Below are 57,671 nucleotides of genomic sequence, written 5' to 3' on the forward strand. Positions count from 1 at the left end.
CATGGCAATGTCCTCCTTATACTCGAGCGTCAAAGCTCTTCCAGCGGTTCGACAATGCCTCCAGAGGCCGTGAGTGTTCAGCTTTTTTACGGACGTAAAAGTCCAAGGCCGCATCAACACCTCACGGGTCCGGGAGCCTGCGTATACGCAGGCTCCCAAGTGAAAAGAGGCACCAACATCATAGCAAATGTTCGTGCCTCTCAATGTATAAGGCCGTACATAAATTTGCACGGCCTGTGACTGATCGATGGTCAGCGGCTTACTTGTTTTCTTCAGCCTTCAGCTTTTCCTTCAGGATTTTAAGCTTTGCCACCGCATCATTGATTTCCTGATCAAGATGCTTGAGGCCTTCGCGCTTTTCGCTCGGCACGGCTTCGAGTTCATCCAGGGCTTTTTCTACGATATACAGCATCCCACGATCCTCCTTATTTCGATATCGGCGACGTTACGTTGGCGGCTTGCGCACCGCAACGTTCACGCTGGTTACCATAGCACCTAGCATGGACCAACCGATGTTTAAATTCCAAGACATGGATCAAGAATAATCCGAAACTGTCAGCTTGCGGTCTGTTCGAGACGTTCTTTTAGAACCTGAAGGCTTTCGGATGTGGATTGCAGGATCTGATCAAGGCCGGAGAGTTTTTCGCGGGTTTCGCGTGATACAGCTTCGACTTCGTCAAGCGCGCTTTCAAAGATATAGAGCATGAAGTTGCCCTTTCATTGTTGTTTTTGATGGTTCAAAGCTACCGCCCAAATTCGCTGAAACCGTGTCAGAAATGCGCTATTTCTGCCGCATTTCGCCCCACGATCTGTTCTGTTCACGCGCAGGACGGCAAGGCTGATCTGTGATTTTTCACCGGCAGGTTCGGGCCAATTATGGTAAAAGCCGCCAACTGAATTTCTGAGACTGGATCAAACCGCGATGACGCATCTGGTGCTGGCACCAATGGAGGGACTTGTTGACTGGCGCGTTCGGCAATTGCTGAGTGCGACCGGCGGGTTCGACCTGTGCGTGACCGAGTTTATCCGGGTGTCGCAGAACCTGTTTCCAGCCCACGTGTTTCATCGCTACTGCCCGGAACTTTTGAATGGCGGCAAGACGCTTTCGGGCGTGCCGGTTCTGGTACAGCTGATGGGTCATGACCCGGAACTGATGGGCGAAAACGCCGTTGTCGCGGTCGAGCTTGGCGCACCGGGCATTGATATCAATTTCGGCTGCCCGTCCAAGACCGTGAACAAGCGCGAAGCCGGTGCATCGCTTTTGAAATGCCCGGAAAATCTTTATGAAATCGTCTCGGCCGTGCGCCGTGCGGTGCCAGACCACATCCCGGTCAGTGCCAAGGTCCGGCTTGGCTATTCCGACAAGGAGATGTTCCTTGATATCGCGCGCGCGGTCGAAGCCGGCGGGGCGCAGCATCTGACCGTGCATGCGCGCACCAAGATGGAAAGTTACAAACCGCCAGCCCATTGGGAATATCTTGCGCGCATCCGTGAAGCCATTTCGATCGGCATGACCGGCAATGGCGAAATTTGGGATGTCGCGGATTACGAAAAATGCCGCGATATTTCCGGCTGCGACAGCTTCATGCTCGGTCGTGGTGCCATTGCTGCACCGGATCTGGCAAGCCGCATCAAGGCATTTGAAAATGGCACGCGGGTGCCACGCGAAAGCTGGTCTGATGTTCTGGCCATGCTGCTGGCCTATTGCGATCTGATGGCGTCAGACGGGGCATCGGAAAACCATCAGGCCGGGCGCATCAAACAATGGATGGCCCTGATCCGCAAAAGCCACCCGCAAGGCGAAACATGCTTTGACGAGATCAAACGCATCCGCGCGATTGACGAACTGCGCGCCAAGCTGCGCTTTGATATGTCATTACCGGAAAATCGACGGACAAATGACCTGATCGCTGCGGAATAGCCGGCATCTAAACGAAAACAACCCAAACGAAAACGGGCGGTCAAAATGACCGCCCGTTTTTATTCGATCAGACCTTTGGGCCCGGATCAGTTGCCAAAGCCGAAGTCATCAGCATCAAGGTCATCCGGATCATTGATGCCCATCAGGGTGACGGAGGCATCATTGCCCAGCTCGATAACGACATTGCCATCGGTATCCATGTGCATGTCATTGAGGATCTGGTTGAAGTTGTTGTAGTTCCACTCCGACAGATCAATGATGTCTTCGCCCGGCGTGAAGTCGGTAATGATGTCGTGACCATCGGTTTTGCCGATCTGGAACGTATCCCAGCCAGTTCCACCGGTCAGGGTGTCATCGCCGGCACTGCCATAAAGATGGTCATTGCCCGAACCACCAAGCAGCAGGTCATCACCGGCATTGCCCCAGAGCGTATCGTTGCCCGAGCCACCATCAATTGTGACGTCGCCATAGGTTTCGATTTCGCTGGTCAGGTCAACGATGTCATCACCGTCGCCAGCTTCGATCACTTCGATACCGCTGATGCGGACATTGTCATGCGCGTCGCTGACACTGTCGCGGATGAACAGGGCATCATTGCCATCGGTCATCTGCAGGGTGTCGACACCCTCGCCACCGATAAAGACATCGTTCGACTGGTTGTAGCCACCGAGATTGACATAGTCGCCGGTACCTTCATCACCATCGCTGTCATGGCCCCAGCCATTGCCGTTATAGTGATGATGTCCCCAGCCACTGTTGTGCTGATGGCCATCTTCACCCGGTGAACCGTCATTCACGGCATACCAGCTGCTATCCCAGACGCCGTCTGCGTTGTATTGCAGGACGTCATCGCCAGCACCGCCATTAAGAACATCTTCACCGGCACCGCCCGTGATCATGTCATTGCCCGAGCCACCCCACAGGGTGTCGTTGCCCGAACCACCATCAATCACGTCATCGCCGGCGTTGCTCCAGACGATGTCATCGCCGGTGCCACCCATAATCGTGACATCGCCATAGGTCAGCGTATCGCTGGTCAGGTCGATGATGTCATCGCCGTTGCCGGCATCGATCACTTCGATGTTGGAGATACGCGGGCTGGTGCCCGGATCAGTTTGGGTATCATCAAGGAACAGGGCGTCGTTACCACTGGTCATGGCCAGCGTATCGGTGCCATCGCCACCATCAATGATGTCTTCGGAACGGTTATAGCCAGACAGATTGATCTGTTCGTTGGTGCCATCCATGCCCGGATCGCCAACGTTCTTCGCGGCATAGCTGCCGGTCCAGCTCGCATCTTTCTGGTATTCGATATAGTCGTCGCCAGCACCGGCATCGATCACATCCGAACCACGACCACCATTGATGCTGTCATTGCCATCGCCGCCCCAGATGGTGTCATCCCCGTCGTCACCGCCAAGGATGTCATTGCCATCAAGGCCTGAGAGCAGGTTCGCGCCATCATCGCCGAACAGGTAATCGTTGAAGTTCGAACCGATCAGATCCTCGATCGAGTTCAGCTTGTCATTACCGTTGCTGCTGCTTGCCGTGCCGGTTTCAAGGTTTGCGGCCACTGCCGTGGTCGAGCTGGCATAGCTTGCAGTATCGCGACCGGCACCACCATAGAGGCTGTCATGACCGGCACCGCCATCAAGCGTGTCATTACCGGCATCGCCATACAGCTTGTCGTCGCCATTGCCGCCATAAATGGTGTCATCGCCATCGCCGCCATAGAGACGGTCGTTGTTTTCACCGCCATCAATCACGTCGTTGCCAGCACCACCCAGGATGCTGTCATCGCCGGTACCGCCATTGATGGTGTCATTGCCAGCTTCACCATACAGCTTGTCCTGACCCTGACCACCGGTGATGGTATCCGCACCTTCGCCACCCCAGACGCGGTCGTCACCCGATCCGCCATCAAGGGTATCGTCACCGGTGCCACCGGTGATGCTGTCCTGACCACTGCCGCCTTCGATCAGGTCATTGCCTGCATCACCCGAAAGCGTGTCGTCTCCATCACCACCATAAAGGCTGTCATTGCCATCCATACCGGTGATGGTGTCCTGACCGTTCAGGCCATAGACCGTGTCATCACCCGAGAGGGCGGCAATCGTGTCATTGTTGCTGGTGCCATAAAGCAGATCATCATACGGCGTCGGGCCGGACGACTGTTCAACACCGACAAACATGTCGGCATTGAGCTGGCTCATCGAGACACCGACAAGCGTCAGCGTGCCCTGACCATTGAGGTTGATCACGGTGTCATTGCCGACCTGGCTCATCTGGTCTTGCAGATCACCCCAGTCATCAATGTCGAGCGACGCCAGATTGATCGTGTCTTCATTGACGTTGAAGTCGGTGACGACCTTGTCGCCGGAATTGTTGGAAACAATGATCTGATCCGCGCCCGAACCACCGGTGTAGGTGTCATCACCCGCATCGCCATCCAGCGTGTCGTTGCCAGATCCACCCAGCAGGGTATCGGCACCATTGGTTCCGGTCAGGGTGTCGTTACCGGCACCACCATCCAGAAGATCATTGCCATTGCCACCCGACAGAACGTCATCGCCGTCACCGCCAAGCAGCGTATCGTCGCCATCACCACCAAGCAGCGTGTCATTGCCAATGCCACCATCAAGGGTGTCATTGCCCGCATCACCCGACAGCAGGTCATTGCCCGCACCGCCAGCGATGCTGTCATTGTCATCACCGCCATAGATAACGTCATCGCCGCCTTCGCCATCAAGCGAGTCATTGCCGGCAGAGCCATAAATGGTATCGGTGTCATCGCCACCGGTGATGGTGTCGTCACCTTCCATGCCGTCGATGTAATCATCGCCGCCGCCGCCATCCATGACGTCGTTACCGGCATGACCGATCAGGGTGTCGTCACCGGCATTGCCTTCGATAACGTCATCGCCTTCGTTGCCTTCGAGGCTGTCATTGCCCGAACCGCCAGAAATGACGTCATTGCCGCTGCCGCCCGTGATGGTGTCATCGCCATCACCGCCAGAAAGCGTATCGTCGCCTTCCATGCCATTGAGCGTGTCATTACCGGCACCGCCATCGACGGTGTCATCACCGGCCAGCGCGTCGATATAGTCATCTTCGCTGGTGCCCAGCAGGACATCGTCAAACTGGGTCGGGCCACCATCATTCTCGATGCCGATGAACATATCCGACGAGACGTCATTCAGGCGCACACCACGCAGGGTGACAGAGCCCTGATCACCAAGATCAATGACCGTATTGCCATTCACTTCGGACAGAAGCGGCGCCAGTTCGGACCAGGTGCTGATATCGAGTGCATCAAGCGAGATCTGATCAACGCTGGTGTTGAAGTCCATGACGACCTTGTCACCGATCAGGCTGGTGACCTGAACAACGTCGGCACCGGAACCGGTGTGGATTTCATCGTCGCCTTCGCCGCCATCAAGGGTGTCGTTGCCTTCACCGCCATAAAGCTTGTCGTTGCCGGTCCCACCATCAAGGTAGTCGTCACCGCGTTCGCCATGCAGCGTATCGTTGCCTTCGCCACCGATCAGGGTATCGGCACCATCGCCGGTCCAGATCAGGTCGTTGCCTTCGCCGCCATCAACGGTGTCTTCGCTGACATCTGCTTCGACATTGTCAAAGGTGTCATTGCCTGCACCCAGATCAACTTCGTTGTTCTGGCTGTTGCCATAGACATAGTCGTCATGGGCAGATGCGATGACCTTTTCGAAGTTGGCAAGGATGTCGCCAACCGCATCACCGCCAAAGGCACGTCCGCCTTCACCCGGGTTGTGGGTGTGGGTGTCGGTATCGCCAAGGAAGATTTCGACACCGGCGTCCGATCCTTCGTAGCTGATGGTGTCACGACCTTCGCCGCCATCAAGATAGTCGCCACCAGCGCCACCTTCGATGGTGTCATCACCGGCACCACCCAGAAGCGTGTTGTCGCCATCCGATCCGGTCAGGACATCATCGCCATCCGATCCGATGACGTTTTCGATGTTGCTGATCGTATCCGATCCGGTTTCAGCCGAGGTCGCCGTACCAGCCGACAGATCAACCGTCGCACCGTCTGCGGCAGACATATCAAGCGTGTCTTCGCCGTCGCCACCATCAAGGGTGTCGTCGCCAGAAGCCGCCTTCAGGGTATCGTCACCGGCACCGGCATCGACAACGTCGTTGCCCGCGCCATCATCAATGACGTCAGCCCCGTCGCCCGCAGCAATCGTGTTATTGGCCGCGTCACCAGTGATGGTGTCAGCAGCAGCACTGCCGATCACGTTTTCGAAGCCGGAAATGGTGTCATTGCCGGTTTCGGAACTGCTTGCCGTACCGGCCGCAAGATCAACCGTGGCACCGCTGGTGGCATCAGTTAGATCAAGGGTGTCGTCGCCTTCGCCACCGGCAAGGGTATCATCACCCGCACCTGCCATGACGGTATCATTGCCCGCACCGCCATCAACGATGTCAGCACCAGCACCGGCATCGATCACGTCGCTGCCTTTGCCGCCATTGATGGTGTCATTGCCTTCGCCGCCATCAAGGGTGTCGTCGCCGGCACCACCTTCAAGCACGTCATCGCCAGCACGACCCGACAGGATGTCGTTGCCCAGACCACCGGTCAGGGTGTTGTTATCAGCCGAACCGGACAGCGTATCGTTGCCATCCGAACCAATCAGGTTCTCGATGCTGGAAAGCTGATCGGTTTCGTTGGCACCAACCTGTGCCGTACCGGTTGCAAGATCGGCATTTACCGCAGAACTTGCATCGCTGTAATCAGCGGTATCGTTACCGTCGCCACCAATCAGGCGGTCATTGCCCGCACCACCGGCAAGCGTGTCGTCACCGGCACCACCATTAAGGATGTTAGCTTTGGCATCGCCGGAAATCGTGTCGTCATGATCCGAACCGGTGACGTTTTCGACCTGATAGATCGCGTCATTACCGGCACCACCGGTTGCGGTGTAGTTCGCCAGATCGACATTCACACCAGCGGTCGCATCGTCATAGTTGACGGTGTCTTGGTCGGCACCACCAATGATGATGTCATTGCCTTCGCCACCGCTGAGCGTGTCTTCACCGGTACCGCCGAGCAGCGTGTCATCGCCAACACCACCATCGATGATGTCGTCGCCATAGCTGCCATCAAGGTAATCGTTACCGGCACCGCCATCCAGATTGTCATGGCCAAGTTCGCCATTGATCGTGTCGTCGCCAGCGTTACCCCAAAGGGTATCGTTGCCCGCACCGCCATTGATGGTGACATCACCATACGAAATGGTGTCGCTGGTCAGATCGACCACGTCATCGCCAGAACCGGCATTGATGACTTCGACCCCGTCAAGGCGTGCGCCATCGGTCGTGGTTTCATCCACCGTGGTATCGAAGCTGATCGAGCGAACGAAGAAGTCACTGCTGTCAGAGCCGGTTGAGCCATTGGCATACGGCTCGCTTTCAAACGCGATATAGCGGAATTCAACCGGGTTGCCGCTGCCATCGGTGGCATTGATGGTCGCCGTACCAACACCGTTGCTGGTGTAATTGATCGTGCTGTCATCAAGGGTTCCGGAAGCAACAAGGTTGCCGTCGGCATCAAAGGCCTGCCAGGAGCCGATCTCGCCGCCGCCCTCATTGGCCATCAGGTTGGAAACCTGAACCGTCGCGGTCGAGGCATCTGCACCTAGATCGACAACGATGGCTTCGCTTTCGCCGGACTGGGCATCGTGGTTGATCTGACCGCCGGCCGTACCGCCGCCGTCATTACCAATGCCATTGCCATCGAAGTTGACGGTGTCATCAGCCGCGGCAAGGTTCAGCTTGCCATTGCCATCCACATAGGACGTGCCGAAGTCAAAGGCATAAAGATCGGCATCCGACCATGCGGCTTCGACATCTGCCGAGCTTGCCGGATCGGTCAGGCCAAGAGTGCGGGTTTCGGTCGTCGGCGTAGTGGTTTGACCATCGCCAAGTTTCGAACCATCAAGAACCAGCGCATCGTTGCCTTCGGACATATCAAGGGTGTCATTACCCTCGCCACCGATGAAGGTATCATCGGAGATGTTCTTGCCGCTGATATCGGCAACATCGCCGGTACCGTCAACGCCCGGGCTACCGGTGTTTTCGGTTGTATCGCCGCTCTCGGCGGTTTCGTCGGCTTCGAAGTTCAGAACGTCGTCGCCCGCACCGCCGTCAAGGGTGTCGTCACCGGCACCGCCGCTGAGTTCGTCATTATCGGCACCACCGGAAAGCGCATCGTCGCCTTCGCCACCCGACAGGGTATCGTTGCCCGCACCACCATCGAGGCTGTCATTGCCGGTGCCACCATAAAGGGTGTCAGCACCGTCATTGCCCAGCAGGGTGTCATCGCCAGCACCACCGGCAACCGTATCGTCACCGGCAAGGGCATCGATGGTGTCATCGTCGTCGGTGCCCGAAAGGATGTCATCATTCGGGGTCGCGCCATCGGTGATGTTGTTGAAGTCATCGGCACTGAGATCGCTCAGTGCAACATCAACAAAGGTCACCGTGCCGCCCGCCGGCAGGTTCAGAACCGCGTCACCATTGCTGTTTTCGCTTAGCAGAGGAACAAGGTCGCCCCAGTTATCGATGCCACGATCATCAATGGAAATCTTGTCTTCGCCAGGGGTGAAGTCGCTTACGACGTCATCATCAGTGCCATCGGCAAAGATGAAGGTATCGGCACCAGCACCACCGGCAACCGTGTCATCGCCTGCACCGCCATCGATGGTGTCATCACCGGCACCTGCATTGATGACGTTATCCCCGTTCGATCCGGTAATCTGGTCATCGCCAGCACCGGTCGTGACATTTTCGAAGTTCGAGAACTGATCATTACCGGTGTCAGCCGAGCTTGCCGTACCGGCACCCAGATCGACAACCGCATCGCCCGATGCGTTCGACAGATCAAGGGTATCGGTCCCGTCACCACCATCAAGGCTGTCATTACCAGCACCGGCGATAACCGTATCGTCACCGGCACCTGCCAGGACAAGGTCGCTGCCTGCGCCATCGGAAATGACGTCGTTGCCTGCACCGCCATCGATCAGATCGATGCCATCGCCACCATCAATGGTGTCCGCACCGGCACCGGTCGAAATGGTGTCATTGGCACTGCTGCCAGTGACGGTATCATCACCGGCACCTGTGGTTACATTTTCAAAGCCGGAAATGACGTCATCGTCGGTTTCGCTGCTGTGGGCAGTGCCATCCTGCAGATTGACTGCGATGTCGGCCTCGACATCGGACATATCAAGCGTGTCAAAGCCGTCGCCACCCGAAAGCGTATCGCTGCCGGCATCGCCGACAACCGTGTCGTTGCCAGCACCGGCATCAACGATGTCATTGCCCGCACCTGCATTGATGTGGTCATTGCCATCACCGCCGCTGATGCTGTCATTGCCTTCGTTGGTCCAGACGGTGTCATCGCCCGTTCCGGCATTCACCGTGACATCGCCATAGGATTCAGTCTGGCTGGTCAGATCGACAACGTCATCGCCAGCACCGGTGTCGATCACCTCGACATCGGAGATCGACGGTGCGTTTGATCCGTCTGCATGATCGTTATCAAGAATGATCGCATCACCGGCCGACGTACCGACAAGGGTATCAACACCTTCTCCGCCATCGAACTGATCATCGCTCAGACCAAGGCCTTCGAGATCGGCAACATCACCGGTGCCATCAACACCCGGGCTGCCGGCATGGTCGGTTTCATCGCCAGCCTGGCCGATACGGTCGGCTTCGAACTGAAGAACGTCGTTTCCGTCGCCACCATCAAGGGTGTCTGTTCCTTCGCCACCGCCAAGCGTATCGTTGCCACCACCGCCAATGACGGTGTCATCACCCGAACCACCACCGACAGTGTCATCACCATCGCCGCCGTCTACGGTGTCGTTTCCGTCGCCACCATCAAGGGTGTCATTCCCGGCGCCGCCGCCGACAGAGTCATTGCCACTGCCGCCGCCAACGGAGTCATTGCCGTCGCCACCATCAACGGTATCGTCGCCGTCACCGCCATCGACCGTGTCATCACCGCCGCCGCCGCCAACAGAATCATTGCCGCTACCGCCACCGACGGAGTCATTACCTTCGCCGCCGTCAACGGTATCATCGCCGTCGCCGCCATCGACCGTGTCATTGCCACTGCCGCCACCGACAGAATCGTTACCACTGCCACCGCCAACGGAGTCATCGCCGTCACCGCCATCAACGGTATCGTTGCCATCACCACCATCGACGCTGTCGTCACCAGCACCACCGTCGACCGAGTCATCGCCGTCGCCACCGCCAAGGGTGTCTTCACCCGGCGTGCCGACATTGTCGATACCGGTGAAGTGATCCGGGGTCAGGTCGCCAACGGCCACACCCGACAGGGTCACCGTGCCACCGGACGGCAGGGTAATGACCGCACCATCAGGGCCGTCAGACAGCAGCGGCTGCAGATCGGTCCAGGTCGAGATGCCCAGATCCGGCAGAGAAATAGCGTCCGCGTTCAGATCGAAATCAGTGACAAGGTCGGTATCGGTGCCGTCTTCGAAGACGAAGGTATCCGCACCATCACCGCCCGAAAGGGTATCGTTGCCTGCACCGGCCGCGATGGTGTCATCACCCGCGCCGCCAGACAGAATGTCGTCGCCGGCACCACCATCAAGCGTGTCGTTACCCGCGCCACCGTCAATCACGTTGGCATCGTCCGAACCGGTAATGACATCAGCGTCATCCGAGCCGGTGACATTTTCGAAGTTTGCAATGGTGTCCGATCCGGTGTTGGCACCGCTTGCCGTACCGGCCGCCAGATCGACCGTCACACCACCGGTGGTGCCAGACAGATCGAGGGTATCAATACCGTCGCCGCCATCGATGTCGTCATTACCGCCATCAAGGGTTACGGTGTCATTGCCTGCACCGGCATCAATCGTGTTATCGCCAGACGATCCGGTGATGGTGTCATCACCATCGGTCGCGATGACATTTTCAAAGCCGGAGATGCTGTCGCTGCCGGTTTCATCGCTGCTTGCGGTGCCTGCGCCAAGATCAATGGTTGCGCCGTCAGCAGCGGACAGATCAAGCGTATCATCGCCGTCACCGCCGATCAGGATATCGTCGCCAGCACCTGCTGCGATGGTGTCATTGCCAGCACCACCGTCGATGGTGTCAGAACCTTCGCCGCCATCAAGGACGTCGTCACCGGCACCACCATCAAGGGTGTCGTTGCCCGCACCGCCATTGATGTTATCGGCACCCTCGCCGCCCAGAAGGACGTCATCGCCATCGTTTGACCAGATGGTGTCATCGCCCGCACCGCCATCAACCGTAACATCGCCATAGGAATGGGTGTTGCTGGTCAGATCGACGACGTCGTTACCGTCGCCAGCATCGATGTTTTCGATATCAACGATCGACGGGTTGGCCGCACCGTTTTCATGATCACGATCAAGAATGATCGCATCGTCACCGGCGCCGGCCACAAGCGTGTCATTGCCTTCGCCACCAACGAAGCTGTCATCGGACAGGTTCTTGCCCGCGATATCGGCAACTTCGCCGGTCCCATCGGTGGTCGGGCTGCCGACATGGTCTGTGGTGTCGCCGTCTGCGGCAACGCTGTCACCTTCGAACGACAGAACATCATCACCGGCACCGCCATCAAGCAGGTCGGCACCTTCGCCACCGGCAAGGGTATCGTTGCCTGCACCGCCCGAAAGCGTGTCGTCACCGGCACCACCATCAAGGACGTTGTCACCGGTCGAACCGATCAGGGTGTCATTACCTGCACCACCGGTCGCACCTTCGATACCATCGAGGGTATCGGTGCCATCGGTTGCCGTACCGGTCCCGTTTTCAAGATCAACAACAACGCCGTCTGTCTGGTCGGAATAATCGACAATATCGTCGCCTTCGCCACCGATCAGGGTGTCATTGCCGGCACCGCCCGAAAGGGTGTCATTGCCCGCACCGCCATCAATGACGTTGTCGAATTCATTGCCAGCCAGCGTGTCATCATGGTCGGACCCGATCAGGGTCTCGAAACCGTCAATCGTGTCATTACCAGCACCACCGGTTGCCGTTCCGGCATCCAGGTCGACATTCACACCACTTTCGGCGTCTTCGTAGGACAGGACGTCGTCGCCTTCGCCGCCGATCAGCGTGTCATCGCCGCCATTGCCAAAGACCGTGTCATTGCCTTCGCCGCCGTCAAGGATGTTGGCGTTTTCATCACCGATCAGAACATCATCGCCATCACCACCGGTGACGTTTTCGATGCTTTCAAGGGTGTCATTGCCAGCTTCGCCCGTCGCGGTGCCAGCACCGAGATCAACGGTAACACCTTCGGTCGTATCGGAATAATCGGCGGTGTCAGATCCTTCGCCGCCGCGCAGGGTATCATCGCCTGCGCCACCGATCAGGGTGTCGTTGCCTTCGTCGCCATGGATATCATCGTTGCCAGCCTGACCATCGATGATGTCGTCGCTTTCAAGGCCGTAGATTTCATCACTGAGCTGGCTGCCGGTGATGTCATCTTCGAACTCGGTGCCAATGATGGCGTCATAGCCAAAGAAGTTTTTCTGACCAAGATCGTCGACCGAGACACCTTCAAGCGTGATGCTGTCGCCATCGCCAAGGGTGATGACGGCATTGCCGTTTTCATCATCGGCCATCTGGTCACGCAGGGTGGCAAAATCCTCGATACCATAGGAAGACAGATCGATGATGTCTTTATCGACATCAAAGTCGGTCGCGGTGTCGTGTCCGCCGCCCGGCTCAAGAACGATCAGGTCTTCGCCTTCGCCAGTGATCAGGACGTCATCGCCTGCACCGCCAACAAGGGTATCGTCGCCCGAGCCACCATCAAGGGTGTTGACCCCGTCGCTGCCGACCAGGGTATCGGTGTAATCGGTACCAATGACGCGTTCGAAGTTGCGAACAACGTCATCCCCGCCGCCACCGGTCGCATATTCCTTGACCAGATCGACGGTCACACCGGCATCGACATTGGAATAGTCGATGGTATCGAGCTCACCGTCACCACCATCAAGGATGTCATCGCCGGCATCGCCATAGACCCAGTCATCGCCAGCACCGGCTTCGACAATGTCGTCACCTTCGCCGCCGCTGATGGTGTCATCACCGGCTTCACCCAGAAGGATGTCGCCACCGGCACCACCATTGATGATGTCATCGCCGGCACCGCCACTGATTTCGTCGATGCCTTCGCCGCCATCGATTACGTCATCACCAGCACCACCATCAATCGCGTCGCCACCAGCGCCGCCGGAAATGGTGTTGTTGTTTTCGTCACCGGCAATCTTGTCGTTGAAGTCTGAACCAACGACATCTTCGATATCGATCAGGGTATCATTGCCCTGACCGGTTGCGGTGCCCGCCGCCAGATCAACATCAACGCCCTGATCGGCACTGCTGTAATCGGCGGTATCGGAACCTTCGCCACCATCAAGGACGTCATCACCCGCACCACCGACAAAGGTGTCGTCACCGGCAAGGCCGGTCAGGGTGTTGTTTTCTGCGTTACCCGACAGGGTATCGTCAAACAGGGTACCGGTGACGTTTTCGATGCCTTCAAGAACGTCATCGCCGTCACCACCGGTTACAGTGCCTGCCTCAAGGTCGGCAACAATGCCTGCACCCTCGGTCGAATAATCTGCGGTGTCATTGCCTTCACCACCGCGCAGCACGTCAGACCCGGCATTGCCGACCAGCGTGTCATCGCCGGTGCCACCATCGATGGTGTCATTGCCTTCGCCACCGATCAGGCGGTCATTGCCGGCACCGCCATCGATGCTGTCGTCGCCTTCAAGGGCGTTGATGATGTCATCGCCGCTGCCGCCGATCATTTCATCGGCGTTTTCAGAGCCAAGGCGAACATCGACACCGACGAAGTTATCGGCACTCAACTCTGCCGGGGTGACCCCTTGCAGGGTGATGGTGTCGCCACTGTCAAACGTGATGGTCAGATCGCCATTGGCGTCCGTGCCAAACATTTGTTCCAGCGCGCCGTAGCCTGCGATGTTGAAGCTGGTCAGGTCGATGGTATCGACCGCCGGGTTGAAATCAGTGATCGTGTCATTGCCGTCACCCGGATTGAAGATCACCTGGTCGGCACCTTCGCCGAGCGTCAGGGTGTCATTGCCTGCACCGGCATCAAAGGTGTCATCACCCGCACCACCGATAAAGGTGTCGCTCTGCCCACCACCGATAAAGGTATCGTTGAAGTCAGACCCTTCGATGGCCTCGATACCCTCAAGCGTATCGGTGCCGGTTGCCGTACCCGAAACGGTGTGGTTGCTGGTATCCACCGTAACGGCGGATTCAGAGTCGGCATAGCTTGCGGTATCATAGCCTTCGCCACCGATCAGGCGGTCATCGCCGGCACCACCCAGAAGGGTGTCGTTACCATCACCACCATCCAGCGTATCGGAACCTACACCACCGGAAATCGTGTCATTGCCAGCGCCACCTTCGACAAGGTCATTGCCGCTGCCTGACGAAATGACGTCGTTGCCAGCACCACCCGTAATGGTATCGGCACCCTCGCCAGTATTGATGATGTCATTGCCGGCCCCGCCATCGACAATGTCGGAACCTTCGCCAGTCGTGATGACGTCATTGCCTTCGCCGGCATTGACGGTGTTGTCACCGTCACCGGCATTGATCACGTTGCCCGTGTCATCGCCAATGATCAGATCATCACCGTCACCGGTGGTGACATTTTCAATATTGGTAAAGGTGTCGGTATCCGTGCCGTCAGAGGCCGTACCGTTGGTGAAATCGACAGTCTGATCGCCAGATAGATCGCTGAGATCAAGGGTATCGTTGCCCGTACCACCGTCGATGGTGTCGCTACCGGCACCACCGCGCAGCGTATCATTGCCCGCACCACCCAGCAGAACGTCATCACCCGCGCGACCATCAAGGATGTCATTGCCCGCTTCGCCCGAAAGGGTGTTGCGACCGCTATCGCCGCGCAGGGTATCGGCATTTCCGGAACCAGTCACATTTTCGAAGTTCGAAATGATGTCGCCGGTGCTGGTTACGCCCGTCTGCAGGTCAACCGAAACGCCAGATTCATCTGCGAAGGAAAGGGTATCCTCGCCCTCGCCGCCATCGAGTGTATCGATGCCGGCACCGCCGGAAATGGTGTCGTTGCCAGCGCCACCTTCGATCACGTCATTGCCAGCACCACCGGTCACGATGTCATCGCCGTCACCGGCAAGAATGGTGTCGTTGCTGCCACCACCAGTGATCACGTCATCATGGTCAGATGCAATGATCTGTTCGATGCCGCTGAAGGTATCAGTACCGGTATCTTCGCCGGTTGCGGTGTTGGTGCCCAGATTGATGTTCAGGCCGGATGCAGCATCCGAGTAATCCAGCGTATCGGCACCCGCGCCACCAATATAGGTGTCATCGCCAAGTTCACCGACGAAGCTGTCATCACCTGCGCCACCATCCAGGATGTCGTCACCAGCACCACCGGTCAGCATGTCGTTCCCGGCGCCACCATTGATCACGTTATCGGCGTCATCGCCCGTAATGGTGTCGTTAAATTCTGTGCCGGTGACGTTTTCGAAACCGGAAATCGTGTCATTGCCATCCGCACCGGTCGCGGTTCCCGCAGACAGATCGATGTTCTGGCCACCGGTTGCCTCGGAATAATCAAGGGTATCGGTCCCTTCACCACCCGACAGGGTGTCATCCCCGGCACCACCGGAAATCACGTCATTGCCAGCGCGACCTTCAATCGTGTCATCGCCAGCCCCACCCGAAAGGGTGTTTGCCGCATCCGAACCACCGATGCTGTCTTCAGCATCCGAGCCAATCACGTCTTCGATGTTGCTCAGCAGATCGGTACCGTCGGCCTTGGCGGCCGATCCGGCTTCAAGGTCAACGGCAACACCGGTTTCGCTGTTGCTGTAATCAATCACGTCCTGACCGGCACCGCCGTCAATCACGTCATCGCCAGCACTGACATTGATGGTGTCGTTACCCGCACCGCTCAGAATGGTGTTATCTGCATCCGAACCGGTGATTTCGTCAGCCATGGCCGAACCGATGGCATTTTCGACATTCAGAACCGTATCGCCGGTTTCACCATCGGTCTGGCCAGTTCCGAGATCAAGGCTGATACCCTGCTCTGAGCCTGAATAGTCAACGGTATCAATACCGTCACCACCATCAATCAGGTCATTGCCAAGTCCACCGATCAGGGTGTCGTCACCGGCACCACCGAGAAGCGTGTCGTTACCTTCACCACCAGACAGGAAATCGTCACCATCTTCCCCAGACAGGACGTTATTTCCCAGATTACCCGTGATGGTGTCGTCAAAACCGGAACCGGTCAGGTTTTCGACATTGGCAAGCTGATCGTTGCCAAGTCCGGTGACCGTGCCGGCCGCAAGATCGGCCGCAATACTACCGGTCGCATTTCCGTAATCGACCGTATCAATGCCGGCACCACCGTTCAGAACGTCATCGCCACCGCTTGCGATCAGGGTGTCATTGCCGGCACCGCCATCAACCGTGTTGTCGCCAGCATCGCCCGCCAGAGTATCTTCATGGGCGGAACCAGTAACGTTCTCGACGCTTTCCAGGGTATCTTCGCCTGCCGCACCCGTTGCAGTTTGGGCCGCAAGATCAACCGTCACACCACCTGTGGCATTGGCGTAACTTGCCGTATCGTTGCCGTCGCCACCCGACAGGGTGTCGTCGCCGCCAAGGCCTTCAAGGATATCGTCACCTTCACCGCCGATCAGGATGTTGTCGGCGTTCGAACCGGTAAGAACATCATTTCCTGCGCCGGCAACAACGTTTTCAACGTTGCGGATCGTGTCATTGCCGCTTGCAGCAGTCGCCGTCCCGACCTGAAGGTTGACCGTTGTGCTGCCAGCTTCGTCAGAATAATCGACGGTATCAACGCCGTCGCCACCATCAAGGATATCGTTGCCTTCACCCCCGATAAGCGTGTCATCGCCCGCACCACCAAAGATGCTGTCATCATCTTCAAGGCCATCGATGGTGTCGTTGCCATCAAGACCCGACAGGGTGTCCTGACCATCGGTACCCGACATGGTGTCGTCACCCGACGTTCCTACAATGTCACGTACGCCGATGAAGTTATCAGCGGTAATGTCGTCAAGGCTGACACCTTCGAGCACCATCGACGTGCCTTCGCCGAAATCGATGACAAGGTCACCGTTTTCGTTCTCGGCCATCATCTCATAGAGCTCGCCATAGGTATCAATACCCAAAGCACGAATATCGATCTGGTCTTCGCCAACAGCGAAGTCGGTGATGGTGTCTGTGCCATCCTCCGGACCGACAACATAGACATCGGCACCCGTACCACCGGTTAACGTATCGTCACCTGCACCACCGGTGATGGTGTCGGCACCGGCACCGGCGTTAATAATGTTATCGCCATCATCGCCGGTGATGGTGTCTGCCTGCGCAGAACCAATAACGTTTTCGACACCGCTGATGCTATCGGTGCCATCAGCTCCGGTCGCGGTTCCAGCCGAAAGATCAATGCTAACCGCATTTCCATCTGCATAACTGATGGCATCTGTGCCTTCGCCGCCTTCGATGGTGTCGCTTCCCGCACCACCAACCAGCAGGTCATCACCTGCGCCACCATCAAGGATGTCATCACCTACGCCACCATCAAGGGTGTCATTGCCCGCGCCACCCTCGATGGAATCATTTCCTGCACCACCCGACAGGGTGTTGTTGGCATCATCCCCGATCAGAGTATCGTCGTGATCAGAACCGCGGATACTTTCAATGCTTTCGAGCGTGTCGTTGCCAGCAGCACCGCTTGCAGTTCCTGCCGACAGATCAACCGTTACCGAACCGTCCGCATCACTGTAATCAGCGGTGTCAAAGCCGTCACCACCCACCAGGGCGTCATTGCCCGCACCACCCGAAAGCGTGTCGTTACCAGCACCACCAAGCAGAGCATCATCGCCTTCACCACCGGAAATAACGTCGTTACCGGCACCGCCGGACAGGGTGTTGCCCCCGCTATCCCCGATAAGGGTATCGTTCTGACCCGAGCCAATAACGTTTTCGATGTTGCTAAGCGTGTCCTGATTGCCAACACTTCCACCAACACCGGTTTCCAGATTGACTAAAACACTACCAGCGCTCGAGTAATCAACCGTATCTTCGCCGTCACCGCCATCAATGACGTCCTGACCGGCACCACCATTGATCGTATCGTCGCCGCTATTGCCGAAGATGGTGTCGTCACCAGATCCACCATTGATCGTATCGTTGCCCGCCAAAGCATCGATAATCTCGGCCGATGTCGAACCTTGCAAGATATCATCACCCTCGGTAGCACCAAGGGATTCGATATCAATAAAGTTGTCCGCCGTAAGATCTTCCGGTGAAACACCATTTAGGGTCATGGTGTTACCATTGATGGTAATTACCGCGTTACCATTGACATCGGTACTGAGCAATTTCTTCAGGGCTTCAAAATTAGGAATATCGAAGCCCGAGAGATCGATCTTGTCTTCCGCCGGATCGAAATCGGTAATCACATTCGCATCAGTTTGCGTTGTGAAGACAAAAGTATCCGATCCTTCGCCACCGGATAGTACGTCGTTACCACCGCCCGAATTGATAACATCATCACCGGCACCACCTTCGATGATATTATTGGCCGACGAACCTGTCAGAATATCGTTGAAGTCAGAGCCGATCACGTTTTCGATCGAAACAAGCGTGTCGTCTCCCTCGGCGCCTGTCGCGGTAGAAGAGCCAAGGTTGACATTCACTGCGCCGGAGGCTTCTGCATAATTAGCGGTATCTGATCCCGACCCACCGGAAATCACGTCATTACCGTCACCACCGGTAATGGTGTCGTTCCCGGAACCACCATTGAGAACATCGTCACCACCACGTCCGGACAGAACGTCATTGCCGCTGCCGCCATTCAGGACGTTGGCATTGTCATCGCCTGCAAGCGTATCGTCAGACGTGGAACCCGTGACATTTTCGAAATTCGCAATCGTATCGGAGTCTTCACCCGTGGTTGCCTGACCGGTTTCAAGATCAACGTCAACGCCGCCCGCAGCATCCTGATAGCTCAGCGTATCGTTGCCTTCGCCACCATCGAGATCGTCGCTGCCGGCACCGCCACTGATCACGTCATTACCGGCGCCACCGGTGATGGTATCCGTACCGGTTCCACCGGAAATGACATCATTGCCATCGCCGCCGTCGATCGTGTCGTTGCCTGCGCCGCCGGAAACCGTATCGTTGCCTTCTTTGGCGGTGATCACATCACTGCGGTCTGTACCGACAAGGATGTCCTTGTTTTCAGTACCTTCGAGTGAGCGGATGCCCTTGAAGTTGGCAAAGGTCAGGCTGTCGGGATCAACACCTTCAAGCGTAATGACAGCATCGCCAACCGTGATCGTTGCGTTGCCTGCTGCGTCTTCACCGATGAAATCGACGATGTCAGAGAACAGCTCAAGCCCGTCAATACCCTGGATATCAATGATATCGTTTGCCGGATCGAAATCGGTGACCAGATCATTACCACTGTCAGACCTGATAACAAACGTATCAGCACCCAAACCACCGGTGAAGGTATCGTCCCCGCCGCGACCATCAAAGGTATCGTCGCCTGCGCCACCGTCGAAGCTGTCATTGCCACTGCTGCCCAGCATGGTGTCGGCAGCCGCACTACCTTCAATTTCTTCGAAACCGGAAATCTGATCCGTGAAGGTGTTACCGGTGACCGTTCCTTCTTCGAGGTCGACCGTGATACCCGCGCCAAGACCTTCGGCACCGGAGCTGTAGCTTAGCGTATCGTTGCCTTCGCCACCGATAAGGGTGTCGTCACCTGCACTGCCAAATACCGTATCGTTGCCAGCACCGGTATCAATGATGTTGTCTTCATTATTGCCATAAACGACATCGTCGCCAGATCCGGAAACAACGTTTTCAAATCCTGAAATCGTGTCATTGCCATCACCGGTCGCCGTGCCACCGGCAAGGTCCACAGTGATTCCACCATCAACATCGGAGTAGTCGACGGTATCAATGCCAGCGCCACCAGACAGATCATCATCACCGGCACCACCGGAAATGGTGTCATTGCCCGCACCGCCCAACAGAACGTCGTCGCCGCCACCGCCGGAAATGATGTCATCACCGCCCAGACCCGAAAGGGTATTGGCAGCGTCATCACCGGAAATCACATCGTTATTGCCGGAACCAATGACATTCTCAAAGTTGGTAACTTGGGACGCACCGGAATCCGTTATTACCGTTCCGGTTGCAAGATCGACATTCAGGCCGGTCACATCGCCAAAGCCGACCGTGTCATTACCTTCGCCGCCATCGACTGTATCATTGCCACCAACATTGCGAACGATGTCGTCGCCGGCCCCGGTCGAAATGACGTTGTCACCTGCAGATGCCAGAACGGTGTCGTCACCCGCACCGGTAATGACGTTTTCAATGCTGCTCAGGGTATCGGTTTCACCGGTTGCACTGTCGCGCGCTGTACCGGCAGCAAGATTTACATCCTGGCTGCTTTCGCGTGCGCTCAGATCAAGGGTATCACTGCCTTCGCCACCGATAATGACATCGACGCCATCTTCGCCAATGAACAAGTCATCGCCATCGCCACCATCAAGGGTGTCATTGCCGCCACGGCCAACAAGTGTATCGTTCCCGGCGCCACCGCTAAGCACGTTAACACCATCATCACCATACAGCTCGTCGTCATAGTCCGAGCCGGTCGCATTCTCGATACGATCAAGGACATCGTCGCCATCGGCACCGGTCGCGGTTCCCGCGCCCAGATCAACCTGCACGCCGCCATTAGCACCGGAATAATCAACGGCATCAATGCCTTCCTGACCGCGCAGGGTATCGTTGCCTGCACCACCCGAAACCGTGTCATCGCCATAGCCGCCCGAGACAACGTCATCACCGGCACCACCGCTGAGCGTGTCGTCGCCGCCATACCCATACAGTGCGTCGTTGCCGTCCGTGCCGGTGCCGACATCATTGTCTTCGGTTTCAAAGATGCGCCCGAAACCACGGAAATCATCCGCGCTCAGGCTGTCGCTGCTTACCCCTTCAAGGGTGAGCGTCCCCTGATCGCCTAAATCGATAACGGTGTTGCCGTTACCATCATCGGACATCATGGTTTGCAGGGTTGCGAAGTCCTGAATGCCAAGTTTGGAAAGATCAATAATGTCTTCCGAACCGGCAAAATCGGTAATCGTGTCGTTGCCGAAATTCTCGGTCAGTTCAAAGTCATCTGCGCCCGAACCACCGGTCAGGGTATCGTCACCCGCACCACCGGTCAGCGTATCGATGCCCGCACCGCCCTCAAGAACGTTATCGGAATCGTTGCCCGAAATGTGATCGTCATAGTCGGAGCCGACAACGTTTTCGACCATCTGGACAACGTCATTGCCCGCACCGCCTGTCGCGGTTTCGTTGACAAGATCAACGGTTACAGCACTTTCGGCATCGCTGTAGCTGACAGTATCAACGCCACTGCCGCCCTGAATGTGGTCGTCACCTTCGCCACCGCGCAGGAAGTCGTTGCCCGAACCGCCTGCCAGAACATCGTTACCGGAACCACCAACCAGAAGGTCATCACCGGCACCGCCCTGCAGCATGTCGTCATTGTCGCCGCCAAACAGGCTGTCGCTGCCATCGCCACCCTGCAGGATGTCATTGCCGCTTTCACCGCGCAAAACGTCGTCGCCGCCACCACCTTGCAACAGGTCGTCGCCAGAACCGCCTTCAAGGGTGTCGTCGCCGTCATTGCCCTGAAGCGTGTCATTGCCAGCGCCACCGCCGAGAATATCGGTCTCGTCACCGCCCTGAACCAGGTCAACGCCGGTGGTCGGCTGATTGTCATAGGCATTGGCGTCGCCGTCATCGGCATCAACAACACCGCCATCGGTTTCACCTTCGGCATCGCCAAATGCTTCGCCAGAGGTCGCATCACCCGTGGTATCGCTTCCAGCGTCACCTTCGGAAGCAGCGCCAGCTTCGCTATCATCAGCCGGAGTATCGCCAGATGCAGGTTCTTCGCCCGTGGTTTCATCACCCGCAGTTTCGCCGGAAGAGGCATCGGCACCGGACGTCTCATCACCAGCCGCGCCAGCATCACCCGATCCGGTCTCGCCCGAGCCTTCTGCAGATGTTTCTTCGCTGCCCTCGCCCGAAGTATCGGAACCGGCTTGCGGATCGGTGGTTTCACCACCGGTTTCCGCGCCAGCTTCGACACCCGCCTGGGCACCGGCATTGGTATTGTCTTCGGTGGTCTGACCGCTCTCGCCCGTCGCACCTTCGGCACCGGTTTCTTCACCAGTACTCTCTTCGCCCGCGGCTGCATCGCCGCCAGTCGCGCCGGTTTCGGCGCCAGAAGTTTCTTCTCCAGTGGTTTCTTCACGCACGGCAGCGTCACCGGAAGTCTCGTCACCGGTTGCTTCGTCTACCGGCTGCTCCGAACCTTCACCAGCAGCTTCGCCGGAATCGGCACTGCCGGTTTCCGATGCGCCAGCTTCGGCATCACCACCAGATTCTTGCGAACCAGCTTCGGTCTCGGAACCTGCAACAACTTCGTCACCGCCGGTCGTGTCACCGGAACCGGACTCATCGGTAGTTTCGGAGTCACCGGATGCGGTTTCGCCGCCTGTGCTGTCGCCTTCGGTGGAGCCAGTGGTTTCACCAGAAGATGCACCGGTATCCTCACCCGTTCCTTCGGAACCGGATTCAGTGCCGGCATCGCCGGTGCTGCCTGCTTCACCAGTATCGCCCGTGCTTTCCGAACCGCTGGAAGTGGCCTCGCCCGAGGTGGTATCTTCCTGCGTTTCAGAATTGCCGGTCGAACCGGTTTCAGTGCCCGTATCGCCAGAGGCGGCTTCACCGGAATCGCCCGTGCCGCTGTCGCTTGCACCACTGTCGGCACCGCCTTCGGCCTGAGCGGTTTCGTCACCGCCCGATGCACCGCTGGTGTCATCACCAGAAGTCTCGCCAGAGGTTTCATCCGATCCGGTTGAACCCGTTGAGCCTGTTTCCTCGGAACTGCCGGAATCGGTTTCCGTGCCGCCGGTTTCGGTTTCACCCGCGCCAGCTTCACCCGTCGCGTCACCGCCTGTGGAGCCATCCGTCGTCGAACCGGTATCGCCTTGCGAAGAAGACTCTTCGGCATCGCTGGTGCGACCGGCACCGGAATCAAGATTTACTTCCACACCCTGACCAGACTGGCTGTAATCAAGGGTGTTTTCGCCCAAACCACCGTCAATGACGTCCGCGCCGTCACTTGCGCCAAAGGTGTCGTCACCCGCGCCGCCAGACAGGCTGTTATTGCCGGAATCCCCGGTCAAAACGTCATTCCCCGACGTACCGCGCAGATTTTCAATATTTTCATAGGAGGTACGGTTGGCACCGGTGGCATCCGTTGAGGTGCCCTGCGACATATCGGCGCGTACGCCATCAGCCGCCCCGTCAAACGACAGGGTATCTTCGCCGGCACCGCCGTCAATGTTGTCGGAACCGCCGCCCGATGAAATGACATCATCGCCATCAGAGCCAACGATGGTGTCATCACCTTCGCCGCCCTCAATCACGTTGGCTTCGCCCTCGGCAGCAGTATCGCCGCCGTCGGTTGCAACAGAAACTTCGTTGATCTGCGGAACGTCAACCAGCGTGACGTTGGCAAGTTCTGCCTTCGAAACGCCTTCAAAAATAACCTTGTCACCGGTCGAGAAGACGATGAATGCATTGCCCGCCGCATCCTCGCTTACGAGCGCCATCAGTTCGCTGACGCTGTCGACACCAAGATCGCTTAGTGCCAGTTCGTCTTCATCAACGTTGAAATCGGTAATTGTGGTCTGCTCGAAACCGCTTTCGAGCACAAAGGTATCGCGGCCCTCGCCGCCGGTCACGACATCCTGTCCCTCGCCCGATTCGAGGATGTCGTCGCCTTCGCCGCCAATCAGCGTGTTGTCACCACCATCGCCCACCAGAACATCGTCATAGGCACTGCCAATGACGTTCTGAATGTTGGTGAAAACCTGGGTTGCTGCAGATTGGGGATTGCCTTCGCCAAAAGAGTTGGCGCCAGAATCAGTTTTGACCGCATCAGAATCACCTTCCGAGCGGTCATCAAGTACCTGATCAATGTCGGTGTCAGTTACTCCAACACCGTCGTCTTGGTTGGCGGGCGAGACCAAAGCACATACTCCCTACATGGGAATTGTTTTTACCAGTACTGCGGCGGGCATCCGCCCCAGAATCTTTTTATACCCCAGTATAAATTAGATCTTTGCGAATCATCAATAGCAAATGACTCGTTCTGGCGCGAATCCCGCATTTTTCTCATGTTTTCTGGCGCTTTGGAAGGAAAAAGCCGGGCCTGTCAGAATCTGTCAGGTTGTATAGATCGACACATCATGACCTATACGTTCTTTGCTTATTTACTGTTCGCGGAATGCGCGCTCGAAACTGGTGGTGATCGGGGAAAACAGATAAGCGAGAATCGTTCTCGCCCCTGTCACGATCTCGAGCTGGGCAGGCATACCGGGCGAAAGAATCATGCCTTCATGCTCGGCCAGGCTCTCTGCGTCGATCTCGACCATGGCCTGGAAATAGGATCGGCCTTCGGAGTCTGTCAGACGGTCTGGCGAAACGTCGGTGACCGTACCCTTGACCGGTGCAAACCAGCGCTGGCTGAACGAGGTCACCCGGATATTGACCGGAAGCCCGGCCGAAACAACGTCGATGTCGTTGGGCGAAACGCGGGCTTCGATGACAAGACGATCATCGGCCGGCACGATTTCAAGAACCTGCGCACCCGGCGGAATAACCCCGCCGACGGTGGTGAACTGCATGTTGGTCACCGTGCCATTGCGCGGCGCCTTGATATCAGACCGCACCAGAATATCCTCGGCCGATCGCAGTCGTTCGTTCAGATCAGAAATCTCGCTTTGCACGTCGCGCAGTTCGGTATTGATCGACTGCAAATGATCACGCATCAGCTGTGACTGACTGGCCTTTACCTGCTGGATCTGTTGTTCGATCCGCGCGATATCGGCGGAATAGCGGCCAATATTGCCGAGGGTCTCAACCAAACGGCTTTCAAGCTGCAGCAACCGGGTCCGTCTGGCATAGCCAAGGTCGACCATCGGTTTGACCATGGCGAGCTCTTCCTTGACGATGCCGACCTGCTGTTCGGCGGCGATCTTTTGCTCGCGCGTGCCGACAATCTCGCGACGTAGCTCCTTGATGCGCTCGTCATAAAGCTCCACCTCGCCCTTGAACGCGCTGCGGCGGCTTTCAAACAGGGTGGCTTGCGCATCCGTGATCGAGAAATAGCGCGGGTCTTCAAGTGGCTGCGGGAAGGTCAGATGATCTTCCTGTGCGCGTTCGGCAACAAGGCGCGTCTGGGTCGCCAGCGCATTGAGATAGCGGTTATTGAGCAGATCAAAGCTGGCGCGTGACCGGGTGTCATCAAGGCGCACCAGAACATCACCCGCCTGAACGCGCGATCCATTACGCACCAGAATTTCACGAATGATGCCGCCTTCAAGATGCTGCACACTTTGGCGGCCAGAAAATGGTGCGACCACGCCGCTTGCGGTCGCCGCCGAATTGACCTCGGCCGTGCCCGCCCAAAGCAGGACAGAGCCAAACCCCAAAAACAGGATCAAAAACCCGATCCGCACCAACGGCTTGACGTCGGTGCTAAGCTCGCGCGCGGTTGGAAGTTGCACACCACCAGACATCAGGCACCACCCTGTCGGCGCTCGGCCGATCCTTCAACCACACGCAATTGCGGGCGGCCACGTCGGGCGGTTTGCGCACGCACCTGTTGGCGTTCTGCCGGGCGATCTTCGGCATCCGCTGGTCTGCGGCGCGGTGCCCGTGCGGCGGCGGCCCGTTCGGCATCCTCACGCACCTTGCGCATGCGCATTGCGGCTTCTTCGCGCGCCTTGGCGATGGCTTCGGCTTCGCTCATTTTGCGTTGTGCGGCGGGCTTTCGGGCCGGTTGGGCGGCGCGTTCGGGCTGTGGCTTTGGTTTGGCTGCCGGGCGTTTGGCTGCAAGGTCGGCGGCACTGGCCGGACGGGCTTCACGCGATGGCCGGGCTGGCGGATCCTTGCGCGCGGTATCCTGCTGTGTTGCCGTTTCCTTTTTGCGCACCGGGCGCATGGTCATCATGGTGCCGCCCGGGGTCGGCTGCGGCTTCATTTCCGTTTTGGCAATCCCGGCCGCCTGTTTGGCGGCCTGCGCCCGGCCCGATCCGGTTTCGCCAGTCGAACCGAAATCGGCAATTTCCGGCATTTCCTCAATCTCGGGCTCTGCTTCAGGAGCAGGCGTGCTCATGGCAGCTGCCGGATGGGTATTGGGTGCGCTGTTCTTTTCAACAATCGGGCGCGGCGCATCCGGATTGGGAACCGCAATCTGTTTTGGCGTGATCCGCATTTGCCCATCAGATGGCGGCACATCCGCCGCAGCCGGACGGGCACTTGGCGGCAGGCCGCGGGCAATTTCCGCGCCCGTGATTTCATCGTCTTCGATGCCTGGTTTCGGCATTGCCGGTTTGGCACCACCCTTGACCGGGACCACCTGAATTTGCCCGTCTGCAAGGGCCAGAATGGCATCAGCACGGGCCAGAATTTCGCGCTCGTGACTGACGATAAAGGTCGTAATGCCGTTGCGACGAAGTACCTCGATCAGCTCGCTGATATGGGCGACACCGCTGTCATCAAGGGCGGTTGTCGGCTCATCAAGCAGCAACAGTCGCGGGCGCGAAAACAGGGCGGCCGCCAAGGCAATCAATTGCCGCTGCCCACCCGAAAGGTTGCGCCCGCCGCGATCCACCCGCGTGTCATAGCCATCAGGCAAATCAAGAATGAACTGATGCGCACCGGCAAGCTCAGCCGCCTGAATGATGTCGCGCATTTCCGCATTACCCAGGCGGGCAATGTTTTCGGCAATCGTGCCCGGGAACAGGAACGGGTTTTGCGCCAGATAACCGATCTGCGCCCCCATTTCAGTGCGATCCACCCGTGATGCTTCCACATCATCAAGCTTCACCGACCCGGAACCGGGCAACCAGATGCCCATGATCAGTTTCAGAAGGGCTGTCTTGCCAACCCCGTTAAACCCGGCAAGCGCAATGATCTGCCCCGGCCCCGCCTTGAACGAGAACCCCTTGAACAGAACATTACGGCTGTTGGGCGGCGCAAAGACAAGGCGATCCACACTGACTGCCATGCCACGGCCACGCGGCATCGGGGCCGGGACGGTCTGACGTTTTTCAAGCAGGATGTTATTTAGGCGCTCAAACGAACTGCGCGCTGCATTCCAGCTGCGCCACGCGGTTACCGCACCATCAAAGGGTGCCAAGCCCCGCATACCAAGGATCATGGAAGCCACCATGATGCCGATTGTGATGCTTTCGGACAGAACCAGATAGGCCCCGACACCGATAAAGCAGACCTGCATGGCAAGGCGGACAAAATGCGAAAGCGTGGTCGATGTGCCAACCCTGCGGCTGGCCTGACCTTCCCAGTAAAGCGAATCCGATTGGTCCGCCTGCCAGCGCTGGCGGGCGGACTGGGTCATGCCCATCGCTTCCATCGCCTCGGCATTGCGGACATAGGTTTCTTCCTGCGCAATGCCGCGGTTCTGGCTTTCTTCCGACCGGTCCACAGAAATCTTGGCGGCCGCCTCGTTGGCGATTGCGATCACGATCAACAGCAACGCACCGCCACAGGCCACCATGCCAAGACGGGTGTCGAAAATGAACACCACCCCGATATAGACCGGCGCCCACATGAAATCGATCAGGGCGAATGGCCCGCTGCTGGTCAGAAAACCGCGCAGACCATAAAGATCACGCAATGGCCGCTGGCGCATCTGGCTGCCGCGCGCTGATTGCTGCACGACATGAGCAAACAGCTCGCCGCCCAGACGCAAATCAAGTGCTGTCCCGACCCGGATCAGAACCCGCGATCGCAGCTGCTCCATTGATGCGATGAAGACCAGAACAAGACCGATACCCAGTGTGAGTAGGGCCAGCGTATCAACCGAGCGGCTGGAAAGAACGCGGTCAAAAACCTGCATGGAATAGATCGGGATCACCATGTTGAGCAGGTTGATCACCATCGAGAATCCGCCGACAAGCGCGATCGACCGCCAGAACAACCGTTCCAGCGGGGTACGATCCCCCTCGCGTCCCGCATCCGATTTGCGAGTTGGCCGGATTCTATCCAACAGGCCCATTCGTTCCTTCCGCTATATCCACCCATGAAACATGGGCGAAACCCTTATATTTGTTGCCTTTGGCCATTTGCCAATCACGCATGGCAAACCACCCGCGCAGCGAAGCCACAACGGGTATCCTAGCCAATGGCATACTCCCACTATTCTAGTCGAATATATAAGGATGTGTTAAAATTTTGCCGCAAAGCCCTTTATTTCATTGCCTTACCGAACCCTCTGACCGGGCAATGCCGACCAAATTACAGTACCGAATCCTGCGCTACAAAGACCAGCCAAAATCTGTGCTGGATCAATGCCCTTAACACCCTGCCTGACATAGACTTTTTCCGGTCCGGTGCGATCTGCCATTTGCGCAATTGCCCCTTCGCACCCTATCTTTGGGGTATTGCGCCAACACCAAACCCGACAGGCAAACCCTTCATGGCTGACAACACGCCGCAACTTCCGGGCTTCATTCAACGGTTTCTCGCCATCGAGCCGGGCGGAGTCTCTCACGCGGGCGGGCTGATGGCCTGCATGATCGGGGTGCTTGCCGCCTGCGCCTGGATGCTGGGCGGGGTATCGATGATGATCTCGGCCGGTGTTGCGGTTGCGCTGATGCTGGCCCTGTCGCCAATGATCTCGCCGGATGTGTTGATGAAAATGCTGCGCGCCAGTCCGCTATCGGGTGAAGATTATCCCGCCATCCACGAAATGAGCCGCCTGCTTTCCGAACGCGCCGGCCTTAGTCACAAGCCAAAGCTGTTTCTGCTGCCCGGCAAGGGAGTCAATGCCATCACGACGGGCACCGATGACAACACGACGATTGCGATTTCAAGCGATGCCGTGCATGGCCTTTCGCCGCGTCAAATGCGCGCCATTCTTGCCCATGAAGTCGCCCATGCCTGGCATGGTGACACGCGGATTTTGCTGATTACCGATGTGCTTTATCGCGCAACATGGACAATTGCGCTGTTTGGTCTGGCGATCTTTATCTTTGGCGATTTCAATCCACCCGCCTGGATGATTGTCCTGTTTGGCGCGGTACCGACCATCAGTTTCCTGTTTCAGCGCGCCGTCATCCGCGACCGCGAATTTGCCGCCGATCATGGCGCCAGTGATTTACTGAACGGCCCCGAAGATATGATTGATGCCCTGCTTCACATCGATCAGATCAACCGCAAGCGCCTTGGCCTTGTGCCCTATCGCAGCACGCAGCCGCCCAGCCTGCTCGATACCCATCCATCGGTTGGCGCACGTATCAAGGCGCTCCGTGACCTTAAGCCCGGCACATGGCAGAAATTCTTTGAAAACCGGCGCATGCCGCCGCAATAATCGGCCATGGCAGCAGCGGAAAACACCAACAATTCGGATCTTGGCACCTGCGCGATCTGTGGGCGCGCGATGATCGCAGGTCCCAGTGTCGATCGTCATCACTGGCGCCCGAAATCGCAGGGCGGGACGGAAACCGAATGGCTGCACCGGGTGTGCCACCGCATGATCCACCGCCTGTTTGATGAAGCCACACTGGCGCGCGATTATGACAGCCCCGCAAAACTTCTGGCCCATCCCGACATCGTCAAGTTTGTCAAATGGGTGCGCAAGAAACCCGATGATTATGTCGACTGGCCGGAAAGTGCCGGGCGCTATGGCCGCAATCGTGGCAGGCGCCGATAAGCTGCAGCGTTGGTGCGCCGGGGAAAGGACTGCCAATTTAACCATTTACCTGCCAAGATAGGCGCAATATACGCGTCAAACGCGAAACCGCCGACAGCAGGAAACACCGATGCCAAGCCTTGATATGCTCAATGAACTGATCCCGGTCTTTGTCACCCTGTTCGTGATCATTGACCCGCTGGGTCTGGTACCGGTCTTTATCGTCCTGACCCAGGGCACAAGTGCCGCCCACCGTCGGCGCATGGCAATCCGCGCCTGCTTGACCAGCTTCTTCATTCTGGCCGCTTTCGCCCTGATCGGCGAAGGATTGCTGGGTGTGTTTGGCATTCATATGCCTGCCTTCCGGATTGCCGGGGGCACGTTGCTGTTTTTGATCGCGCTTGAAATGCTGTTTGAAAAACGCAGCCAGAAACGCAACGAGCGCGCCGAACAGGTCCATCAGGAACTTGAAGAAGACCACGAGGCGGAAAAGGCCGCAAAAACCGCCAAGGCCAACGCCAAGAAACCCGCAACCAAAACCGCAGACGGCCCGACCATCCCCGATGACGAGGCCGACGACATCTCGATCTTCCCGATGTCGATCCCGTTCCTGTCAGGCCCCGGTGCGATTGCATCCGTGATGCTTTTGATGGGCAAATTCGAAGACAATATCGCCATGCAGGCCAGCGTCATTGGCGTTGTCGCCGTCGTGATGGTGATCGCCTTTGTCTTCTTCCTGCTGGCAAACGTGGTCGCCAAACGCCTCAGTCCAACCGTCGCCACCGTGGTATCACGCCTGCTCGGCATGATCCTGGCTGCCTTGGCCGTCCAGTTCATCATCGATGGCGTGAAACAGGCGTTTTTCTGAGTCCACAGAAATGTGCAGAAAGCAAGAATAAGGAAACCCATACTGCCTGACTGATCTATATGTCCTTAGGACATATAGATCAGTCAGGCGAACGTCAACATCTTCGGAGCAGTTAACTAAAAAAATTTGACTTTCCCGCTCACCATGTGTATATGTCCTAAGGACATATACACATGGTGAGCAGATGAACTTCACTGACGCATTAGAAGAAGCGCTTCTAGCCCGTGACTTACCAATCATAACTTTTTATGACTTCTTCGTTCTTGGACAACAGATTTTTTTTGCCAAAAAATGGGGAGATAGTTTCTTAAAACGCCTGCCGCACAATTGGGACTACACACGCGCCCGAAATGCAATCAAACGAATGGAGGAACGCAAAGCTCTTGTGCCAGACTCAAACTTTCGTTCATTTGTTTGGCGTGTAACCCAATCAACCCGAGCTGGCAGTGCAGAAGAAATTATATGCATCTCTGATCCCTTCTCGTATGTCTCTCATTTATCTGCAATGCATATATACGGCCTAACAAATAGAAACCCTGAGGCTTTGCAAATAACCACCCCAAAACGCAAGCTTTGGAATTCAATGCAAGAAGAACGCATTAAGCGAGACCTCCCATCGCTCGCCACGCTTGAACCAAAGTTAATGTTCCGCCCCCACTACAAGCAGTTAGTAAGAAGACGAAAAGTAAGCACACATACAACCAGTTCGCCCTGGAAACCGACGAAACTGGCCGGCGAAGAAACACGCATTACAACAATCGGACAAACCTTCGCCGACATGCTGCTTCAACCAGCATTGTGTGGTGGCATGAGGCATGTGCTGGATATTTGGGCCAAAGAAAGCACTTTATGGGTAGACGAGATTATTGAAGCCATCAACACACATAAAAGCAAGATCATTAAGGTTCGTGCTGGCTATATTTTCACTGAAGTCTTGGAATTAAGCGACCCAAGAGTTACCCTTTGGCAAACAAATGCCCAAAGAGGCGGGTCTCAGAAACTAGACCCCGAAAACGAGTATAGCGCCAATTATTCCGAAACATGGATGATCTCAATAAATGTCGACTGAAGCAGAGACACCCAATTCAACGGAATACCAAAGAGTTGAAGTAGACATCAGAGGATGGGTGGAAAGTTCCAGACAAGACCCGTCACTATACCAGAAACGACAAGTTACAGAGATCGCCCTCACCGCAATCGGACTGTCAGATACACTGAACCAGCACCTAGTACTAAAGGGCGGAGCCGTAATGGCACTTGCCTTTAAAAGTGAACGCGTCACCGGGGATGTGGATTTTACCGCGATACCGGAACCCAAGGAACTAGAAGCAACGTTAGTGGACGAACTTAACAAACACCTTCCCAAAGCAGCCATTAAATTACGTTACCCAAACATAATCTGCAAAGTCCAAACAGTTAGAAAACTCCCCAAGCCATTGAATTTCGACGAACATCAGTTTCCAGCGCTACTTATCAAGATTGGATACGCAACCCGAGGCTCAAAAGATGAGGTCAAGCTAGCCGAAAACAAATCAACCAATACCTTAGAGCTTGAGATAAGCTTTAGAGATCAAGTTTATGCTTTCCAAGAGCTGAACCTAACTGAAGGAATGGCTGCAGTCCGGGCATTCACATTACATGAACTAATTGCAGAGAAACTTCGTGCCCTGATCCAGCAGCCAATTCGCAACCGCTCTCGCAGGCAGGATGTCTATGATATTTCTTATCTCATGGAAACAAATCAGCTTAGCGATGTTGACTTGCAAGAAATACATCAAACTCTGCTAAGAAAATGCGAGACCCGAGGCATTACTCCAATGCCAGACACTATGGACGACCCTGAGATACGTTCTCGGGCCAAATCCCAGTGGCACACACTGGGATTGGAGCTAGCACAACTTCCTCCGTTTGAGGACAGCTTCGAAACCATGCGTTCTCTATATAAATCCTTACCTTGGAATGAATAAAACGGATCAATCCCAGCGTTTCGCCGCGCGCAGGATGGCGTCGGTGCCGATCTGGTAGTGATCGTAAAGGGCGACGCTATCGCCGCACTGACCAAAGGCATTGACGCCAAGAGGGGCCACCGCGTGGCCGCGCACGCCGCCAAGCCATGCGAGGGCGGCCGGGTGGCCGTCGATCACGGTGACAAGGCGGGCATCCGAGGCGAGTGGTTTGAGCAGGTTTTCCACATGCGACATCTTGCCGTCGGCCTTGCCTTCAAGACGGGCACGCTCAAGATCCTGCCATTCATTGTAAAGCCGGTCGGTCGAAGTGACAGCCAGCAGACCCAAGCCCGGATGGTCTTCGGAAAGCTTTTCCCAGGCGGAAATTGCTTCAGGCGCCATGGCACCGCAATAGGCAATCGCCATTTTGCAATCCTCGCCCGGTTGGCGCAGCCAATAGCCGCCCGAAATAATTTCAGTCTTTTGCGTATCTGACAGGTCACGTTCCGGCTGCGAAAGCGGCTTGGTCGACAAACGCAGGTAGATCGAGCCACCGTCCGGGTCCTGCATATGTTCAAACGACCAGCCCATGATGGCGGCCAGTTCATCGCCAAAGCTTGGCTCAAAACTGGTCAGGCCCGGCTGTCCCATGCCGATCATCGGCGTTGATATCGACTGGTGCGCCCCGCCTTCTGGCGCCAACGTAATGCCGCTGGGTGTTGCCACGACCATGAAACGCGCATCCTGATAGCAGGCGTAATTCAACGCATCGAGGCCACGCGCAATGAACGGGTCATAAAGGGTGCCGATCGGGAACAGGCGTTCGCCAAACAGGCTGTGCGACAGGCCAAGGGCCGCAAGATTGAGGAACAGGTTGTTTTCGGCAATGCCAAGCTCGACATGCTGGCCGCTTGGGGAGCGGATCCATTTCTGGGCCGAGGGAACCTTGCGTTCCTTGAACTCATCGGCCAGTTCTTCGCGGCCAAACAGACCGCGCTGATTCACAAAACCGCCAAGGTTCGTGGAGACCGTCACATCGGGCGAGGTGGTGACAATGCGGTCCGAAAGATCGCTATTTTTCATCTTGGCCAGTTCGTTCAGAACCTTGCCAAAGACTTCCTGTGTGCTTGATGTTTCCGTCCGTGCATAGGGCATTTCGGGAATGGCGATGTGCTTGGCCGTCTTGTTGCGCGGGGCGTCATCATTAAACGGTGCCTTGGCGATGTAATCGCGAAGCATATCTGCACTGATATCAAGGCCGGCTGCGATGTCCCATTCCTGCCCGTCGGCGACCTTGTTTTGCAGCTTGAAGGCATCCATCTGCGGCACATTCATAAGCCCCGCATGGTTGTCCTTGTGCCCCTGAAGCGGCGTGCCATAGCCCTTGACGGTATAGGCGATAAAGACGGTCGGCTTGTCATTGGGGACCGCATCAAAGGCGCTCAGAACCGCTTCCATGCAATGCCCGCCCAGATTGGTCATCAGATCATGCAACGCATCATCGTCATACTGCCCCAGAAGATCGGCCAGCGCATTATCACCCGGCATGTCGGACGTGATCTGTTTGCGCCATGCCGCCCCGCCCTGAAAGGTCAGTGCGGAATAGATGTCGTTCGGCACGTCATTGAGCCACTTTTTCAGTGACTTGCCGCCCGGCTTGGCAAAGGCGTCATGCAGCTTGCGGCCATATTTGATGGTGATCACGTTCCAGCCGACCGCGCGGAAGAACCGGCCAATGACGCGGAACAGATGGGCATCAATCATGCCATCAAGGCTTTGGCGGTTGTAATCGATCACCCACCAGACGTTGCGGATGTCATGTTTCCAGGTATCGAGCAGCGCCTCATAGATGTTGCCTTCATCAAGTTCGGCATCCCCGACAAGGGCAACCATGCGGCCGGGTGTTTCGCCCTTGGGCAGCATGTCCTTGTAGCGCAGGTAATCCTGTGTGAGGGCTGCAAAGTTCGTCACCGCCGCACCAAGGCCAACAGAACCGGTCGAGAAATCAACCTGATCACCATCCTTGGTCCGCGACGGATAGGATTGCGCACCACCAAAGGAGCGGAAGCTTTCGAGTTTTTCCTTGGTCTGGCGACCAAACAGGTAATTGATCGCATGAAAGACCGGGCTTGCATGCGGCTTGACCGCGACCCGGTCCTGCGGGCGCAGAACATTGAAATAAAGCGCCGTCATCAGGGTCGTCATCGAGGCACAGCTGGCCTGATGGCCGCCAACCTTGATGCCGTCACGCTTCGGGCGCAGATGGTTGGCGTTATGGATCGTCCAGCTTGAAAGCCAGCGCACTTTCTTTTCAAGCAGACCGAGCATCTCAAGGTCCGTGGCATTGATGTTGCCGGTGCTGCTTGCTTCGATGATTTCACCGATTTCCGGTGCGGCTTCTTGTGCTGACATTTCCGTATATTCCCTATTTTCGATGCGTCAGTTATCTGCTTTTTGGCTTATTCACCGCAGGCAGCGCAGATTTGCCCACGGTGTTTCAAATGCGCTTTGGTGCAAGGATCGATTTTTAAGGCGGGCTTAGGAAAATCAAGCACCCGGCCCTGCTTTTCACAAAACCTGCGGCAGTTTGACCAAAGCCTTGGAATCGGCTGCGACGATCGGGTGCAAACTGTCGAATTTCCGGTCTGAAACATTATTTCGCGCACCCCGAAACGCCCATTCGGGTGGGACGATTCGCAAAAAGGCGGATTTTTCAGCAACCGTTTCAACCCAATAGCACCCGGACCAAAGCGCGCAAAAACCCGCGCAAAGCCGCCGATACCAAGGCCACCACTTGCAAAAAATCGCCCCTGCCATGCGTTGAAACGATTTGCCTTTGCCCGCCCTATTAGCCAAAAGTCGCATTCCCAAACGGATAGGTCGCCCCGCAACCTGACCAAGCGTTCAAGATTTCTCCCGACCGGTGCCTCATTGATCAACCTGCCCAGCACAGACCCGCATGAATCTGCGTCGTGTGACCAAGCCGATTGGCTTAGCATGTTTGCGCGTGTTCTTGTGATCGCGATGCTGATGCTGGTGGGTGTTTCAAACATGGCAATCGCCCAGAACCGCTCAGACGCGCTTGTCGTCAAATTGCCGATGGATGTCGGATCCGATTACTGCCAGCGCAAACTCACCTGGGACCAATATTCGGAATATCATGTTGATCTTTTGCGCCTTGCCGCACGCCTGAGCAGCGAAGACATCACGATTACCCCGATATGCATGGATTACCCGACGGAGGAACGGCGCATTCCGATGCTTCAGGCCGGCAAGGAGATCAACACCGTCTTCTTTGGCACCAACGCCAAACGTGAAGAGGTTCTGCTGCCCGCCTATTTCCCGATCTATCTTGGCACGACCGGCGTACGACTGTTCATGACGCGCGAAGACATGCTTGATGATCTTTCGGATGTGCAATCGGTCGAAGATTTGCAAAAATTCTCCATGGGTCAGGGGCTTGGCTGGCCGGATAATGCCATCCTGGAAGATAACGGCTTTTCCGTTGCGATCGGGCGCTATGCCAGCCTGCACAAGATGTTGGCAGCCAACCGGTTTGATCTTTACCCGCGGGCCTATTGGCAAATTCATGCTGAATGGAACTGGATGAAGGAACAGGCCAAGGGCATCGTGATTGCGCCGGAAATCGCGCTTTATTATCCCCAGCCGATCTATTTCTTCTTCAGCCCCAATGAACCCCGTCTGCGCGATGCGATCGAGGCCGGATTGAAGCGTGCCTATTCCAACGGCATGCTGTTTGACCTTTTGAAAACCAATTGGGAAACCGCCCCGTCGTTCCAGAACATCAAGCTGCGCGACATCCGGGTTTTCCGCATCCGCAATGACAAGATCACGCCACAGTCGGCAGAGGCACTTCGGCAATACGGCATTTACGACTGAACATCTGCCAAGCAGGTTCACCGCCCCGAAATGATCCGGGCACAGCAAACCTGCACAGGCTGAAAGTCAGCAAAACGTCATGCGTAAGCGTTACTCGGCCGCAATCGCCATCTGATCACCATCAAGTGCATTCGACAGATCAGCCAGAATATCATCGATGCTTTCAAGCCCGGCGGAAAGCCGGATCAGGCCATCAGTGATCTGATATTCCACGCGTTCTTCGGCGGTGTAGGTTGAATGGGTCATGGATGCCGGATGCTGGATCAGGGTTTCGGCATCGCCAAGGCTGACCGCGCGGGTGATCATGTTAAGCCCGTTCATCAGTTTACGGCCTTCCTCGATCCCGCCCTTAAGCTCAAACGCGATCATGCCGCCAAACCGGGCCATCTGCTTTTTGGCCAGCTTGTGGTGCGGATCGCTTTCAAGGCCCGGATAGAAGACCTTCTCGACCTTCGGATGTTTGGCGAGGAAATCGGCGATCTTTTCGGCATTGTCGCAATGGCGTTCCATGCGAAGCTCAAGCGTTTTAAGACCGCGCATCACAAGGTTGGCATCCTGTGCCGACAGCACCGCACCGGTCATGTCCTTCAACCCGACCAGACGCACCTGCGTCATGTCTTCAAGGCTCCCGATCACCGCACCGGCCATCAGATCACCATGGCCACCAAGATACTTGGTCGCGGAATGCACAACGATATCGGCCCCAAGCTCAATCGGGCGCTGCAGATAAGGCGTGCAATAGGTGTTATCGACAACGACCTTGGCCCCATGCTTGTGCGCGATGGCGGAGACGGCTTCGATATCAACCAGACGCATGTTCGGGTTGGCCGGGGTTTCGAAATAGACAATCTTGGTCTGATCCGAAATCGCCTTTTCCAGTTCTGCCGGATCGGTCAGATCAACATGGGTGTGCTTGATGCCGAACTTTTCCAGACCATGACGGAAATAGGCAAATGTGCAGCCATATAGCGTGCGATCAACAATGATCTCGTCACCCGGCTCAATAAAAGTCCAGAAGACCGACGTAATCGCGCCCATGCCCGATGCGGTCGCAACTGCGGCTTCACCGCCTTCAAGAACAGCCAAACGCTTTTCAAGAAGATCAAGCGTCGGGTTGGCAATACGCGAATAGATAAAGCCCTGCTCGTCACCGGCAAAGAACCGCCCGCCCTGCTCGGCCGTTTCGAACGCAAAGGTCGAAGACATGTAAACCGGCGGGTTCAGTGCCCCATTGTGGCTTTGGGGATCGTACCCGTGATGGATCGCACGGGTGGCAAAACCGGTTTTGGCACTGTTGTGTTTGTCATGGGCAGACATCGGAAGGCTCCTTGAAATGCGTTTATTCTGCCCACATCACCGCAAGCACCGTGCCAGATTTAAAAATCGTCTGTTTTCAAAGACTTGACGAATTCGTCCTGTTTGAGTGTGTAAATTTTTATTTACATACTGGTGCACTCCAACGGCGCACACGTCAAATATGCTGGATTTCAGAAGCTTAAGACTGTACATTTTGCCTTACAATGTAAATTTATCGGTACAGTTATGCGGTTTGAAATTCGTGGTGAAAACAGGCTCGGCATTACGCGCGACGTGATTAATGTCCTGACCGATCAGGGCCTGGACATCCGCGCCTTTGAAGTCACCACCCATCATATCTATGCCGATATTCCCGCCGTGCGCCCGGAACGCTTTTTGCTTCTGTCGCACGCGCTCAAACAAATTCCCGGCATTTTCGACATTACCGAAATCGACCGCCTGCCGACCGAACGCCGTCGTGCACAGTTGCACGCGACACTGGCCGCCCTTGGCGATCCGGTGATTGCGGTCGATGCCAACGGCCTGATCGCGCAGGCCAACCCGGCTGCACAGGCGATTTCAGCAACCCCTGAAAAACAACTGCGTGATCAGGATATTGCGAGCATTCTTATCGAACCATCCATTGAAGATTTGCGCCATAGCGGCTTTCGCCTGCCGGAACGCGAGGTCACGTTGGGCGGGCAGACCTATCTTTTGCAGGTCGAACCAATCGGCCATGTTGATGACGGATCCGACAGTGCCGATGATGCACCATGGGGCGGGGTGATGGTCTTTCATCGCCCGGCCCGGCTGGGGCGCGTGATCACCGCCCTGCAGGATCGCAGCCATACCGGCTTTGACGACATTATCGGCACCAGCCGTGCGATGCTGCGCGTCAAATCACAGGCCGAACGTCTGGCGGCCATTGATGCCCCGATCCTGATCCTGGGTGAAACAGGCACCGGCAAGGAGCTGTTTGCCCGTGCCTGTCACCGCGCAAGCACACGCGCAGATCAACCGTTTCTCGCACTTAACTGTGCGGCCATGCCCGAAGGTTTGGCTGAAAGCGAGCTGTTTGGCTATGCCGCCGGGGCCTTTACCAGCGCACGGCGCGGCGGCAAGCCAGGGCTTCTGGAACTGGCCGATGGTGGCACTTTGTTTTTAGATGAGATCGGGGAGCTAACCCCGTATCTGCAGGCAAAGCTTTTGCGCGTACTTCAGGATGGCCGCTTCCGCCGCGTGGGCGGAACCGATGAAATCACCGTTGATGTCCGCATCATCAGTGCGACCAACCGCGATCTTGAAGCCATGTCGCATGACGGCACGTTTCGCGAGGATCTCTATTTCCGCCTCAACGTCCTTGGCATCACCCTGCCGCCCCTGCGTGATCGCATCGAAGACATTGCCGATCTGGCCGCCTTCTTCATCGACCGCACCGCCCAACAGACAGAGCGCAGCACACCCAAATTGGCGCGAGACGGGCTTGACTGGCTTTGCACCCATGACTGGCCGGGCAATGTGCGCGAACTTGAAAACACCCTGTTTCGCGCCGTCGCCCTTCTGGATGGCAACACGCTTGGTGCCCGCGACCTTGCCGATGCCGCCAGCGGCACCGCCCGCACGCCGGAAACCCCGGCACAGAGCACATCCGAAACTGCGAAAGACGCCGCCACGCCAGCAGCAGAGCACCCCGACCTGATCGCCACCGCGCTCGCGCAAAGCGATTTCAACAGCGGCATGGACTTGCTCGAACATGAAATGCTGGCCCGGCTTTATCCGGACTACCCAAGCTCGCGCAAACTTGCTGATCGACTTGGTGTTTCACACACCTCGATCGCCAACAAACTGCGCAAATACGGCATTGGCAGCTAAAAAGCCATCCGCCCGACAACAGCATTTCTTGCCACTTACATTGCACTGCGGCATGATCCACCTAACTTAACAAGAGGATCAAACTCCTCACCGACAGGGAGAAGACAAAATGCTGACAGGTAAACGCGCACTCGTCACCGGCTCAACCAGCGGGATCGGCCTTGCCATGGCCAAGGCACTGGCAGGCGCAGGTGCGGATGTGATGCTCAATGGCTTTGGCGACGCTGATGAAATCGAGGCGACCCGCAAGGGCCTTGAAACCGATTACGGTGTCACCGCGCACTATAACGGGGCTGACCTGTCCAAACCGGACGAGATCGAAGCGATGATGAAAGACGCCGAGGCCAAGTTTGGCGGCGTCGACATCCTGATCAACAATGCCGGCATCCAATACACCGCCAATGTCGAAGATTTCCCGCCCGAAAAGTGGGACGCGGTGATTGCGATCAACCTGTCATCTGTTTTCCACACCACCCGCCTTGCCGTGCCCTATATGCGCCAAAAAAACTGGGGCCGCATCATCAACACGGCATCGGCCCACGGCCTGGTCGCATCGGTCCAGAAGGCCGCCTATGTCGCCGCCAAGCATGGCGTGATCGGCCTTACCAAGGTGACAGCCCTTGAGACGGCTGAAACCGGCATCACGGCTAACGCCATCTGCCCGGGCTGGGTGCGCACCGAACTGGTCGAACGCCAGATCGAAGCGCGCGCAAAGGAAAACAATATCTCGGTTGAAGAATCTGCAACCCGCCTTGTTTCGGACAAACACCCGTCCAAACAGTTCGTAAGCCCGGAACAGATCGGCCAGACCGCCCTGTTCCTGTGCTCGGACGCCGCATCACAAATGACCGGCACGCATCTTTCGGTCGATGGCGGTTGGACGGCGCAGTAACGCGCGCGCTTCCAAAACACCAAAGCCCCGCCAGCAGATGCTGCGGGGCTTTTTCTTTGCGCCGATTACGCGAGACCTAGCTCAAATCGCAATCACATCCGTTGCGCTTGGCATTGGCGATGCAGTCGGACTTATTCGAATAGCCCTGTGTCGAGGCCCCGACGATATTGCCATTGCTGGCCGTCCGTCGCCAACGCCAGCCGTCCTTTGCTTCATAAAGCTCCCACAGATCACCCTTTGATCCTGTGCACTTTGACATCGCCCGTCTCCTTCAAACCGAAATGCATTGACGATTTGACGCAGGCGCGAACCAGTTGTGACAGAAAATCAGGATGAATGCCCCAAGCACGGCCTAATCAGCCCCCTCACCCTGAACCATAAAGCTTTAAAGCCTTTCTGGATAACGCCCCTTCAATAACATCAAAAACCACCCTAAACCGCTCAGACCACTCATGGAAATCGTCTTCATCACCCCGCTCCATCAATTTCCTAGCGACAGCATTTTTTGTCTTAGGCGAATCACCAATTTTAAATGGCATGAGATTTCCCTCCACATCCTCAGCATAATTCTCTGAAAACAGGTCGGGCTGCTCGTTGTGGAGGTCACGTATCCACTGGTCTGGAAATAGCCCCTCTATGCAGAATCCACTTCTATGAACCAAAAAATCATCATTTGACTGAAAGCTGACACCTTTTTTTCCGCTGAAAAACCCTTGAAGTGCCCTGCGACATTTGTCGCCTGCTTCATCACCATCTAAAACCGTGAAAACCGCTCGCTCTTTGCATATGAACTCATAAGTCGCTCGAAGAAACCCTTCAAGACCGGACACCCCTCCGCGATCAAGAAAAACAGTTTCTTCAGAAGTAATTATTGGCCACTTTTCAACAAAACCTTTTTCTTCCTTAAATTTTTCCAATGCCCACTTGAAGTATTTCCTATCCGTTTCTCCCTCCACAAAAATATTATACTTTGCCAAATTATAGAAATCACTAAACTTCACACCAAGTGCGTTTCTAATTCTTGATGTAGCCTCGTGATAAGTTTTAAACTTCTCTATTTTTGTTGTAGTGCCATCAAACTTAACGCCAATGACTTTTTCCGGATCTTGAGGAACAAACCCTAAAGAATGGGTTGTGCAAATCACCGTTGATTTACCTCTTAGCTGACCAATAAGTTTTTCACATTGCTCTGCCAACTCCGGATGCAAATAGGACTCAGGCTCCTCCAGAAGCCAAATCACACTTCTTCCAGCACGAACATGCTCATCGGTAATCCAGTTGAATGCAGCCAACAATGCAGCCGATTGGATCCCCATTCCTTTTGAAAATATACTGGTTTCATTAGGATCACTGAGATTAAAACTTATATTTCCAAATAACTTTTCCGCCTCGTTTGGCACCTTGAATGATGCATTTAAGTTGCTTAGACCACACTTCTTTAGAGATTCAGTTAAAACCTGCGATGTACCCAAAAGAGCATCGCGAATTTTAACTACATCGTCTTTAATCGATTCATGAGCCTTCCTTAAAAGGAACGGTAAAATCATATCATTATAAAGATCTTCAAAACTTTTATCTGAAGGTATGTAATGGACCTCATGATCACCGAGTATTTTATCGACTAACTTTCTTTCAACCCGTGAGTACTGCGCATTTTCCGCCCCTTTAGGGCGCTTTTGGTTTGGGAACAACTGATATGTTGGGTTGGAGTTTTTTGAAAAGGTGAGATAGACATTAAAAACATCGCTGCCTTTTCTGTCAGTTCCAAGCAACCTATGCAATGTATCCAGTAACTCAAAAATTTCTTTATCTTCTCCGCCTGGAACTCCTTGAAAAGTTACGGAAATAGAAGTTTTTGAACTCTTCTGACCGAAAGGTATATCTTCTTCATATTGGTACCCCAATCGGTTCTCATAACCAGTAAAGAATGTTCGCATTCCCTTTACGATATTAGTTTTTCCAGAACTGTTTGGCCCTACTAGGGTTGTTCCCGATGAAATCGGAATATTTATTTCATCATCTACAGTTCTAAAACTTTTTAAACGTGTAGATAAGACCTTCATCTAACACCTCTTTCAAATCAACTTTCGAAACACCAACAATTCACTATAAACCCGCCTGCGATCAACGACCTTTTATTCCAGCGTACACATACTGCTGAACTTAGCTTTCAACACCACTATCAACTGAGAGCTGAGCAAGCCGCGACCTTGATTTCGGTGGACCATCTAGAGCTGCAACAATTAAACCGGCTACACACCCCATAGTAATATACACATACACTTTTTCATGTAAAAGGACATGCTTGACAATTAACTCAAGTTGCTACCCCAAATACCGCCCAAGATGCTCCACTAGCATCCGGATTTTCGGGCTGAGATGCCGGTTAGTTGGGTAAATCGCCCAGATGCCTTCATCTGATGGCTGGTATTTGGTCAGGACCGGGACGAGGTCACCGCTGGCGATCCACGGATCGACGTAATAGTCAGGCAATTGCACGATGCCGATGCCCTTGCGCGCCGCATCGAGAAGCGCCTGACCGCTATTGGCATGGATGGAGCCATGAATACGCACCGTGCGTTCGCGGCCGTCTTCTTCAAAGCGCCAGTAATCAAGCGTGCCGACCAGACAATTATGATGATGCAGTTCCGAAAGCGAATAGGGCTCGCCGCGTTTGGCGATGTAGCTGGGTGCGGCACAGGCATAAAGGCGCCGGGTTGAAAGCTGCTGGGTCATCAGGCTGCCCGTGGTGCCTTCCAACCGGCCAAGGCGGATCGCCATGTCATAGCCTTCAAGCACCAGATCAAGCTTCTGGTTGGTAAAGCGGCACTGCACTTCCAGATCGGGATAGCGGGTGACGAAATCATTGACCAGTGGGGCTATCACCGTCTCGCCATAGGTGGTCGGCGCGGTCAGTTTGAGCTTGCCGCGCGGCAGTTCGGTCAGGTTACCAATCGCGCGCTCTGCCTCGTCCAGACCATCAAGCAATTGCCGGCAATGCTGATAATAAATCTGCCCGGCCTCGGTCACGCTGACCTTGCGTGTCGTGCGATAAAAAAGCTGCACGCCCAGCTTTTCTTCAAGTGCTGTAACCTGTCGGCTGACCTGGGCGACCGAAATGCCAAGCTGCTTGGCAGCGGCCGTAAAGTTTTGTCGTTCGGCCACGGCGATAAATTCGCTGATCCCGTCCCAGGCATTCATCGCCCGACCCCATCTTGATTATTACGCATGTGTAAAAGTGAATTACCAAAATAGCGGATTATCACATCAAGGGAAATAAATAGACTGTTGGCATTACACATCCAAACATTGGAGTAGCGTCATGAGCCTTGAGCCCATTACCTGTAAAGCCGCCATCGCCTGGGAAGCAGGCAAACCGCTGTCGATCGAAGAAGTTCAGGTCGCCCCGCCGAAAGCAGGCGAAGTGCGCGTCAAGATCGTTGCGACCGGCGTTTGCCACACCGATGCCTTCACCCTGTCGGGCGACGATCCCGAGGGCATCTTCCCGGCGATCCTTGGCCATGAAGGCGGCGGCATTGTTGAGTCCATCGGTGAAGGTGTGACCAGCGTTTCGGTTGGCGATCACGTGATCCCGCTTTACACCCCGGAATGCGGCGAGTGCAAATTCTGCAAATCGGGTAAAACCAACCTCTGCCAGAAAATCCGCGAAACCCAGGGCAAGGGCCTGATGCCGGACGGCACCACGCGCTTCTCGCAGAATGGCAAGCCGATCTATCACTATATGGGCTGCTCGACCTTCTCGGAATACACCGTGCTTCCGGAAATCTCGCTTGCGAAAATCAACAAATCCGCACCGCTTGAAGAAGTTTGCCTGCTTGGTTGCGGGGTCACCACCGGCATGGGGGCCACGGTCAACGCGGCCAAGGTGCAGAAAGGTGACTCCGTGGCCGTCTTTGGCCTTGGCGGTATCGGTCTGTCGGCCATCATCGGCGCACAGATGGCCGGTGCCGGTCGCATCGTTGCCATCGACCTGAACGAAAAGAAATTCGATCTCGCCAAGAAACTGGGCGCGACCGATTGCATCAACCCGAAAGACTATGACAAGCCGATCCAGGAAGTCATTGTCGAGCTGACCGACGGTGGTGTTGACTGGTCGTTCGAGTGCATCGGCAATGTCAATGTCATGCGTTCCGCACTTGAGTGCTGCCACAAGGGCTGGGGTGAGTCGGTCATCATCGGTGTTGCCGGCGCCGGTCAGGAAATCTCCACCCGTCCGTTCCAGTTGGTCACCGGTCGCGTCTGGCGCGGCACGGCATTTGGTGGTGTCAAAGGCCGCTCGCAGCTGCCGGAATATGTTGAACGCTACCTCAATGGCGAATTCAAGCTGTCGGACTTCATCACCCACACCATGAAGCTCGAAGAGATCAACGAAGCTTTCGACCTGATGCATGAAGGTGAAAGCATCCGTTCGGTTATCCATTACTGATCGAAATATAAACGTTTGAATAATTGCGCCACTGCCGGAATTTTTCGGCAGTGGCCGATCAGAAGGAGGCCCCGAAATGGGTATCGAGAATTCTTCAAGCAACAAGGTATTTGGCGGCTGGCAAAAGCAATATACCCACCCGTCAACCACCCTTGGCTGCGACATGCGCTTTGCGATCTTTCTGCCGCCGCAGGCCAGCAACGGCACCAAGGTCCCGGTCATGTACTGGCTGTCGGGCCTGACCTGCACGGATGAAAACTTCATGCAGAAGGCCGGTGCATTCCGCATTGCGGCCGAACTGGGCATCGCCATCGTCGCCCCGGACACCAGCCCGCGCGGCGATCATGTCCCCGATGACGAGAACGAGGCGTATGACTTTGGCAAGGGTGCAGGCTTTTACGTCAACGCCACGCAGGAGCCATGGGCGCGCAATTATCGCATGTATGATTACGTGACCAAGGAACTGCCGGCCCTCATCAAGGATCACTTCCCGGTCAATGATGATGCGGTGATTTCCGGTCATTCCATGGGCGGTCACGGGGCACTGATGATTGCGCTGCGCAATCCGGGCACGTTCAAGTCCGTCACCGCCTTTGCACCGATTTCCAACCCGATCAATTGCCCGTGGGGTCAAAAGGCACTTGGCAATTATCTTGGTGATGACAAATCGGCCTGGAAAGACTGGGACAGCTCGGAACTGATGAAGGCGGCAAGTGCGCCCGATGTGCAGACCCCGGCCCTTGTTGACCAGGGCGGTGCCGATGGCTTCTTGGCCGAGCAGCTTAAACCCGAAGTGCTCGAAGCAGCTGCGAAGACATCAGGCTATTCGGTCACCATCCGCATTCAGGATGGCTATGACCACAGCTACTATTTCATCTCGACCTTTATCGAAGATCATATCCGCTTCCACGCCAAGCATCTTGGACTGAGCTGATTGCACCAACGATCTTCGACTTCCCCGGCACGCCGCACCCATCCCCCCCTCAGGCGTGTCGGGGCTTTTCTTTTGGGGGTGGCTCGATGCAAATGCGGCGCTAAGGCCTAGTCGAAACTGCGCGCATCAATCGCATCGGCAACGTCATCGGCCATTTTAAGCGTGCGAATGATCAGCGGCACCACCATCGCAACGATGGATCGATCAAGGCCACGGGCGCGTTGGGCATCGCGGATTTCGCCAGCGACCTGGGCGATCACCGGGATGAAGCGCAGCACCATCGAAATCGCCAGACTGACCTTTTCCGGATTAACACCAATCGGGCGCAGGGGCTGCATGGCGCGTTCAAGCGACGCCAGCAGATCTGATGTTTTGGTGGTCAGGGTCACAAGCGACGCAAACAGCACAATCGCTGCGATCCGGCTCACCACCAGCAATCCGGCCTGCCAGTCAGCCAACCAAAGCTGAACGGCAAAAAAGATCACCAGCAACCACAGGACCGGTTTGATCTGCGCCCACAAAATGCGCGGACCAAAGCCCGAGACGGGATAAAACAGCAGGACGGTTGCCAGAACAACCGCCACCACCGGCCAATCGGGGATCAGGAACACGCCCGTGCCAAGGGCAATCATGGCAAGGATCTTCGCCCCGGCAGCCGATCGGTGCAGGGCGGATTGCCCATCGATATAAAGGCCTGCGATCACGCCATCATCTCCCGATATTTCGGAACAACTTCGGATGGCGGACCATCAAGCACCACACGGCCTGCCTCAAACGCCAGAACCCGGTCATAATCGGCAATCAGATCAAGATCATGCGACACCGTAATCACCGTCTGATCGAGCTCGGCAATGGCGCGCTGCACCCGGTTGCGATTGCGCAGGTCCAAAAGCGTGGTCGGCTCATCAAACACGATATAGCGCGGTTCCATCACCAGCACGCCAGAGATGGCAAGAAGCTGCTTTTGCCCGCCACTGAGCAGATGGCTTGGATGGGTTTTGAAATCCTGAAGGTCATAACGGGCCAGCACGTCATCAATGCGACGATTGACCTCATCTTTGGAAAGCTTGAGCGGCTTTAGGCCAAAGGCAATGTCTTCCTCGACCACCGGATAGACGATCTGGTTATCGGGGTTTTGAAAGACAAAACCGACATGACGACGCAATTTGCGGCCATCCTTTGCTGCGTCCAGATCATCGACCAAGACCCGCCCCGTACTTGCTGTTTGCAAACCATTCAGCAACCGGACAAAGGTGCTTTTGCCCGACCCGTTCGCGCCAACAATCCCGATCCGCTTTTCCGTTAGCGTCAGGTCAATATCAGCAAGCGCACGCCGCTGCTCAAACTGCACAGAGACATTTTCAAGTCGGATCATCAGGGGCGTCCGGTGTTATCAGGGAAATTGGAACAGGTTCAAAACGGGCGCAAGCACATCACTTGCGCCCATAAGACGTTAGCCCGCCTTGGAAATCAAGGGGTAGGCGCGCCGCACCGCAAGGCATGCGGCGGTTGCAATCACGACCTTGATGGCATCCCCGATCAGGAACGGTGCCGCCCCCACGGTTGCCTGCCAATAGCTGATCTCGGCCACGACCGCGACCCAGGCATTGCCAATAGCATAGAGCACGACAATCCCACCAAAGGCGATGGAGAGGCCTGCATTGAGAACATTGAGGCGGTTCCAGAACTTCTCGATCAGAAGTCCGATGACAAAGGCCGAAATGGCCCAGCCGAACATAAACCCGCCGGTCACCCCGATCATCACGCCAAAGCCACCGCGACCACCGGACAAGAGCGGCAAGCCAACAGCAACCAGAACAAGGAAAAGAACAATCGAAAGTCCGCCACGACGGGCACCCAGAATGGCCCCGGCCAGCATCGGACCAAGCGATTGTGCCGTCACCGGAACACCGGTCACCGGAAGGGTAATTGGCGGAAACAGCCCAAGAACGGCGGTCAGGGCCGCGAACAGGGCGACATAGACGATATCTTTGGTCTTCATGTAACGGTTTCCCATTCCCGTTATAAGACAGAACTGCAATCAACCCCTTGAGCAGGACTGCCTTCGTTAACCGGTCCGCCCGACCAGCTCAACGCGCTATGGGATAACCGCAAATATCATCGTCGCCAAGCAAAATGACGCATGATTGGACGCCTTGAGACCCGCACACTGCTAATATGCGATGGATTTCAAAACCTTAGGCTTCATCATCTTCGACAAAGGTTTTAAGCCGCATCAGGGCAGATTCCCAACGTCCCGCCACCTGATCAAGATAGGCACGCGCATCGGCCAGTTGATCGGGACAAAAGGCATATTGGCTTTCGCGCCCGACCCGATGGTTTTGCACAAGGCCGGCCGCCTCCAACACACGCAGATGCTTTGTCACCGCCTGACGGGTCATGTCCGCATCATCAGACAGGGCCGAGATCGAGCGCGGCCTGCCATCGGCCAGCCGATCAAAGATCGCCAACCGTGTCGGATCGCCCAATGCGGCAAAAAGGACGGAAAAATCCCGGTCCTGTTTGCCATTATCTGTGTTTTTTTCAGCTTTCTGCATGTTTCTTGATATTTTCCAACTGGAAACCCCAGCCATGTGTATTGGCCCGCAGCGCATCAGCAATGCGATGGGGTGGCAGTTTATCAAATCCGGTTTCGCGCACCTTTACCGATGTCATGCCGGCTGTTTCTTCCAGCCAGAATTCGACAAGGGTTTCGGGTTCGCCACTGTAATCGATATCGGGATCGACCGCATAGGGATGCCATGTATAGGCAAAATAGGCCGGTTCCTCCATCCCCTTGATCGTGGAGTTCCACGGCACATGAGTGAACCCTTCGATGGTCATCATGCCCCTGGACACCTCGCCCACGACAAATGGCGCCTTGATATCAATCCCGAACCACGTGCCGAACTCCCGATGGTCTGTCAGGGCCCGCCACACGCGTGACCGGGATGCCTTGATTTCAATCGACTTCTCAATGGTATTTGACATAACGCAACCTCCTGGTTGCACTTAACTTGCCAGAAGAGATTTCATTATGCAACTAAAAAGTTGCGTATTTGATTTTCAGCCCGGAAACACAAACGCCCGGCCATTTCTGGCCGGGCGATGCGTGCTCCCGTCATCCTTGGGTCAATGCCGCGTTGATGTAACTGGCAAAGCCCGTGCAGCTATCCTTATATCCCCATATCAGGATGCTGCGGATTGGCGGAGCCCCCCTGTCTCGATGATAAAGTTTTTCACGTCTTCAAGGCCGTCCATCGCCTTGAGATTGGTAAACAGGAACGGACGATCGCCACGCATTTTCTTGGCATCGCGATCCATCACACCCAGATCAGCCCCGACAAGCGGCGCCAGATCGGTCTTGTTGATCACAAGCAGGTCCGAACGGGTAATGCCCGGTCCACCTTTACGCGGGATTTTGTCCCCTGCCGAAACGTCGATAACGTAAATCGTGATGTCGGCCAGCTCCGGCGAGAAGGTGGCTGACAGGTTATCGCCGCCTGATTCGATAAAGATCGCCTCAAGCCCGGCATGCTTGGCGGCCATGTCTTCGACCGCCGCCAGATTGATCGAGGCATCTTCGCGAATGGCCGTATGCGGGCAGCCACCGGTTTCAACACCGGCAATGCGGTCTGCCGCCAGCGCCCCCGAACGGGTCATGAATTCGGCGTCTTCGCGGGTATAGATGTCATTGGTGATCGCAGCGATGTTGAAATCATCGCGCATCGCCTTGCACAGGCGCTCCAGAAGGGCGGTTTTACCGGACCCGACCGGGCCACCAATTCCGATACGAAGGGGAGAGCTCATGATCTAAATAGCCTCGTATATTGGGTTTCGTGTTTCATCGATGTCCAGTCGACCATCGGTGCCGCAGCACCAAGATCGGCAAGCTCAGTCTGCATGGCATGATCGACCGCAATCGTGACCGCCCCATCAAGGGATGTCAGCGATCGCACACCATCGGTCTGACCCAGCGGCACCAGACGCACCGCACTGGACACAAGGTTTGCCGCCATCGCATGTAAATAGGCTGTCAGCGCATCACGGAGCGGCACATCGGACTGGGCCGCGGCAATGCCCACCGCCACCGGATAGGATGGCAAACGATCATCTTCGCGCATGGCACCGGCCCAACGGGTGATCATTCCATCGCCCCAGACCTTTTGCACGGTCGAGACAAAGGCACGTCCCTGTGCGGTTGCCTCCAGCGCCATTTCGGACGTGCCGCGCCAACAATCGGCCTCGATGCCGATGTCAAACAGGGTCGCTTCATCGCCCGTGCGCGCCGCTCGCCATGCGGCACAAAACAGCACGGCATCAATCCGCCCGGCCCCGAATTCCAGAACCCCTTCAACCCAGTTGATCAGGCTATCGGCCGATGTCACCCGCCCGTCCTCGACGGCATATTCAACGCCATGCGAATAGGTATAGGCACCGACCGGGAATGACGGGCTCAGCCACGTCATCAACCGCATCAGGCCAGCAGGATTAAGGGTCAGATCATCCGTGGTCATGGGAATGCCCGTGATGATGATCGTGGGAATGATCGTGAGAGTGCTTGTCGCCCTGATCATCATGGTCGAAATGATCATGGCCATGGCTGTGCCCATGCGCACCACCAAGCCCGTGATAGGCACCATTTAGCGGATCAAACGGTGCGATTTCGTTTTCCACCACACCACCAAGGCCGGTGATCATGTCGCGCATGACATGGTCATCAATGATGCGCAGACGCCCGTCATTCAGGACCTGAACCGGAGTGTGACGGTTGCCGATATGCCAGGCCAGTTTGGCGGTGGCAATTGGTCCAGCCGCCGTGATGGTCAGAACAGGTTCGTCTGCCGCACGCACAACAATCACCCCGCCATCGACCAAGCGCAACCGATCCCCGTCCGCCAGACGCACCGCATGCGGCAGATCCAGCAGGAATGGTTCCCCCGCATCATCATGCAGGCGAATGCGGCGGCGATGCCGATCAGCAAAGGCCAGGGTTACCGTGCCGCGCACTTCGGATGTATCGGCACGATCAACCGGGATATGTTCAATGGCGTGACGCATGAAGTTCGCTACCACCGATCAGAACAGGAAGTAACGCTGCGCCATCGGCACAACATCGACCGGCTGACAGGTCAGAAGTTCGCCATCTGAAGTCACCTGATAGGTTTCCGGATCCACTTCCATCACAGGCAACGCATCGTTCAGCTTCATGTCCTTCTTGCCGATATTACGCGTGTTCGACACGGCCAGAAGTTCCTTCGACAGACCGAACTCGGCGGCAATTCCGGCATCAATGCCCGCTTGGGATACGAACGAGAAGCTCGATTTCGCAAGCGCATTGCCATAGGCGCCAAACATCGGGCGGTAATGGACCGGCTGCGGTGTCGGGATCGACGCGTTCGGATCGCCCATGGCAGCAGCGGCAATCATGCCAGCCTTAATCACCATGTCGGGCTTTGTGCCAAAGAACATCGGCTTCCAGACAACAAGGTCGGCGATCTTGCCGACTTCGATGGAGCCGACATGCGCACCAATACCCTGCGCAATCGCCGGGTTTATGGTGTATTTCGCGACATAGCGTTTGGCGCGGAAGTTATCGTTGCCAGCCCCGGCATCCTCAGGCAGTGCACCGCGCTGCTTTTTCATCTTGTCGGCTGTCTGCCAGGTGCGCGTGATGACCTCACCAACGCGGCCCATGGCCTGACTGTCAGACGAGATGATCGAAAACGCGCCCAGATCATGCAGGATATCCTCGGCCGCGATGGTTTCACGGCGGATACGGCTTTCGGCAAAGGCGACGTCTTCGGGGATCTTCGGATCAAGGTGATGGCACACCATCAGCATGTCGAGATGCTCGTCAATCGTATTGACCGTAAATGGGCGGGTCGGATTGGTCGAGCTCGGCAAGACGTTGGCTTCGCCGCACAGCTTGATGATATCGGGCGCATGCCCACCACCGGCACCTTCGGTGTGGAAGGTATGAATGGTGCGGCCCTTGAACGATGCACGGGTGTGCTCGACAAAGCCGCTTTCATTCAATGTATCGGTATGGATCATGACCTGTACATCAAGGTCGTCAGCCACCGACAGGCAGGTATCAATCGCAGCCGGGGTCGTACCCCAGTCTTCATGAAGCTTCAGGCCACAGGCACCCGCCTTGACCTGCTCGATGAGCGATCCCGGAAGGGTCGCATTGCCCTTGCCAAAGAAACCGATATTCATCGGAATGCCGTCCGCTGCCTGCAGCATCCGGGCAATATGCCAGGGGCCCGGCGTACAGGTGGTTGCGTTCGTGCCCGCGGCCGGGCCGGTACCGCCACCCAGCATGCTGGTCACACCGGAATAAAGCGCGTCTTCAACCTGCTGCGGGCAAATCCAGTGAATGTGGGCATCAATACCGCCAGCGGTAATGATATTGCCTTCACCGGCAATGATTTCGGTTCCCGGACCAATGATGATGTCGACACCGGGCTGAACATCCGGGTTGCCGGCCTTGCCGATCCCGGCAATGCGGCCATCACGAATGCCGATATCGGCCTTGATGATGCCGGTGTAATCAAGGATCAGGGCATTGGTGATTACGGTATCAACCGCACCATCGGCGCGCGTTGCCTGTGACTGACCCATGCCATCACGGATCACCTTGCCGCCGCCGAATTTGACTTCCTCGCCAAGGGTGGTGAAGTCTTTTTCGACCTCGATGATCAGGTCGGTGTCGGCCAGACGGACCTTGTCACCCACGGTCGGGCCAAACATGGCCGCATAGGACGGACGATCAATTTCATAAGCCATTTATTCCATCCCCCCGCTTAAAGCTTGCCGTTGATTTTGGCGTTAAAGCCATAGACCGTGCCGGTACCGGCATATTTCACCAGATTGACTTCGCGCGACTGGCCCGGCTCGAAACGAACAGCGGTACCGGCCGGGATATCAAGGCGGAAGCCACGTGCGGCTTCGCGGTCAAAATCAAGGCCCGGATTGGTTTCATAGAAATGATAGTGCGACCCCACCTGCACCGGACGGTCCCCGGTATTGGCAACGGTGATGGTTTTGGTTTCACGCCCCTCGTTCAGGATGAGGCTGCCTTCCTTGGTAATGATTTCACCTGGAATCATAACGCGCTCCTCTTTCCTTAACGGATCGGTTCATGAACGGTCACAAGCTTCGTCCCGTCCGGGAAGGTCGCTTCGACCTGAATTTCGTGGATCATTTCGGCAATGCCATCCATCACCTGATCGCGCGTGATCACGGTTGCCCCGTCGCGCATCAGATCGGCAACAGATTTGCCATCACGCGCCCCTTCAACGACATAGTCGGTGATGATCGCGATCGCTTCGGGGTAATTAAGCTTCACCCCCCGTGCAAGGCGATTGCGCGCCACCATGGCGGCAACCGAAACCAGCAGTTTGTCCTTTTCGCGTGGCGTCAGATTCATGCCTGCCTACTCCTTGGCTTCATCGATTAAATCTCCCACAAACGCGGCAAGCGTGCGGGAAGCCCCCTTGTTTGATGGCGGAATGTTTTCCACCACGCACCGTAAACCCGGCGCAATTTCATCGGATCGCGCGCCATGAAACGCGCAATCACAATCCCCTTCATCGCGGTCGCGGCACACAACACATCACGCGGCTCAAGCCCTTCGGTCGCCGGCGCCAAACAGTCGCGCGCCGCTTCAAGCTGATCTTCCGCGCCATGCCCGACCAGAATGGCGGTCGCATTGGCACGCGCACCGTCAAAGGCCGCTTCGTGATCAAGCATGCGCAACACATCGCCTTCAAGATGCAGCGCATCGCGCCAGATCGGACGCCCGTCAATCGAGACATCCCATGCATCGCGCGCAAGCCCCGTGGCAAACACCTCACCGCGGGCAAGGCGGCCAAACACCATCATCTCGCCGGCCATGATCATGCCGCTTCCCGATGCGCGCACGGTTGTTTTGCGTTTGAGCCGGGCCTGATCAAACAGGATGCTTTCATGAGGCAACCATTCAAGCCATCCGCCATCGGCGACATCAAGCTCGACCGACATTTCACAATCGGGTCCCACCGACCGGTAAATCTTTTCCGCCGCCTGGGCGGTAAACAGCGCGGATGCGCCTACTTCGACCTTACCGGCAAAGGCCAACTTGTCACCACCGACCATGCCGCCCGATGTCGTAACCAGAACGGCTGTCGTCAAATCCCCCGCCACCGGCCGCGGGAACAGGATTTTCATCGGGTCACGGTAATAAAGATGATCAAGTGCCGCATGCCCGCCCTGATGGGCCGCACCTGTGCCCTGACGGAACGTCACCTCGGCCCGGCCATCGGTGATGATGCGGGCAGGCGTTGCTGGCGTTTCCATCTCCGCATTCGGATCTGCGGATGTTGTCGGTTCAAGTTTGCGAAGCTGCACAAAGACACCTGATTAAAGCGGACCACTTACGGGACCTTAGGGTCAAGCGCATTTACATGGCTGACCCGAATACCAAGGGGCTTCACAGCAAGATGCGGGCCAACCGCCAACACCCTGCCGATACAGGGGATTTGACGGTGTTTGGCCGGATTGGCGGCACGCTGTTTGCGCAAATTTTTGGCAAATGCCGATCAAACAGTCAGATAGGCGCGGACTTTTTCACGGTCCAACGTCTCTTTGGCGCCTGACAAAACAACCTCGCCACGCTCAAGAACGACAATCTCGTCGGCCAGTTCGTGGGCGAATTCAAAATACTGCTCGACCAGTAGGATCGCCATATCACCGCGATCGGCCAGCTGTTTGATGACGCGCTGAATGTCCTTGATGATCGATGGCTGAATACCCTCGGTCGGCTCATCGAGCACCAGCAAACGCGGGCGGGTGACAAGCGCACGCCCGATGGCCAACTGCTGCTGCTGCCCACCCGAAAGGTCACCACCACGACGGCCAAGCATGTCACGCAGCACCGGGAATAGCTCGAAAATCTCGTCAGGGATATGGCGCATGGCACGCGGGAGTGCGGCAAACCCTGTCTCAAGGTTTTCCTTCACGGTCAGAAGCGGAAAGATCTCGCGCCCCTGCGGGACAATCGCGATGCCATTGGCCGAACGTCGCCAGGACGGATCGCGCGAGATATCCTTGCCTTCCCATTTGATATTGCCATCCGCAATCGGATGCTGACCAACCACGGCCCGCATCAGGGATGTTTTGCCAACCCCGTTGCGCCCCAGAACCGCTGTCACCTTGCCGGTTTCGGCATTGAGCGACACCTTGCGAAGCGCATGAGACGCGCCGTAAAACAGATCAATATTGCTGACATCAAGCATGTCTACATCCCCTTAACGGCCCAGATAGACTTCAATGACCCGCGGGTCTTTCTGCACGTGATCAAGGCGACCTTCGGCCAGAACCGATCCTTCGTGAAGTACGGTCACCTTGCAATCAAGGTCACGGACAAACTCCATGTCATGCTCGACCACGACGACCGAGTATTCCTTGGCAATGGACCGCAAAAGCTTCGCCGTTTCCTCGGTCTCGGAATCGGTCATCCCGGCGACCGGCTCATCGACCAGAAGAAGTTCGGGTTCCTGCATCAACAGCATGCCGATTTCCAACCACTGCTTTTGGCCGTGCGAAAGATTGGCCGCCATCTCATCACGCTTGTCTTCAAGCATGATAGTCACCAGCGTCTTTTCGATCTTGATCTTTTCTGCCTCAGAAAGGCGATGAAACAGCGCCTGAAACACGCCGCGCCCGCCCGATGCGGCCAGAAGAAGGTTGTCAAAAACCGTATGGCTTTCAAACACGGTCGGCTTCTGAAACTTGCGCCCGATGCCCAGATTGGCAATCTCGGCCTCATCCATCTTGGTCAGGTCGATCTCGCTTTTAAAAAGCACGTCGCCGGTATCAGGCCGGGTCTTGCCGGTGATGATATCCATCATCGTTGTCTTGCCCGCCCCGTTCGGGCCGATAATGGCGCGAAGTTCGCCCGGCTCAACATAGAAGGACAGGTTATTAAGCGCCCGGAACCCGTCAAAGGTCACCGACACCCCGTCGACATAAAGGATGGTTTCCGACTTGGCGGATTTGACCTGTTCCTCGTCCGAGGCATTCATTTGAACTGCTGCTTCGCTCATGCCTTGCCTCCTTCATTCGCGCGGCGTTTGCGCCAAGCCGTGATAATCGATTGCCGGTCTGCCGAACCGAATGCCGGAACCGCCCCGATCACACCTTTTGGCAGGAACAGGGTAACGGCAATGAACAACCCGCCCAGGAAGAACAGCCAGAAATCCGGCATCGCCCCGGTAAAGAAGGTCTTGGCATAGTTGACGATAAATGCACCAAGCACCGCACCATACAGCGTGCCACGCCCACCAACCGCGACCCAGATAACGATTTCAATCGAAAGGGCCGGGGCAAATTCGCCCGGGTTGATGATACCGACCTGCGGCACATAAAGCGCGCCGGCAATACCGGCCATCACGGCTGAAACGGTAAAGACGAACAGCTTGTAATATTCAACCCTGTAACCGGTGAACCGCACCCGGCTTTCGGCATCGCGAATGGCAATCAGAACCTTGCCCAGACGCGACTGGGTGATACCCCGTGCGAGCACATAGCAAATCCCCAGGAACACACAGGATGCGACAAACAACCCGGCACGTGTGCCATCCGATTGCAATGAATAGCCCAGCAGATCCTTGAAATCGGTCAGGCCGTTATTGCCGCCAAAGCCCATATCGTTGCGGAAGAACGCCAGCAGCAACGCATAGGTCATGGCCTGCGTAATGATCGACAGGTAAACGCCGGTCACACGCGAGCGGAAGGCAAGGAAGCCAAACACAAAGGCCAGAAGACCCGGCACGAACATCGCCATGACAATGGCAAACCAGAACATGTCAAAGCCATACCAGTACCATGGCAGTTCCTGCCAATTCAGGAAGACCATGAAGTCCGGCAGGATCGGGTCACCATAAACACCGCGATCACCGATCTGACGCATCAGATACATGCCCATGGCATAACCACCGAGTGCAAAGAACGCCCCGTGGCCCAGCGACAAAATCCCGCAGAAGCCCCAGATCAGATCGACACTGAGTGCGAGAAGTGCGTAGCACAGATACTTGCCCAGCAGACTGACCATCCAGGTCGGCACATGAAAGGCCGAGCTTTCCGGCAACAACAGGTTGCTCAGTGGCACCAGAATGGCGGCCGCAATCAGAATACCCAAAAGGATCATCCCGCCACGGTCCTTCAACAGCCAGCCAATAACCGGTGTCGTTTGGTATTTTTGACGATAATCGGTCATGGATCAGGCCTCCACCGCGCGACCTTTAAGGGCAAACAGCCCCTTCGGTCGTTTCTGGATAAACAGGATCAGCGCAATCAGGACGAAGATCTTGGCCAGAACGGCACCTGCCATCGGCTCGAGGAACTTGTTGACGATGCCAAGGCTGAATGCGCCCAGAACCGTGCCCCAAAGGTTCCCGACCCCGCCGAACACAACGACCATGAAACTGTCGATGATATAGGTCTGACCAAGGTTCGGGCTGACGTTTGAAATCTGGCTAAGCGCCACACCGGCGATGCCGGCAATCCCCGACCCCAGACCAAAGGTCAGTGCATCAACATAGCCGGTACGAATACCAACCGATCCGGCCATGCGACGGTTCTGCGTCACCGCGCGCATCTGCAAAC

37 protein-coding genes (1 of these 37 running past the window's edge) are annotated in these 57,671 nt (G+C 56.2%); 11 read left to right on the plus strand and 26 right to left on the minus strand.

All coding sequences use genetic code 11. The annotated features are described in order from the left end of the window. Positions 1 to 259 precede the first annotated feature (259 nt). Together UF64_RS20580 and UF64_RS20585 are read right to left on the minus strand one after the other, a co-directional pair. Positions 260 to 412 carry a hypothetical protein gene (locus tag UF64_RS20580; RefSeq protein WP_161794632.1) on the minus strand — a complete coding sequence of 51 codons (153 nt, stop codon included), beginning with the start codon at positions 410 to 412 and terminating at the stop codon, positions 260 to 262. A gap of 143 nt (positions 413 to 555) precedes the next feature. Beyond that, positions 556 to 705, minus strand: coding sequence for a hypothetical protein (locus UF64_RS20585; protein WP_161794633.1), 150 nt, complete (start codon positions 703 to 705; stop codon positions 556 to 558). A 217-nt stretch (positions 706 to 922) separates the two neighbouring features. On the opposite strand from UF64_RS20585, the gene UF64_RS15830 reads away from it, so the two are divergent. Then, the gene (locus UF64_RS15830; RefSeq protein ID WP_044829605.1) at positions 923 to 1,921 is read left to right on the plus strand and encodes a tRNA-dihydrouridine synthase; all 999 of its coding nucleotides are present in this window, start codon (positions 923 to 925) and stop codon (positions 1,919 to 1,921) included. Positions 1,922 to 2,007: 86 nt separating this feature from the next. Here UF64_RS15830 and UF64_RS21120 read toward each other — a convergent pair whose 3' ends face one another. The 3 genes from UF64_RS21120 to UF64_RS15845 all read right to left on the minus strand — a co-directional run bounded on the left by UF64_RS21120 (position 2,008) and on the right by UF64_RS15845 (position 28,229). Beyond that, positions 2,008 to 24,174 carry a hypothetical protein gene (locus UF64_RS21120; RefSeq protein ID WP_044829606.1) on the minus strand — a complete coding sequence of 7,389 codons (22,167 nt, stop codon included), beginning with the start codon at positions 24,172 to 24,174 and terminating at the stop codon, positions 2,008 to 2,010. Positions 24,175 to 24,417: 243 nt separating this feature from the next. Then, positions 24,418 to 25,725, minus strand: a complete 1,308-nt coding sequence (locus UF64_RS15840; protein ID WP_044829607.1) for an HlyD family type I secretion periplasmic adaptor subunit — start codon at positions 25,723 to 25,725, stop codon at positions 24,418 to 24,420. Beyond that, positions 25,725 to 28,229 carry a type I secretion system permease/ATPase gene (locus tag UF64_RS15845; protein WP_044829608.1) on the minus strand — a complete coding sequence of 835 codons (2,505 nt, stop codon included), beginning with the start codon at positions 28,227 to 28,229 and terminating at the stop codon, positions 25,725 to 25,727. The genes UF64_RS15840 and UF64_RS15845 overlap by 1 nt, the downstream gene beginning before the upstream one ends. 420 nt (positions 28,230 to 28,649) lie before the next feature. On the opposite strand from UF64_RS15845, the gene UF64_RS15850 reads away from it, so the two are divergent. The 5 genes from UF64_RS15850 (at position 28,650) to UF64_RS15870 (ending at position 32,699) form a co-directional block, all read left to right on the plus strand. Continuing rightward, entirely contained in the window at positions 28,650 to 29,543 is an 894-nt protein-coding gene (locus tag UF64_RS15850) for a M48 family metalloprotease (RefSeq protein ID WP_044829609.1), read from the plus strand. A 6-nt stretch (positions 29,544 to 29,549) separates the two neighbouring features. Next, positions 29,550 to 29,885 carry an HNH endonuclease gene (locus UF64_RS15855; protein ID WP_044829610.1) on the plus strand — a complete coding sequence of 112 codons (336 nt, stop codon included), beginning with the start codon at positions 29,550 to 29,552 and terminating at the stop codon, positions 29,883 to 29,885. 109 nt (positions 29,886 to 29,994) lie between these two features. Then, entirely contained in the window at positions 29,995 to 30,732 is a 738-nt protein-coding gene (locus tag UF64_RS15860) for a MarC family protein (RefSeq protein ID WP_044829611.1), read from the plus strand. Between the two features lie 184 nt (positions 30,733 to 30,916). Further along, on the plus strand, positions 30,917 to 31,801 hold the full coding sequence (locus UF64_RS15865; RefSeq protein ID WP_044829612.1) for a hypothetical protein: 885 nt from the start codon (positions 30,917 to 30,919) through the stop codon (positions 31,799 to 31,801). Then, positions 31,791 to 32,699, plus strand: a complete 909-nt coding sequence (locus UF64_RS15870; RefSeq protein WP_044829613.1) for a nucleotidyl transferase AbiEii/AbiGii toxin family protein — start codon at positions 31,791 to 31,793, stop codon at positions 32,697 to 32,699. Before UF64_RS15865 ends, UF64_RS15870 begins: the two co-directional genes overlap by 11 nt. A gap of 6 nt (positions 32,700 to 32,705) precedes the next feature. Here the strand turns inward: UF64_RS15870 and UF64_RS15875 are convergent, their stop codons facing one another. Continuing rightward, positions 32,706 to 35,090 (minus strand): hypothetical protein, encoded by a 2,385-nt coding sequence (locus UF64_RS15875; protein ID WP_044829614.1) that lies wholly within the window; start codon positions 35,088 to 35,090, stop codon positions 32,706 to 32,708. A 585-nt stretch (positions 35,091 to 35,675) separates the two neighbouring features. On the opposite strand from UF64_RS15875, the gene UF64_RS15880 reads away from it, so the two are divergent. Beyond that, positions 35,676 to 36,578, plus strand: a complete 903-nt coding sequence (locus tag UF64_RS15880; RefSeq protein WP_044829615.1) for an ABC transporter substrate-binding protein — start codon at positions 35,676 to 35,678, stop codon at positions 36,576 to 36,578. Positions 36,579 to 36,668: 90 nt separating this feature from the next. Here UF64_RS15880 and UF64_RS15885 read toward each other — a convergent pair whose 3' ends face one another. Further along, positions 36,669 to 37,895: a methionine gamma-lyase gene (locus UF64_RS15885; RefSeq protein ID WP_044829616.1), complete on the minus strand. Its 1,227-nt coding sequence runs from the start codon at positions 37,893 to 37,895 to the stop codon at positions 36,669 to 36,671. Between the two features lie 225 nt (positions 37,896 to 38,120). Between UF64_RS15885 and UF64_RS15890 the strand changes: the two genes are divergently transcribed. Then, a complete protein-coding gene (locus UF64_RS15890) occupies positions 38,121 to 39,746 on the plus strand; it encodes a sigma 54-interacting transcriptional regulator (RefSeq protein WP_044829617.1) in 1,626 nt (541 codons plus the stop codon). Positions 39,747 to 39,855: 109 nt separating this feature from the next. Further along, on the plus strand, positions 39,856 to 40,638 hold the full coding sequence (locus UF64_RS15895; protein ID WP_044829618.1) for a 3-hydroxybutyrate dehydrogenase: 783 nt from the start codon (positions 39,856 to 39,858) through the stop codon (positions 40,636 to 40,638). A 76-nt stretch (positions 40,639 to 40,714) separates the two neighbouring features. Here UF64_RS15895 and UF64_RS15900 read toward each other — a convergent pair whose 3' ends face one another. The 3 genes from UF64_RS15900 to UF64_RS15910 all read right to left on the minus strand — a co-directional run bounded on the left by UF64_RS15900 (position 40,715) and on the right by UF64_RS15910 (position 43,839). After that, the gene (locus tag UF64_RS15900) at positions 40,715 to 40,897 is read right to left on the minus strand and encodes a DUF1508 domain-containing protein (RefSeq protein WP_044829619.1); all 183 of its coding nucleotides are present in this window, start codon (positions 40,895 to 40,897) and stop codon (positions 40,715 to 40,717) included. 106 nt (positions 40,898 to 41,003) lie between these two features. Next, complete coding sequence (locus tag UF64_RS19785) at positions 41,004 to 42,701, minus strand: ATP-dependent endonuclease (protein WP_082049831.1); 1,698 nt, start codon at positions 42,699 to 42,701, stop codon at positions 41,004 to 41,006. A gap of 262 nt (positions 42,702 to 42,963) precedes the next feature. After that, positions 42,964 to 43,839, minus strand: coding sequence for a LysR substrate-binding domain-containing protein (locus UF64_RS15910; protein ID WP_044829620.1), 876 nt, complete (start codon positions 43,837 to 43,839; stop codon positions 42,964 to 42,966). 121 nt (positions 43,840 to 43,960) lie between these two features. Here UF64_RS15910 and UF64_RS15915 point away from each other — a divergent pair, with 121 nt between their 5' ends. Next, positions 43,961 to 45,085: an S-(hydroxymethyl)glutathione dehydrogenase/class III alcohol dehydrogenase gene (locus tag UF64_RS15915; RefSeq protein ID WP_044829621.1), complete on the plus strand. Its 1,125-nt coding sequence runs from the start codon at positions 43,961 to 43,963 to the stop codon at positions 45,083 to 45,085. A 76-nt stretch (positions 45,086 to 45,161) separates the two neighbouring features. After that, positions 45,162 to 46,019, plus strand: a complete 858-nt coding sequence (gene fghA, locus UF64_RS15920; RefSeq protein WP_044829622.1) for an S-formylglutathione hydrolase — start codon at positions 45,162 to 45,164, stop codon at positions 46,017 to 46,019. A gap of 107 nt (positions 46,020 to 46,126) precedes the next feature. Here the strand turns inward: fghA and UF64_RS15925 are convergent, their stop codons facing one another. The 16 genes from UF64_RS15925 to urtB form a co-directional block, all read right to left on the minus strand. Beyond that, positions 46,127 to 46,723, minus strand: coding sequence for an energy-coupling factor transporter transmembrane protein EcfT (locus UF64_RS15925; protein ID WP_044829623.1), 597 nt, complete (start codon positions 46,721 to 46,723; stop codon positions 46,127 to 46,129). Further along, positions 46,720 to 47,394: an energy-coupling factor ABC transporter ATP-binding protein gene (locus UF64_RS15930; RefSeq protein WP_044829624.1), complete on the minus strand. Its 675-nt coding sequence runs from the start codon at positions 47,392 to 47,394 to the stop codon at positions 46,720 to 46,722. Before UF64_RS15930 ends, UF64_RS15925 begins: the two co-directional genes overlap by 4 nt. Before the next feature lie 78 nt (positions 47,395 to 47,472). Continuing rightward, complete coding sequence (locus tag UF64_RS15935; RefSeq protein ID WP_044829625.1) at positions 47,473 to 48,021, minus strand: biotin transporter BioY; 549 nt, start codon at positions 48,019 to 48,021, stop codon at positions 47,473 to 47,475. A gap of 196 nt (positions 48,022 to 48,217) precedes the next feature. Next, on the minus strand, positions 48,218 to 48,577 hold the full coding sequence (locus UF64_RS15940) for a helix-turn-helix transcriptional regulator (RefSeq protein ID WP_044829626.1): 360 nt from the start codon (positions 48,575 to 48,577) through the stop codon (positions 48,218 to 48,220). Next, positions 48,564 to 49,010 (minus strand): SRPBCC family protein, encoded by a 447-nt coding sequence (locus tag UF64_RS15945; protein ID WP_044829627.1) that lies wholly within the window; start codon positions 49,008 to 49,010, stop codon positions 48,564 to 48,566. Before UF64_RS15945 ends, UF64_RS15940 begins: the two co-directional genes overlap by 14 nt. Positions 49,011 to 49,208: 198 nt before the next feature. After that, positions 49,209 to 49,829: an urease accessory protein UreG gene (gene ureG / locus UF64_RS15950; RefSeq protein WP_044829628.1), complete on the minus strand. Its 621-nt coding sequence runs from the start codon at positions 49,827 to 49,829 to the stop codon at positions 49,209 to 49,211. Beyond that, on the minus strand, positions 49,826 to 50,536 hold the full coding sequence (locus UF64_RS15955; RefSeq protein ID WP_044829629.1) for an urease accessory protein UreF: 711 nt from the start codon (positions 50,534 to 50,536) through the stop codon (positions 49,826 to 49,828). Before UF64_RS15955 ends, ureG begins: the two co-directional genes overlap by 4 nt. Next, the gene (locus tag UF64_RS15960) at positions 50,523 to 51,080 is read right to left on the minus strand and encodes an urease accessory protein UreE (RefSeq protein WP_044829630.1); all 558 of its coding nucleotides are present in this window, start codon (positions 51,078 to 51,080) and stop codon (positions 50,523 to 50,525) included. Before UF64_RS15960 ends, UF64_RS15955 begins: the two co-directional genes overlap by 14 nt. An 18-nt stretch (positions 51,081 to 51,098) precedes the next feature. Continuing rightward, complete coding sequence (gene ureC / locus UF64_RS15965; RefSeq protein ID WP_044829631.1) at positions 51,099 to 52,811, minus strand: urease subunit alpha; 1,713 nt, start codon at positions 52,809 to 52,811, stop codon at positions 51,099 to 51,101. Positions 52,812 to 52,828: 17 nt separating this feature from the next. After that, positions 52,829 to 53,134 carry an urease subunit beta gene (locus UF64_RS15970; protein ID WP_008888419.1) on the minus strand — a complete coding sequence of 102 codons (306 nt, stop codon included), beginning with the start codon at positions 53,132 to 53,134 and terminating at the stop codon, positions 52,829 to 52,831. 17 nt (positions 53,135 to 53,151) lie between these two features. Then, on the minus strand, positions 53,152 to 53,454 hold the full coding sequence (locus UF64_RS15975; RefSeq protein WP_044829632.1) for an urease subunit gamma: 303 nt from the start codon (positions 53,452 to 53,454) through the stop codon (positions 53,152 to 53,154). 26 nt (positions 53,455 to 53,480) lie between these two features. Continuing rightward, a complete protein-coding gene (locus UF64_RS15980; protein WP_235285107.1) occupies positions 53,481 to 54,362 on the minus strand; it encodes an urease accessory protein UreD in 882 nt (293 codons plus the stop codon). 242 nt (positions 54,363 to 54,604) lie between these two features. After that, on the minus strand, positions 54,605 to 55,300 hold the full coding sequence (gene urtE / locus UF64_RS15985) for an urea ABC transporter ATP-binding subunit UrtE (RefSeq protein WP_044829634.1): 696 nt from the start codon (positions 55,298 to 55,300) through the stop codon (positions 54,605 to 54,607). 12 nt (positions 55,301 to 55,312) lie between these two features. After that, positions 55,313 to 56,110 carry an urea ABC transporter ATP-binding protein UrtD gene (gene urtD, locus UF64_RS15990; protein ID WP_235285108.1) on the minus strand — a complete coding sequence of 266 codons (798 nt, stop codon included), beginning with the start codon at positions 56,108 to 56,110 and terminating at the stop codon, positions 55,313 to 55,315. Continuing rightward, positions 56,107 to 57,282 carry an urea ABC transporter permease subunit UrtC gene (gene urtC / locus UF64_RS15995; RefSeq protein WP_044829635.1) on the minus strand — a complete coding sequence of 392 codons (1,176 nt, stop codon included), beginning with the start codon at positions 57,280 to 57,282 and terminating at the stop codon, positions 56,107 to 56,109. Before urtC ends, urtD begins: the two co-directional genes overlap by 4 nt. Positions 57,283 to 57,285: 3 nt before the next feature. Beyond that, positions 57,286 to 57,671, minus strand: partial view of an urea ABC transporter permease subunit UrtB gene (urtB, locus tag UF64_RS16000; protein WP_082049874.1) — the end only. It continues 1,318 nt past the right edge of the window; the window shows 386 of its 1,704 coding nt (coding positions 1,319-1,704); the start codon falls outside the window, past its right edge; its stop codon occupies positions 57,286 to 57,288.

The sequence above is a fragment of the Thalassospira sp. HJ genome, assembly GCF_000948415.1.
In the GTDB taxonomy this organism is placed as follows: Bacteria; Pseudomonadota; Alphaproteobacteria; order Rhodospirillales; family Thalassospiraceae; genus Thalassospira.

Bases quoted from the DNA above. Each gene is read 5' to 3' on its own strand.
- UF64_RS15875 (WP_044829614.1), bottom strand. From the start codon at position 35,090: ATGTCAGCACAAGAAGCCGCACCGGAAATCGGTGAAATCATCGAAGCA.
- urtD (WP_235285108.1), bottom strand. From the start codon at position 56,110: ATGAGCGAAGCAGCAGTTCAAATGAATGCCTCGGACGAGGAACAGGTC.
- UF64_RS15900 (WP_044829619.1), bottom strand. From the start codon at position 40,897: ATGTCAAAGTGCACAGGATCAAAGGGTGATCTGTGGGAGCTTTATGAA.
- UF64_RS15850 (WP_044829609.1), top strand. From the start codon at position 28,650: ATGGCTGACAACACGCCGCAACTTCCGGGCTTCATTCAACGGTTTCTC.
- UF64_RS15830 (WP_044829605.1), top strand. From the start codon at position 923: ATGACGCATCTGGTGCTGGCACCAATGGAGGGACTTGTTGACTGGCGC.
- UF64_RS15935 (WP_044829625.1), bottom strand. From the start codon at position 48,021: ATGAAGACCAAAGATATCGTCTATGTCGCCCTGTTCGCGGCCCTGACC.
- UF64_RS15955 (WP_044829629.1), bottom strand. From the start codon at position 50,536: ATGACCACGGATGATCTGACCCTTAATCCTGCTGGCCTGATGCGGTTG.
- UF64_RS15975 (WP_044829632.1), bottom strand. From the start codon at position 53,454: ATGAATCTGACGCCACGCGAAAAGGACAAACTGCTGGTTTCGGTTGCC.
- urtC (WP_044829635.1), bottom strand. From the start codon at position 57,282: ATGACCGATTATCGTCAAAAATACCAAACGACACCGGTTATTGGCTGG.
- UF64_RS20580 (WP_161794632.1), bottom strand. From the start codon at position 412: ATGCTGTATATCGTAGAAAAAGCCCTGGATGAACTCGAAGCCGTGCCG.
- UF64_RS15930 (WP_044829624.1), bottom strand. From the start codon at position 47,394: ATGATCCGACTTGAAAATGTCTCTGTGCAGTTTGAGCAGCGGCGTGCG.
- UF64_RS15915 (WP_044829621.1), top strand. From the start codon at position 43,961: ATGAGCCTTGAGCCCATTACCTGTAAAGCCGCCATCGCCTGGGAAGCA.
- UF64_RS15880 (WP_044829615.1), top strand. From the start codon at position 35,676: ATGTTTGCGCGTGTTCTTGTGATCGCGATGCTGATGCTGGTGGGTGTT.
- UF64_RS15940 (WP_044829626.1), bottom strand. From the start codon at position 48,577: ATGCAGAAAGCTGAAAAAAACACAGATAATGGCAAACAGGACCGGGAT.
- ureG (WP_044829628.1), bottom strand. From the start codon at position 49,829: ATGAGCTCTCCCCTTCGTATCGGAATTGGTGGCCCGGTCGGGTCCGGT.
- UF64_RS19785 (WP_082049831.1), bottom strand. From the start codon at position 42,701: ATGAAGGTCTTATCTACACGTTTAAAAAGTTTTAGAACTGTAGATGAT.
- UF64_RS15945 (WP_044829627.1), bottom strand. From the start codon at position 49,010: ATGTCAAATACCATTGAGAAGTCGATTGAAATCAAGGCATCCCGGTCA.
- UF64_RS15960 (WP_044829630.1), bottom strand. From the start codon at position 51,080: ATGCGTCACGCCATTGAACATATCCCGGTTGATCGTGCCGATACATCC.
- UF64_RS15855 (WP_044829610.1), top strand. From the start codon at position 29,550: ATGGCAGCAGCGGAAAACACCAACAATTCGGATCTTGGCACCTGCGCG.
- UF64_RS15980 (WP_235285107.1), bottom strand. From the start codon at position 54,362: ATGGAAACGCCAGCAACGCCTGCCCGCATCATCACCGATGGCCGGGCC.
- ureC (WP_044829631.1), bottom strand. From the start codon at position 52,811: ATGGCTTATGAAATTGATCGTCCGTCCTATGCGGCCATGTTTGGCCCG.
- UF64_RS15910 (WP_044829620.1), bottom strand. From the start codon at position 43,839: ATGAATGCCTGGGACGGGATCAGCGAATTTATCGCCGTGGCCGAACGA.
- UF64_RS15870 (WP_044829613.1), top strand. From the start codon at position 31,791: ATGTCGACTGAAGCAGAGACACCCAATTCAACGGAATACCAAAGAGTT.
- UF64_RS20585 (WP_161794633.1), bottom strand. From the start codon at position 705: ATGCTCTATATCTTTGAAAGCGCGCTTGACGAAGTCGAAGCTGTATCA.
- urtE (WP_044829634.1), bottom strand. From the start codon at position 55,300: ATGCTTGATGTCAGCAATATTGATCTGTTTTACGGCGCGTCTCATGCG.
- UF64_RS15890 (WP_044829617.1), top strand. From the start codon at position 38,121: ATGCGGTTTGAAATTCGTGGTGAAAACAGGCTCGGCATTACGCGCGAC.
- UF64_RS15845 (WP_044829608.1), bottom strand. From the start codon at position 28,229: ATGGGCCTGTTGGATAGAATCCGGCCAACTCGCAAATCGGATGCGGGA.
- UF64_RS15885 (WP_044829616.1), bottom strand. From the start codon at position 37,895: ATGTCTGCCCATGACAAACACAACAGTGCCAAAACCGGTTTTGCCACC.
- UF64_RS15865 (WP_044829612.1), top strand. From the start codon at position 30,917: ATGAACTTCACTGACGCATTAGAAGAAGCGCTTCTAGCCCGTGACTTA.
- fghA (WP_044829622.1), top strand. From the start codon at position 45,162: ATGGGTATCGAGAATTCTTCAAGCAACAAGGTATTTGGCGGCTGGCAA.
- UF64_RS15840 (WP_044829607.1), bottom strand. From the start codon at position 25,725: ATGTCTGGTGGTGTGCAACTTCCAACCGCGCGCGAGCTTAGCACCGAC.
- UF64_RS15895 (WP_044829618.1), top strand. From the start codon at position 39,856: ATGCTGACAGGTAAACGCGCACTCGTCACCGGCTCAACCAGCGGGATC.
- UF64_RS15970 (WP_008888419.1), bottom strand. From the start codon at position 53,134: ATGATTCCAGGTGAAATCATTACCAAGGAAGGCAGCCTCATCCTGAAC.
- UF64_RS15860 (WP_044829611.1), top strand. From the start codon at position 29,995: ATGCCAAGCCTTGATATGCTCAATGAACTGATCCCGGTCTTTGTCACC.